A 57,671-nucleotide genomic window follows, 5' to 3' on the forward strand; every position below is an offset into this window, starting at 1 on the left:
TGAAGGTCAGGGCAGGTTGAATGCGCACCGAGTGCGGTGGGCAGCAGCCCTGGAAGCGGTCCGGCGAGCCGGTCCGGACCGTGCGGAAGCACGGAAGTACGCGGCAGTAACCGGCCCGCCGAGCGGTGGTGTCCGGGCACAGCGGTAACGGTCGACCCCTGCGGGAGGGACACAGTGGAGTCTGGCGCAGCGACGCGGGCCACGAAGACGCGCGCGAAAGGCGGACAGTCCCTGAGTAACCAGGGCAAAACGCGGGGTGGCAGTACGACGGTGGACACGGCCGCGCTGAATCGGCTGCTCGTGGCACTCGTGTCCATGCGGGAGGGGAACTTCCGCAAACGGCTGACGGTGTCCGGCGACGGTGTGATGTCGGAGATCGCGGCGGTCTTCAACGAGGTGGCCGACCGCAATCTCCATCTCACGGGTGAGCTGGCCCGGGTGCGGCGCATGGTCGGGCGTGAGGGAAAGCTCACGGAGCGGCTGGAGACAGGCGCCTGCGAGGGCTCGTGGGCGGCCGCGATCGACAACTCGAACGCGCTCGTGGACGACCTCGTACGGCCGGTCTCCGAAGTCAGCCGGGTGCTGTCGGCGGTGGCGGACGGTGACCTGTCGCCCCGTATGGAGCTGCGGACGCAGACGGCGGAGGGCGCCGGGCAACCGCTGCGCGGTGAGTTCCTGAAGGTCGGGCGGACCGTGAACAACCTGGTCGACCAGTTGTCGACGTTCACGGACGAGGTCACGCGGGTGGCCAGCGAGGTCGGGACCGAGGGCAAGCTGGGCGGACAGGCCCGGGTGCGCGGTATGTCCGGTTCGTGGAAGGATCTCACGGACTCCGTCAATACGATGGCGTACCGGCTCACCGCGCAGGTGCGGGACATCGCGCTGGTGACGACGGCGGTGGCCAAGGGTGATCTGTCCCGGAAGGTCACGGTTCACGTGGCCGGCGAGATGCTGGAGCTGAAGAACACCGTCAACACGATGGTGGACCAGCTGTCCGCGTTCTCGTCCGAGGTGACGCGCGTCGCTCGTGAGGTCGGCACCGAGGGCGCCCTGGGCGGGCAGGCGCAGGTGCCGGGCGTCGCCGGGGTGTGGAAGGAGCTCACGGACTCCGTCAACACCATGGCCGGGAACCTGACGGCCCAGGTGCGCGAGATCTCCCACGTGACGACCGCGGTCGCCAACGGCGACCTGTCGAAGAAGGTGACGGTGCCGGCCCGCGGCGAGGTCGCGCAGCTCGCCGAGACGATCAACCAGATGACCGAGACGCTGCGGATCTTCGCGGACGAGGTCACGCGCGTGGCGAACGAGACCGGCGGCGAGGGACAGCTCGGCGGCCAGGCGAACGTGCCGGGTGCGGCGGGGATCTGGAAGGACCTGACGGATTCCGTCAACACCGTCTTCCGGAACCTGACCACTCAGGTGCGCGACATCGCCGCGGTGACGACGGCGGTGGCCAACGGTGACCTGTCGCAGAAGGTCACGGTGGACGTGGCCGGCGAGATGCTGGAGCTGAAGAACACCGTCAACACGATGGTGGACCAGCTGTCCTCCTTCGGCGCCGAGGTCACCCGCGTGGCCCGCGAGGTCGGTGTCGAGGGTGAGCTGGGCGGTCAGGCGCAGGTGCCGGGTGCGGCGGGGACGTGGAAGGACCTGACGGATTCCGTCAACACCGCGTTCCGCAACCTCACCGGTCAGGTGCGCAACATCGCCCAGGTGACGACGGCGGTGGCCAACGGCGACCTGTCGCAGAAGGTCACCGTGGACGTCTCCGGCGAGATGCTCCAGCTGAAGAACACCGTGAACACGATGGTCGACCAGCTCTCCAGCTTCGCGGACCAGGTCACGCGGATGGCCCGGGACGTGGGTACGGAGGGCCGACTCGGCGGCCAGGCCCGCGTCGACGGCGTGTCGGGGACCTGGAAGGAGTTGACGGACTCCGTCAACTCGATGGCGGGGAATCTGACCTCCCAGGTGCGGAACATCGCCCAGGTGACGACGGCCGTGGCGCGGGGCGACCTGTCCCAGAAGATCGACGTCGACGCGCGTGGCGAGATCCTGGAGCTGAAGAACACCATCAACACGATGGTCGACCAGTTGTCGTCCTTCGCCGAGCAGGTCACCCGGGTGGCCCGCGAGGTGGGTACGGAGGGCCGCCTCGGCGGCCAGGCCCAGGTGCCCGGGGTCGCCGGCGTGTGGCGCGAACTGACCGACTCGGTGAACGGCATGGCCGGGAACCTGACCGGTCAGGTGCGCAACATCGCGCAGGTCGCGACGGCGGTGGCGCGCGGTGACCTGTCCCAGAAGATCACCGTGGACGCGCGCGGGGAGATCCTGGAGCTGAAGAACACCCTGAACACGATGGTGGACCAGCTGTCGTCGTTCGCGCAGGAGGTCACCCGGGTGGCCCGTGAGGTGGGTACCGAGGGCATCCTCGGCGGCCAGGCGGAGGTGCAGGGCGTCTCCGGCACCTGGAAGGACCTCACGCAGTCCGTGAACGGCATGGCCAACAACCTGACCATGCAGGTCCGCAACATCGCCGAGGTCACGACCGCCGTGGCCAAGGGCGACCTGTCGAAGAAGATCACCGTCGACGCCAAGGGCGAGATCCTCGAGCTGGTCACGACCGTCAACACGATGGTGGACCAGCTGTCGTCCTTCGCCGAGCAGGTCACCCGGGTGGCGCGTGAGGTGGGTACCGAGGGCATCCTCGGTGGTCAGGCGAGCGTGCCCGGCGTCGTGGGCATCTGGAAGGACCTCAACGACAACGTCAACCTGATGGCCAAGAACCTCACGGTCCAGGTGCGGAACATCTCCCAGGTGGCCGCGGCCGTCGCCAACGGCGACCTGACGCGGACGGTGACGATCGAGGCGCGCGGCGAGGTCGCGCAGCTCGCCGACACCTTCAACACCATGGTGCGGACGCTGCGGTCCTTCGCCGACCAGGTGACCAAGGTGGCCCGGGAGGTGGGCACCGACGGCATCCTGGGGGGCCAGGCACAGGTACCGGGGGTGGCGGGCACCTGGAAGGACCTCACCGAGTCGGTGAACCAGATGGCGTCCAACCTGACCGGCCAGGTCCGCAACATCGCCATGGTCACCACGGCCATCGCCAAGGGCGACCTGACCAAGAAGATCGACATCGACGCGCGCGGGGAGATCCTCGAGCTGAAGACGACCATCAACACGATGGTCGACCAGCTGTCCTCCTTCGCCGAGGAGGTCACCCGCGTGGCGCGCGAGGTGGGCACGGAGGGCCAGCTCGGCGGTCAGGCACGCGTGCGTGACGTCGACGGCACCTGGCGGGACCTGACCGAGTCCGTGAACGAGATGGCCGGGAATCTCACCCGGCAGGTGCGCGCCATCGCGCGCGTGGCGACCGCGGTGACGCGCGGCGACCTGAACCTGAAGATCGACGTGGACGCCTCCGGGGAGATCTCCGAGCTCCAGGACTACATCAACAAGATGATCGCCAACCTGCGCGACACCACGATCGCCAACAAGGAGCAGGACTGGCTCAAGGGCAATCTGGCGCGGATCTCCGCGCTGATGCAGGGCCGCCGGGACCTTCAGGACGTGGCCTCGCTGATCATGAGCGAGCTCACCCCGGTGGTCTCCGCGCAGCACGGGGCGTTCTTCCTCGCCATGCCCCACGTCGACGGCCAGGAGCAGGCGGGCACCCAGAGCGACCAGTACGAGCTGCGCATGCTCGGGTCGTACGGCTACTCGATGGGGTCCATGCCCACCTCGTTCCGGCCGGGGGAGGCACTGGTCGGGACGGCCGCCGAGGAGAAGCGCACGATCCTTGTGGAGAACGCGCCGAGCGGCTACCTGAAGATCTCCTCGGGGCTCGGGGAGGCCCCGCCCGCCCAGGTGATCGTCCTGCCGGTGCTGTTCGAGGGACAGGTGCTCGGCGTCATCGAACTGGCGTCCTTCACCCCGTTCACGCAGATCCAGAAGGACTTCCTCAACCAGATCGCCGAGATGATCGCGACGAGCGTCAACACCATCTCCGTCAACACCAAGACGGAGGTACTGCTGAAGCAGTCGCAGGAGCTGACCGAGCAACTGAGGGACCGGTCGGAGGAGTTGGAGCAGCGGCAGAAGGCGCTCCAGTCGTCCAACGCCGAGCTGGAGGAGAAGGCCGAGCTGCTGGCGCAGCAGAACCGCGACATCGAGGTGAAGAACACCGAGATCGAGGAGGCGCGGCAGGTCCTGGAGGAGCGCGCCGAGCAACTCGCGGTCTCCATGCGCTACAAGAGCGAGTTCCTGGCCAACATGTCGCACGAGCTGCGTACGCCGCTCAACTCGCTGCTGATCCTGGCCAAGCTGCTCGCCGACAACGCCGACGCCAACCTGTCCCCGAAGCAGGTCGAGTTCGCCGAGACGATCCACGGCGCCGGCTCCGACCTGCTCCAGCTCATCAACGACATCCTCGACCTGTCGAAGGTCGAGGCGGGCAAGATGGACGTCTCCCCGACGCGTATCGCGCTCGTCCAGCTCGTCGACTACGTGGAGGCCACGTTCCGGCCGCTGACCGCGGAGAAGGGCCTGGACCTGTCGGTGCGGGTGTCGCCGGAGTTGCCCGCCACGCTGCACACCGATGAGCAGCGCCTTCTCCAGGTGCTGCGCAACCTGCTGTCCAACGCGGTGAAATTCACCGACTCCGGAGCGGTCGAGCTGGTCATCCGGCCGGCCCGGGACGAGGTCCCGCAGGCCATCCGGGAGCAGCTGCTGGAGGCCGGTTCGACGACCGATCCCGACGCGCCGCTGATCGCGTTCTCCGTGAGCGACACCGGGATCGGGATCGCGGCGAGCAAGATGCGGGTGATCTTCGAGGCGTTCAAGCAGGCGGACGGCACCACCAGCCGCAAGTACGGCGGTACGGGGCTGGGGCTGTCCATCTCGCGGGAGATCGCGCAGCTGCTGGGCGGCGAGATCCACGCGCAGAGTGAGCCGGGCCGCGGGTCGACGTTCACGCTCTACCTGCCGATGCACCTGAGCGAGCTGCCCCCGCACGGCTACCAGCAGGCCATGCCGTCCCTGGAGGCGGGCGACCTGCTGGCGTCCTCGGGCGTCGCGGTCGAGCTGCCGGGGGCGCAGGTCGGGGTGCCCGCCGAGGTGAGGTCGTACCAGGACTCGCAGAACGTCGCGGCGGCGCTCTTCCGGCGCCGCCGCAGGGCGGTGGAGGCCGAGGAGCGGGCCGCGGCACGGGAGCAGCAGCCGGCCGCCGGGCAGGAGGAGGCGGCGCCGCAGTCGCACCGCGGGATCCGGTTCGGCGGCCAGAAGGTGCTGATCGTCGACGACGACATCCGCAACGTCTTCGCGCTCACCAGTGTCCTGGAGCAGCACGGCCTCTCCGTGCTGTACGCCGAGAACGGGCGCGAGGGCATCGAGGTCCTGGAGCAGCACGAGGACGTGGCGGTCGTCCTGATGGACATCATGATGCCCGAGATGGATGGGTACGCGACGACCACGGCGATCCGTCGGATGCCTCAGTTCGCCGGTCTGCCGATCATCGCGCTGACCGCGAAGGCGATGAAGGGCGACCGGGAGAAGGCGATCGAGTCGGGTGCCTCCGACTACGTGACGAAGCCGGTCGACCCCGATCACCTGCTGACGGTGATGAGGCAGTGGATGCGGGAGGAGTGAGGAGCAGGTTCGGACGGGACCGGACGACGCGTTCGGACGCCGTGCCCGCGGTACGTCCGGTCATGGTGCGCGTGGTACGCGCGGCGCGGTGTTCCCGGTACGCGCGGTCCGGTGTTCCCGGTGCGGACGGGCACCGTCCGCGCGGCACGTTCGGGCAGTGTGCGAGTGTGGGATTGCGCGTAAGTGGCGGGAACCTTCGGTGTTCACGCGGAGTTGCTGACTCAGTGTGCCCGAAGTCGTGTAGAAGTACGGGATTCGGGGAACCTTCTGGTCCCTCGATGCGTTTCTGCTACGTGCACAGTGACATCGCGGTGACAGGGTGTGGCGACAGGCGGGGTGCGGCTACGATGACCGGCACAAGGACGGGCGGCGCAAGGGAGTCGTCCCCTGGGGCGGCGCTCGCCGGTGCTGCCCCAAGTCCTGCGGACAGGGGAGGCCCCACGCCGGGGCGAGGAGGGCGGGCCATGGTGCAGAAGGCCAAGATCCTCCTGGTCGATGACCGGCCGGAGAATCTGCTGGCGCTGGAGGCGATCCTCTCGGCGCTCGATCAGACGCTGGTGCGGGCATCGTCCGGGGAGGAAGCGCTCAAAGCACTGCTCACGGACGACTTCGCGGTCATTCTGCTGGACGTCCAGATGCCGGGCATGGACGGTTTCGAAACGGCCGCGCACATCAAGCGACGGGAGCGGACCCGGGACATCCCGATCATCTTCCTCACCGCGATCAACCACGGCCCGCACCACACCTTCCGCGGGTACGCGGCGGGCGCGGTGGACTACATCTCCAAGCCGTTCGACCCGTGGGTGCTGCGTGCGAAGGTCTCCGTCTTCGTCGAGCTGTACATGAAGAACTGCCAGCTGCGCGAGCAGGCGGCCCTGCTGAGGCTCCAGTTGGAGGGTGGCGGCAAGGCCGCCGGCGGTGAGGCCAAGGAACCCGCGGGGCTGCTCGCCGAGCTGTCGGCGCGGCTGGCGGCCGTCGAGGAGCAGGCCGAGGCGCTCTCCAAGCAGCTGGGTGACGAGTCGACGGACGCGGCGGCGGTGGCTACGGCGGCACATCTGGAGCGCAAGCTCACCGGCCTGAGGAGGGCGCTGGACGCCCTGGAGCCGGGCTCGTCCGGAGGCCAGGCCGCGGTCAACTGAGCGCCGTCGGCGGGTCGGGCCGCGGTCGGCCGAGGGCTCCCGGTGGCCAGGACGGGGAAATCGGTGGGGCCGGCGCATGAGGGCCTGTCAGCGGCTGCGTCGGAGGCGTCAGTTCCGGACTTTCCTACGGGCGACACGAACGGGTGAAGCGGTGGGCACACGTGTCGACCGCCGCCTCCCCCGGTAACCTCACACCTATGGCCTCACGTCCCTCCGCAGCCAAGAAGCAGCCCGCGAAGAAGGCGGCCGCTCCGGCGAAGGCTCCGGCGAAGAAGGCCGTTGCGAAGAAGGCACCCGCTAAGAAGGCACCCGCCAAGAAGGCCGCGGCGAGGAAGCCCGCGCCAAAACCGGCGCCCAGCCCGACCGGCGGCGTGTACCGGCTCGCACGCGCCCTCTGGCTGGGCATCGCGCACGCCGTCGGCGCCGTCTTCCGCGGCATGGGGCAGGGCGCGAAGGGCCTCGACCCGGCGCACCGCAAGGACGGCGTCGCGCTGTTGCTGCTCGGCCTCGCGCTGATCGTCGCCGCGGGCACCTGGGCCGACCTCAGGGGCCCCGTCGGCGACCTCGTCGAGATCCTCGTGACCGGCGCCTTCGGCCGGCTGGACCTGCTCGTGCCGATCCTGCTCGGCGCCATCGCCGTGCGCCTGATCCGCCACCCCGAGAAACCCGAGGCCAACGGCCGGATCGTGATCGGGCTGTCCGCCCTCGTCATCGGTGTCCTCGGCCAGGTACACATCGCCTGCGGCTCACCGGCCCGCGGTGACGGCATGCAGGCCATAAGAGACGCCGGCGGCCTCATCGGCTGGGGCGCGGCGACCCCGCTGTCCTACACGATGACCGATGTCCTGGCCGTGCCGCTGCTCGTGCTGCTCACGGTCTTCGGGCTGCTGGTCGTCACGGCCACCCCGGTCAACGCCGTCCCGCAGCGGCTGCGGCTGCTCGGTGAACGGCTCGGCCTCGTCCGGGCCCCGGACACGGAGACCGACGCGTTCGGTGAGGACGACGAGCGCTACGAGGAGCAGTGGCGCGAGGCACTGCCCGCGAAGCCCCGCGGACGCGGGGGCCCGGCGGCGCAGCCGTACGACCCCGACGCGGCCGAGGAGGAGGTGCTCACGCGGCGTCGCGGCAGGCCCCGGCGATCCGCCGTACCGCAGCCCGAGATGAACCGGCCGATGGACGCCGTGGACGTCGCGGCCGCGGCCGCCGCCGCGCTCGACGGTGCCGTGCTGCACGGGATGCCGCCCTCGCCGCTGGTCGCCGACCTCACCCAGGGCGTGAGCACGGGGGACCGTGAGTCGACGCCGACCCCGACACCCGTGCCGGCCGCGCGCCCGCAGCCGGGAAAGCTCAGGCAGGACAAGGCGCGCAAGGACGACGCCGAGCAGGGCTCGGTGGTCGCCGACCTGACCAAGACCCCGCTCCCCAAGGAACGGGACCTGCCGCCGCGCGCCGAGCAGTTGCAGCTCTCCGGCGACATCACCTACGCCCTGCCGGCCCTCGACCTCCTCACCCGGGGCGGTCCCGGCAAGGCGCGCAGCGCCGCGAACGACGCCATAGTCGCCTCGCTGACCACCGTCTTCACCGAGTTCAAGGTTGACGCCGCTGTCACCGGCTTCACCCGCGGGCCGACGGTCACGCGCTACGAGGTCGAGCTCGGGCCCGCCGTGAAGGTAGAGCGGATCACCGCGCTGGCCAAGAACATCGCGTACGCCGTCGCCAGCCCCGACGTGCGGATCATCAGCCCGATCCCCGGCAAGTCCGCGGTCGGCATCGAGATCCCCAACACCGACCGGGAGATGGTCAACCTCGGCGACGTGCTGCGCCTCGCGGAGTCCGCCGAGGACGCCGACCCGATGCTGGTCGCCTTCGGCAAGGACGTCGAGGGCGGCTACGTCATGCACTCGCTGGCGAAGATGCCGCACATACTGGTCGCCGGTGCCACCGGTTCGGGCAAGTCGTCCTGTATCAACTGCCTGATCACCTCGGTCATGATGCGGGCGACCCCGGAGGACGTCCGGATGATCCTGGTCGATCCCAAGCGCGTCGAGCTGACCGCGTACGAGGGCATCCCGCACCTGATCACACCGATCATCACCAACCCGAAGCGGGCCGCGGAGGCGCTCCAGTGGGTCGTACGGGAGATGGACCTCCGCTACGACGACCTCGCCGCCTACGGCTACCGGCACATCGACGACTTCAACCGCGCGGTGCGCGAAGGCAAGGCCAAACCGCCCGAGGGCAGTGAGCGCGAGCTCCAGCCGTACCCGTACCTGCTGGTGATCGTGGACGAGCTGGCCGACCTGATGATGGTGGCGCCGCGGGACGTCGAGGACGCCATTGTGCGGATCACGCAGCTCGCGCGTGCGGCCGGCATCCATCTGGTGCTCGCCACCCAGCGGCCCTCCGTGGACGTCGTCACCGGCCTGATCAAGGCCAACGTGCCCTCCCGGCTGGCCTTCGCCACGTCCTCCCTGGCCGACTCGCGGGTCATCCTCGACCAGCCCGGCGCCGAGAAGCTGATCGGCAAGGGTGACGGCCTGTTCCTGCCGATGGGCGCGAACAAGCCGACCCGTATGCAGGGCGCGTTCGTGACCGAGGAGGAGGTCGCGGTCGTCGTCCAGCACTGCAAGGACCAGATGGCGCCCGTCTTCCGGGAGGACGTCACCGTCGGTACCAAGCAGAAGAAGGAGATCGACGAGGACATCGGTGACGACCTCGACCTGCTGTGCCAGGCGGCCGAGCTGGTCGTCTCCACGCAGTTCGGGTCGACCTCCATGCTGCAGCGCAAGCTGCGCGTCGGCTTCGCCAAGGCCGGGCGTCTGATGGACCTGATGGAGTCGCGGAGCATCGTCGGGCCGAGCGAGGGATCGAAGGCTCGTGACGTTCTTGTGAAGCCTGACGAGCTGGACGGCGTGCTCGCGCTGATCCGGGGGGAGTCTGAAGAGTAGGGAACGGCACGCGCGTGTTCCCCGGCGGTGAGAGTCACGGCGGCCCGGTGGCCGATCGTGACTCACCCGTTAGGGATCACCGGGCAACCGTTCTCCCATGGCGTACGTCAAGTTCAGGGAAACGACAAACAGGTAATACACCATCGGGACGCGGGGCCATTCCGATGGCGTACAAAGTACGACCGTCCGGTTGCCCCACCGGTTTGTACCCCCCCTAGACTGAACGTCCAGCGCAGGCGGCCATACGCTCGAAAGGCGCCCCCGTGTCCAACGGCAACTCCCCCGAAGACGAGCGTCCGATCGAAGACGTGTCCCAAGGCGTCTCTGAGGACGTTTCCGAGGAAGCCCGCCCCTCCGTCGGCCGTGTTCTGCAGCAGGCGCGGGTCGCCGCCGGGTTGACCGTCGACGACATCAGCAACGCCACCCGCGTCCGCATCGCCATCGTGCACGCCATCGAGGCGGACGACTTCGCGCCCTGCGGCGGTGACGTGTACGCGCGCGGTCACATCAGGACCCTGGCCAAGGCGGTCGGACTCGACCCCGCCGAACTGCTCGCGCGGTTCGACGCCGCGCACGGAGGGCGCCCGGCGCCGACCCCGGCCGCGCCCCTGTTCGAAGCGGAACGCATCCGTCCCGAGCGGCGCGGACCCAACTGGACCGCTGCCATGGTCGCGGCGATCGTGGCGGTGATCGGTTTCGTCGGCTTCACGTTCGTCAAGGGCGGAGACGACGGATCCGAGGCGAGCGTCGCCGAGGGAGACCAGCCGGCGGCCGGCGAGTCCCCCTCGTCGAGCGCGAAGCCGAAGAAGCCGGCCGACCCCAAGCCGGACCCGACCGACAGCGCGATCGCCGCGGCCCCGCGGGACAAGGTGACGGTCAAGGTCAGCGCCACCGACGGCCGCAGCTGGATCTCCGCCAAGGACCACAACGGCCGGCTGCTCTTCGACGGCCTCCTCAAGCAGGGCGACTCCAAGACCTTCCAGGACAACGAGAAGGTCAACCTCGTCCTCGGCGACGCCGGCGCGATCCAGTTGTACGTCAACGGCAAGAAGATCGACGACGACTTCCAGCCGGGCTCCGTGGAACGTCTGACGTACACGAAGGGCGACCCGCAGGTCGGATAGGGCACGGAAAACACCGGCGCGGACGGGGTCGACCAGGATCGGGCAACCCCGTCGACGTGGGCTGTCGGCGGGACGAAGTAGTCTTGAGCCCATGCCTGAAAGCCGTACCGTCGCACTCGTCACCCTTGGCTGCGCCCGTAACGAGGTGGACTCGGAGGAGCTCGCAGGCCGTCTGGAGGCGGACGGCTGGAAGCTCGTCGAGGACGCCGAGGAAGCGGACGTCGCCGTCGTGAACACGTGCGGCTTCGTCGAGGCCGCGAAGAAGGACTCCGTCGACGCCCTCCTGGAGGCCAACGACCTCAAGGGCCACGGCAGAACGCAGGCCGTGGTGGCGGTGGGCTGCATGGCCGAGCGGTACGGCAAGGAGCTCGCCGAGGCCCTTCCCGAGGCCGACGGTGTACTCGGCTTCGACGACTACACCGACATCTCCGACCGCCTGCAGACCATCCTGAACGGCGGCATCCACGCCGCTCACACCCCGCGCGACCGACGCAAGCTGCTGCCGATCAGCCCCGCCGAGCGGCAAGAGGCCGGCGCCTCGGTCGCCCTGCCCGGGCACGGCCCCACCGACCTTCCCGAAGGCGTCGCCCCGGCCTCGGGGCCCCGCGCGCCGCTGCGCCGCCGCTTGGACGGCTCCCCGGTCGCCTCGGTGAAGCTGGCCTCCGGCTGCGACCGGCGCTGTTCGTTCTGCGCCATCCCGTCCTTCCGCGGCTCCTTCATCTCACGCCGCCCGAGCGACGTGCTGAACGAGACCCGGTGGCTGGCCGAGCAGGGCGTCAAGGAGATCATGCTGGTCTCCGAGAACAACACCTCCTACGGCAAGGACCTCGGCGACATCCGCCTGCTGGAGTCGCTGCTGCCCAACCTCGCGGACGTCGACGGCATCGAGCGGGTGCGTGTCAGCTACCTCCAGCCGGCCGAGATGCGTCCCGGCCTCATTGAGGTGCTGACGTCCACCCCCAAGGTCATGCCCTACTTCGACCTGTCCTTCCAGCACTCCGCTCCGAACGTGCTGCGCGCGATGCGCCGCTTCGGTGACACCGACCGCTTCCTGGAGCTGCTTGACACGATCCGGAGCAAGGCCCCCGAGGCCGGCGTGCGCTCCAACTTCATCGTGGGCTTCCCCGGCGAGTCCGAGGCCGACCTCGCCGAGCTGGAGCGGTTCCTGAACCACGCACGGCTCGACGCCATCGGCGTCTTCGGATACTCCGACGAGGAGGGCACCGAGGCGGCGACCTACGGCGACAAGGTGGACGAGGACGTCGTCGCGGAGCGGCTGGCACGGGTGTCCCGTCTGGCCGAGGAACTCGTCTCGCAGCGGGCCGAGGAGCGTGTCGGCGCGACAGTGCGCGTGCTCGTCGAGTCCGTCGACGAGGCGGACGGGGTGCGCGGCCGCGCGGAGCACCAGGCGCCCGAGACGGACGGCCAGGTGCTGCTCACGAGCGGCGAAGGCCTCGGTGTCGGTCGTATGGTCGATGCGAAGGTGGTCGGAACGGAGGGTGTCGACCTGGTGGCCGAACCGCTGCCGGGATCACCCGAGTGGAGTGAGGAGACCGGCAGATGACCGGAGTCCCGGCGTCCGCGGCGGGCGGCTCCTCCAGTGCGCGCAGGCCCGGCCCGCGTGGTGCCTCGGGCGCCGCGCAGGAACCGGGGGAGCGCTCGGCCACCGGGGCGCGTGCGACTCCGGCGGAGCGTACGACCCCGGGGGGCGCCGTGGAACGCGGCGCGACCGAGGGCAGTGCCGGCGGGCGGGGTGGCAAGATCGCGGCCGCCGCCGTCAACCAGGCGAGCGTCTGGAACGTCGCCAATCTGCTGACGATGCTCCGGCTGCTCCTCGTGCCGGCTTTCGTCGCCCTGTTGCTCGGCAACGGCGGGTACGACCCGGCCTGGCGCTCCTTCGCCTGGGCGGCCTTCGCCGTCGCCATGATCACCGACCTCTTCGACGGCCACCTGGCGCGTACGTACAACCTCGTCACCGACTTCGGGAAGATCGCCGACCCCATCGCCGACAAGGCGATCATGGGCGCGGCGCTCGTCTGTCTGTCCGTGCTGGGCGACCTGCCGTGGTGGGTGACCGCCGTCATCCTCGGCCGGGAACTCGGGATCACCGTGCTGCGTTTCGTGGTCATCCGGTACGGCGTCATCCCCGCGAGCCGGGGCGGCAAGATAAAGACCCTCACGCAGGGCATCGCCGTCGGCATGTACGTCCTGGCGCTGACGGGGCCGCTGGCCACCCTGAGGTTCTGGGTGATGGCGGCGGCGGTCGTCCTGACCGTGGCGACCGGGCTGGACTACGTGAAACAGGCCATTGTGCTGCGCCGCCAGGGAATCGCCGAGCGCAGAGCGGCGTTGAAGGAGACGGAAGTTTGAGTTCCACGGCCGCCGACGTGGTGCGGCTACTCACGGTCAAGGGCGAGACCCTCGCGGTCGCCGAGTCACTGACCGGTGGAATGGTGGCATCCGCGATCACGGCGGTCCCCGGGGCCTCCAAGGCCTTCCGGGGGTCCGTCACCGCCTACGCGACGGAGCTGAAGCGGGAGATGCTCGGCGTCGACGCCGCCGTTCTCGCGGCGCGTGGAGCGGTGGATGCGCAGGTCGCTGCCCAGATGGCGGCGGGCGTGCGCAAGACGCTGGGTGCCGACTGGGGTATCGCGACGACGGGCGTCGCCGGCCCGGATCCACAGGACGGACAGCCCGTCGGGACGGTCTTCGTGGCCGTCGCCGGGCCCGTCGGAGTAGACGATGCTTCCGCCTCTGGCGGAAAAGTGGAGGCCCTGCGGTTGAACGGCGACCGCGCGGAAATTCGTATGGAGAGTGTACGGAGCGTACTCGCACTCCTTTTGAGGGAGCTTGCGGGCGAACAGACCGGGAATGAGCGGGCACAGGATACGGAACGGAACGGGGGGTTTTGATGTTTGCAGCCCTGAGTGAACACGACATCGCTCCCCGCACGGCCGCGGCGCGAGGCGGTACGGTGGGGCGTGAAGGATGCGGTTACACGGTCCGAGGAGGGAGCGACCGATGATTCTGCTCCGTCGCCTGCTGGGTGACGTGCTGCGTCGGCAGCGCCAACGCCAGGGCCGTACGCTGCGCGAAGTCTCCTCGTCCGCCCGAGTCTCACTCGGCTATCTCTCCGAGGTGGAGCGGGGGCAGAAGGAGGCGTCTTCCGAGCTGCTCTCCGCCATCTGCGACGCGCTGGACGTACGGATGTCCGAGCTCATGCGGGAAGTGAGTGACGAACTGGCCCTCGCCGAGCTGGCCCAGTCCGCTGCGGCCACGCCCAGCGAGTCCGTGCCCGCGCCGGTGCGTCCAATGCTGGGTTCGGTTTCGGTGACCGGTGTGCCACCGGAACGGGTGACCATCAAGGCGCCCGCCGAGGCAGTGGACGTCGTCGCCGCCTGAGCGTTGAGAACGTGTGCGTGTGAGGCCCCGGCCGGGGTCTCTCCGGGAGACCGGAGAGGTGCGGTCGGGGTTTTTGCGTGCGTGGGTGAGTTCTCGGAGTGGGTGGGACGGTCCTCGTGGGGAGGGGCGAGGGGCTTCGGCGGGGACTTCGCCCGGTTTGCCGGTCCCCGGTGGTGCGGTCATCGTGGAGGGACATGGCCGGGGGGCGACCGACGGAGGCGTGGATGTACGTCGTGAAGAGCCCGTTGTCCGACGCGAACCTGAAGACCGTCTCCGAGGCGTTGCAAGGTGGCCTCGTCGACCTGGTGGACCTGGCCCTGGTGGCGAAGCAGATCCACTGGAACGTGGTCGGTCCTCGGTTCCGCTCCGTACACCTCCAGCTCGACGAACTCGTCGGGACCGCGCGCACGCACTCCGACACCGTGGCGGAGCGCGCCTCGGCGCTCGGCGTCTCCCCGGACGGGCGTGCCGCGACGGTGGCCGTCGGCAGCGGCATCGGCGTGACCCCGGAAGGATGGGTCGACGACACGGCCGCGGTGCAGACGATCGTGGACGCCCTGGGCGCGGTGATCGGGCGGATGCGGGAGAGGATCGCCGCGACCGGGGACCCTGATCCGGTGAGCCAGGACATCTTCATCCAGATCACGGCCGACCTCGAGAAGCAGCACTGGATGTTCCAGGCCGGAAACGGATGACGCGAGGATGGCGCGGGCACGGACGGTTCGCCGGGCGGCCGCGCTGGGGCTCGGCGTGCTCTGGTGGTGGGCCGTGCTCCGTCTGGCGCTGGCGCCCGGCGCCGGGGTGCTCGAAGGGGCGGTCGCGGTCGGCGGCTGGGGACTGAGCGTGCTGCCGGTGCACTGTGTACCGCGGCGCCTGGCCGCCGGGGCCGTGGAAGCGGGCCAGTGGCGCCGCGCCCTGCGTACGGCGGTGGGCGCGGATGTCCCGGCAGTGCCGCGTCGCCCCCGGCCGGCGGGGGGTTCGGGCTCGGGCTCGGGCCCTTCCGACTCCGGCCGGTCCGGCCCGGGCGGGTCGTGATCCAGGGCTGCCGATGCGGAACCCGAGGCGCACGACTCGACGGAAGGAGAGAGCGGATGAGTGTCACCAGCCTGGACAAGGATCTCGACAACCTGGCCTTCACCCTGACCGCCGACTTCCCCTCCCCCATCGAGCGGGTGTGGCGGTTGTGGTCCGACCCGAGGCAGCTGGAGCGTTGGTGGGGCCCGCCGGCCTACCCGGCGACGGTGGAGGCGTATGACCTGACTCCGGGCGGAGGCGTCACGTACTTCATGACCGGCCCGGACGGCGACACGCGTCGCGGGTGGTGGCGGGTCACCTCGGTCGTTGCGCCCGCGTCCCTGGAGTTCACCGACGGATTCGCCGACGCGGACGGCGTGCCGAGCGCGGGCAAGCCGACGACCGCGACCCGGGTGACGCTCACCGAGCGGGACGGCGGCACCCGCATGGAGATGCGCTCGGTCTTCGACACCCGGGAGCAGATGGACCAGCTCGCGGAGATGGGGATGGAGGAGGGACTGCGCGAGGCGGTCGGCCAGATGGACGCCCTGCTCGCCGGCTGAACTCGCCGGTTGAACGCGCGGGGCTGGACTCGAGGGCTGAGCCTGGTGGTCGAACGGGCGGGCCGAGCCTGCCGGTCGAGTCACCCGGTCCCGCGTCGCGGCGGCGCACCGGCGAAGTCACCCGGGTACGGTGCGGGCCCGGCCTGGCAGGTCGGACACCAGTACGTGGGTCGCTCGCGGGAGCCGTCGTCCTGGTTCGCCACGCGCACCGGCGTGCCGCAGCGCAGACAGGGGCGGGGCGCGCGGCCGTACACGAACAGGTCCTGGCCACGCAGGCCTGTCGTCCGGCGGACCGGGCGGTCGCGGTTGGCCTCCAGAAGCCTCTTCGCGTACGCGGCCAGCTTCACGGCGTGAGCGGTGGGCAGGTCGCCGACGGGGAGCCAGGGAGTGACGCCGAGCAGGAAGCAGAGCTCGCACTTGTAGACGTTGCCGATACCGGCGAGATTGCGCTGGTCGAGCAGGGCCTCGCCGAGAGGGCGGGCGGGCTCCGCGCACAGGTTGGCCAGGGCCTGCTCGGGATCCCAGTCCGGGCCCAGCAGGTCGGGCCCGAGGTGGCCGACGGCGCGCTCTTCGTCGGCGGTGCGCAGGAGCTCCAGCACCGGGAGGCGGTAGCCGACGGCCGTGCGGTCGGTGGTGCCGAGAATCGCCCGGATCTGGTGCGCCGGGCCGCCGCTCCAGCGCTGACCGGCCGCGAACACCTTCCAGGAACCGTCCATCCGCAGGTGCGAGTGCACCGTCAGGCCGCCCTCCACGCGGGTGAGCAGGTGCTTGCCGCGCGGGGTGACGTCCAGCACCTTACGGCCGGTGAGGTCGGCCGTGGCGTACCGGGGCACACGGAAGTCGCTACGGGTCAGGACCTTGCCCGCGAGGGCTTCGTGCAGCCGCCGCGCGGCCTGCCGGACCGTGTCTCCTTCGGGCATGGGTCAAGGGTGACAGGCTCAGGCTCTGACGCGCAGGCCGCGCGGGGTGGCGATGAACCCCGCCTCCTCCAGCAGGGGACCGAAGGGGGAGGTCAGAGCCGCTGTGCCGTTGACGCGCTCCACCGTGACCGTGCCGAGGGAACCGGCGAGGGCGGCCGAGGCGAGTGCCTCGGTGGCCGCGCGCAGACGGATGTCGTCGACGGGCGGACCGTCCGACACCGAGGGCCAGAGCAGGAGTGTCTTGCCGCCGCGCTCCATGTAGAGCGCGGGCTCCCCCTCCACGAGTACCACCAGGGAGCCCGCCTTGCGGCCCGGCTTGTGCGTGGCGCCGGACGGGGGCTCGGGCCACGTGAGGGCCGCGCCGTACGCGTTCGCCGGGTCGGCGGCGGCCAGGACGACGGCCGCCGGACCGGCGGAGGGACGGCCACGACGGCCCGCGAAACCGGCGTCGTACGAGCCGCGATGGCCACGCCCGTGCGCACCGCCCCCGCGCGGACCGCCGGCGCCCGGTTCGGCGTAGTCACGGGGGGAGATGTGGTCGTCCCGGGAGGGCGGAGGGGGCGGGGAAGCAGCGAAGAGGTCGCCGGGTTGGTCCCGGGCACCGGTGTCCCCGTGACCACTGGGCGGGAAGTCGTCGAAGGGGAGGTCACCGGAGGCGGGATCACCTGAGCCGACTGAGCCGTACGAGCCGTCGGTTGCGGTGTGGTCCTCGAGACCGTTGCCGGTGAAGTCCGGCCGTCCGGGCGGGCCCTCGCGGCGCTCGCGGGCGTTCGAGACCGCGCGCAGCCGGTCCACGGCACCCTCCATGGCGAACTGCGCCGCGCCGAGCCCCTCGACGACGTAGCCACGCCGGGCCTGACCGCTTTCCTCGAAGGCGGCCAGGATGCGGTACACCGCCGAGAAGCCGCCTTCGACGCCCTCGGCGGCGACGGCGCCGCGGGTCACCACGCCGTGCCGGTCGAGGAGCGTGCGGGCCAGAGCGTGGGCCCGCACCGTGGTGTCGCCCTCGCGCGCAGAGAGTAGCGACCAGCGGCCCGCGACGGTCGGCGGGCCGGTGCGGGACGCGGGGCGGGCGGCGGCCGTCAGCGAGCCGTAGCGTCCGCGGGGCACCGCGCGCTTGGCGCGGTGGGCGGTGGAGCCGGCGGTGCGGCCGGAGCCCAGCAGGGACCGCAGGGGCGCGAGGGTGTCGTTCGTCAGCCGTCCCGACCAGGCCAGGTCCCACAGGACGTCGGCCAGCTGGGGATCGGTGACGTCCGGGTGGGTGGTGGCGCGGACCTGGTCGGTGATCTGCCGGAAGAACAGGCCGTAGCCGCCGGAGAGGATGTCGAGCACGGACTGGTGGAGGGCGGTCGGCTCCAGGGGGTGCGGGGGCGGCAGCAGCAGCGGGGCGGCGTCCGCGAGGTAGAGGGAGACCCAGCCGTCCTTCCCGGGGAGCGACCCGGCCCCCGCCCACACCACCTCGCCGGCGGCCGTGAGCTCGTCCAGCATCGCCGGGTTGTAGTTGGCCACCCGGGAGGGCAGAACCAGTTTTTCGAGGGCGGAGGCGGGCACGGAGGCACCCTGCAACTGCTCGACGGCGCGGACCAGTCCGTCTGTGCCGCGCAGTGCGTGCCCCTTGCCGATGTGCTGCCACTGGGGCAGGAACTGCCCGAGTGCGGGCGGCGGCACCGGCTCCAGCTCGTGCCGCAGCGCGGCCAGGGAACGGCGACGCAGCCGGCGCAGTACGGTCGCGTCGCACCACTCCTGGCCGATACCGGCCGGATGGAACTCGCCCTGCACGACCCGACCCGCCGCGGCGAGCCGCTGCAAGGCGCCCTCGGTGACCGCGATGCCCAGGCCGAAGCGGGCCGCCGCGGTGACCGACGTGAAAGGGCCGTGGGTGCGGGCGTGACGCGCGAGGAGGTCGCCGAGGGGGTCCTTGACCGGCTCGGTGAAGGCCTCGGGCACGCCCACGGGCAGCGCCGTGCCCAGCGCGTCGCGCAGCCGGCCCGCGTCCTCGATCGCCGCCCAGTGGTCGCTGCCGGCGATACGCACCCTGATCGCGCGGCGGGCGGCGGCCAGCTCCTGGGCCCACTGTGGCTCTGCTCCCCGCTCGGCGAGCTCGGCGTCCGTGAGCGGGCCGAGCAGCCGCAGCCGGTCAGCGACGCCCTCCGGGTCCTTGACGCGACGGTCCTCGGTGAGCCACTGGAGCTCGCGCTCCAGCTCGGTGAGCACCTCCGCGTCGAGCAGTTCGCGCAGCTCCGCCTGGCCCAGCAGCTCGGCCAGCAGCCGTGAGTCCAGGGAGAGGGCGGCGGCCCGGCGCTCGGCGAGCGGCGAGTCCCCCTCGTAGAGGAACTGGGCGACGTATCCGAAGAGGAGGGAGCGGGCGAACGGGGACGGCTCCGGGGTGGTGACCTCGACCAGGCGTACCTTGCGGGCCTCCAGGTCGCCCATCAGCTCGACCAGGCCGGGCACGTCGAAGACGTCCTGGAGGCACTCGCGGACCGCCTCCAGGACGATCGGGAACGATCCGTACTCGCTCGCCACCTCCAGCAGTTGAGCGGCGCGCTGGCGCTGCTGCCACAGCGGGGTCCGTTTGCCGGGGCTGCGGCGCGGCAGCAGCAGCGCGCGGGCCGCGCACTCGCGGAAGCGGGACGCGAACAGGGCCGAGCCGCCCACCTGGTCGGTGACGACCCGGTCGACCTCGCCCTTGTCGAAGACGACGTCGCCCGCGCCGACGGGCGCCTGTTCGGCGTCGTACTCCAGGCCTGGCTTGGCCGGCTCCTGGTCGGGCAGGTCGAGGCTCATCAGGTCGGCGTCCGGCAGGCGCAGCACGATGCCGTCGTCGGCGTGCATGACCTGGGCGTCCATGCCGTACCGCTCCGACAGCCGGGCGCCGAGCGCGAGGGCCCAGGGGGCGTGCACCTGGGCACCGAAGGGGGAGTGGACCACGACCCGCCAGTCGCCCAGCTCGTCCCGGAAGCGCTCGACGACGATGGTGCGGTCGTCGGGGACGTGGCCGCAGGCCTCGCGTTGCTCGTCGAGGTAGCCCAGGACGTTGTCCGCGGCCCAGGCGTCCAGGCCCGCGGTGACCAGGCGCAGCCGGGCGTCCTCCGCGGAGAGGGAACCGACCTCGCGCAGGAACGCGCCCAGTGCGCGGCCCAGCTCCAGGGGGCGGCCCAGCTGGTCGCCCTTCCAGAACGGCAGCCGGCCCGGCACGCCCGGAGCGGGGGAGACCAGGACCCGGTCGCGCGTGATGTCCTCGATCCGCCAGGAGCTGGTGCCGAGCGTGAAGACGTCCCCGATACGGGACTCGTAGACCATCTCCTCGTCCAGTTCGCCGACCCGGCCGCCGCCCTTCTTCGGATCGGCCCCGGCGAGGAAGACCCCGAAGAGCCCGCGGTCGGGGATGGTGCCGCCGGAGGTGACGGCGAGGCGCTGCGCGCCCGGGCGGCCGGTGACCGTCCCCGCGACCCGGTCCCACACCACGCGCGGGCGCAGCTCGGCGAAGGCGTCGGACGGGTAGCGGCCCGCGAGCATGTCCAGGACGGCGGTGAAAGCCGACTCCGGCAGCGATGCGAAGGGGGCGGCACGGCGGACGGTGGCGAGCAGGTCGTCGACCTGCCAGGTGTCCAGCGCCGTCATCGCCACGAGCTGCTGCGCCAGCACGTCCAGCGGGTTGGCCGGGACTCTGAGCGCCTCGATGGCGCCGCTGCGCATCCGCTCCGTGACGACGGCGGCCTGCACCAGGTCGCCGCGGTACTTGGGGAAGACGACGCCCGTGGACACGGCGCCGACCTGGTGCCCCGCGCGGCCGACGCGCTGGAGGCCGGAAGCGACGGAGGGCGGTGACTCTACCTGGACCACGAGATCGACGGCGCCCATGTCGATGCCCAGTTCCAGGCTGGAGGTGGCGACCACCGCGGGCAGGCGGCCCGCCTTGAGGTCTTCCTCGACGAGGGCGCGCTGCTCCTTGGAGACCGAGCCGTGGTGGGCGCGGGCGATCACGGGCGGGGCGCCCTGCGCGGCCCCCGAGCCGCCCATGAGTTCGGCGGGGGAGTGGTGCTCGTCCAGGGGCTCGCCGGTCGCCCGTTCGTACGCGATCTCGTTGAGCCTGTTGCACAGGCGCTCGGCCAGGCGGCGGGAGTTGGCGAAGACGATCGTGGAGCGGTGCGACTGGACGAGGTCGGTGATCCGCTCCTCGACGTGCGGCCAGATCGACGGCCGCTCGGCGCCCTCGTTGCCGTCCGCGACCGGGGAGCCGCCCAGCTCGCCCAGGTCCTCCACCGGGACGACGACGGACAGGTCGAACTCCTTCCCCGAGTCCGGCTGGACGATCTGCACCTTCCCGCGCGGCGCGAGGAACCGGGCGACCTCGTCCACCGGGCGGACCGTCGCCGAGAGGCCGATGCGGCGGGCCGGCTTCGGGAGCAGCTCGTCCAGCCGCTCCAGGGTGAGCGCGAGATGGGCGCCGCGCTTGGTGCCCGCGACCGCGTGCACCTCGTCCAGGATCACCGTCTCGATGCCGGTCAGCGCTTCGCGCGTGGCCGAGGTCAGCATCAGGAACAGGGATTCCGGGGTGGTGATCAGGATGTCCGGCGGGCGGGTGGACAGGGCACGGCGCTCGGCGGCCGGAGTGTCACCCGAACGGATGCCGACCTTGACCTCGGGCTCGGGCAGACCGAGGCGTACGGACTCCTGGCGGATGCCGGTCAGCGGGCTGCGGAGATTGCGCTCGACGTCGACGGCCAGGGCCTTGAGCGGGGAGACATACAGGACGCGGCAGCGCTTCTTGGGATCGGCGGGCGGGGGCGCCGACGCCAACTGGTCCAGGGCGGCGAGGAAGGCGGCCAGCGTCTTGCCGGAGCCGGTCGGGGCGACCACCAGCACGTCCGAGCCCTCCGAGATGGCCTGCCACGCGCCGGCCTGGGCGGCGGTGGGCGCGGAGAAGGCCCCCGTGAACCAGTCGCGGGTCGCGGGGGAGAAGCCGTCCAGGGCTCGGTGTGCGGAGCTGACCATGGATCCATCGTGCACCCGGGCACTGACAATCGGCCTGAGCTGCGCGAATGCCGGGCCGTGGCTTGAGTAGCGGCTCGCCGGGGAGCTCGGGAGCAGCCCGTTCGCGCTGTTCCGCGGCTTCCGGCCCGCCTACGGCATGCCGCGCCACACCTGGCCGGCCACCGCAGGCATACGGGGCATGGGCGGGCGGGCCGGGTCAGTCAGTCGAAGGAGCGGCCGTACGCGCGGAGCGTGCGCAGGGCCTCCAGCGTCACCCCGGGACGGGCCTCCAGCGTGGCGGCGGGTACCCAGTGACGGTCGCGGACGGGCCAGCCGCCGTCCTCCCCCTGCTCCGCCGCGAGGAAGTCGAGCGAGCGGGCCATCTCGCCGTCCGTGAACCACGCGCGTGCGAGTGAGTGCGGGTTCCTCGCGTAGTCGTGCGGGAAGCGGTGCGCACTGCGGGCGTGGCCCGGGGGGACCGGACACGCGTCGAGGTCGTCCGGGTCGAGGACCGCGAGGCCCTGTTCGCGCACCAGTCGGCCCAGCCGGTCGGACGCCGCCTCCGCGCGCGGACGGTCGGGGGCGGTGTCCAGGAAGGCCACGGCGGCCTCGACCTCGTACGGGTGCGAACTTCTCAGCGACTCGGCCGCCTGCCAGCAGAAGTCCGTGGCCCGGAAGAGCCAGGCGTGCCAGACCTCGTTACGGTGCAGCAGGCCGACCACCGGGCCCGTGACGAGCAGCTCGCCGGGCGGATCGTCGACGACCGGTACGAAGGGGGCGGCCGGATACCCGCGCAGGCTGGGGTGGGCCGCGGGCAGGGCACCGTCCGGAGTGGACACCGAGGTCAGGTAGCGGCACATCCGCTCCACGCGCTGTCCACCACAGCCCCCGACGGCGTCCAGGACGCGCAGGGCGTGCGCGGTGTGCAGTGGCCGGCTGACCGGACCGCGCAGACCGGGCTCGAGCGCGTGACCGTATCCGCCGTCCTCGTTGCGGTAGGCGTCCAGCGCGGTCTCCACCGGACCGGCGCCGCCGCCGCGGAAGTGGTACGCGAAGAGGCGCTGCTCCAGTACGCGCGCGGTGAGCCAGACGAAATGCTCCGCCCGCGCGAGCGGTGAGCGTGCCGGAGGAGTCGGGGGCGTCGGGGGGAGTGGGGAAGCTCCGGTTTCGGCCATGGGTCAGACGGTAGGGCGGAAGGCGGCCCCGGCACCCGGTCCCGGCGCAGGGCCCACTCTCAGGGGCGGGATACTGGAGTCATGCGGTTGACGGTCTTCTGGGAGCGGATGGCGGATCATTTCGGTCCGGGCTACGCCGACACCTTCGCGCGCGATCACGTGATGGCGGAGCTGGGCGGACGTACGGTGCACGAGGCGCTGGACGCCGGCTGGGACGCCAAGGACGTGTGGCGGGTGGTCTGCACCGTCATGAACGTGCCGCAGGAACAGCGCTGACCGGTGACGAACGGCCGCAGGATCAGCGCTGATGCGTCACGAAGATCACGGGTGGGACTCCGCCGCCGGTGTCGTGGGCGAAACTTGGTCCGTGGCACCCACTGACGAGACCGGGCAGGCGACCCGGCACGCATCCCCGGCCGGTACTACGCCGCCCACCGACCCCCCGGTCGGCGGCACCGCCGGGCCGGGCGCACGCATGCCGCGCTGGCTTCCGCGCGCCATGGTGCTGGCCCTGTCGCTCATCGCAGTCTTCCAGTTGGGCAGCTGGGCCTTCCACGAACTCACCGGCCTGCTGATCAACGTCCTCATCGCGTTCTTCCTGGCGCTCGCCATCGAACCCGCGGTGAGCTGGATGGCCGGGCGCGGCATGCGCCGCGGGCTGGCCACCTTCCTCGTCTTCCTCGCCGTGCTGATCGCCACCGCGGGGTTCGTCACGCTGCTCGGTTCCATGCTCGCGGGCCAGATCGTCAAGATGGTCGAGGACTTCCCGGAGTACCTCGACTCCGTCATCAACTGGGTCAACGGCCACTTCCACACCGAGCTGAGACGGGTCGACATCCAGGAAGGCCTGCTCCGCTCCGACTGGCTGCGCAACTACGTGCAGAACAGCGCCACGGGCGTCCTGGACGTGTCGGCCCAGGTGCTCGGCGGCCTCTTCCAGCTGCTGACGGTCCTGCTGTTCTCCTTCTACTTCGCCGCCGACGGTCCCAGGCTGCGGCGCGCGCTCTGCTCCGTCCTGCCGCCCGCCCGGCAGGCCGAGGTACTGCGCGCGTGGGAGATCGCCGTGGACAAGACCGGCGGCTACCTGTATTCGCGCGGTCTCATGGCGCTGATCTCCGGCATCGCGCACTACATCCTGCTGGAGGTCCTGGGGGTGCCATACGCCCCTGCGCTCGCCGTGTGGGTGGGCCTGGTGTCGCAGTTCATCCCTACCATCGGCACCTATCTCGCGGGCGCTCTGCCCATGCTGATCGCCTTCACGGTCAACCCGTGGTACGCGATGTGGGTACTGATCTTCGTTGTGGTCTACCAGCAGTTCGAGAACTACGTACTGCAGCCCAAGCTGACGTCCAAGACCGTGGACATCCACCCGGCGGTCGCCTTCGGCTCGGTCGTCGCGGGCGCCGCCCTGCTCGGTGCCGTCGGCGCGCTGATCGCCATCCCGGCGATCGCCACGCTGCAGGCGTTCCTCGGGGCGTACGTCAAGCGTTACGACGTCGCGGACGATCCGCGCGTCCACGGACGCCGGAATCGCCGGCCGGGTCCCGGGGCCCCCACTCGCCTGCGGAAACTGTGGGCCCGGCGGCCGGAGCCCGGGAGCCCCGGGACGGAGGGGGCCGGAGACGGCGGCTCCTCGTGAGGGGCCGCGTTCAGTAAGGGGCCGGTCCGGCGCGGTACGGGAGAGCGGCCGGGCGGTGCGGAGCCCGGGCGACGGGTGTGGCTTCGCGGGCGCGGGGGATCAGGCCTGCGGCTCCTGCGGCTTGGCGTCGACCTCCCGCAGGTTCCGGTCCTTGGACTCGGTACGGGTCTCCGTGCGGTGGCCGCGGGCGATGTAGTCCCGCACCACCGCCTCGACGGCGTCCTGGGGCGTGCCGATGCCCGCCAGGACCATCACCTCCACCACCAGTTCCGCGTCGAGACTGATGCTGACCTGGGCCATGGTGTCCCCCTCCTCCACGTCGCGTCCGCACTCTAGCCACCTGGCCGCCGGCCCGGCAGACGTACGCTCGTAGGTGCTCGTGATGCGCTTGACACAAAAATCGAACATCCATTCTTATGGAGGCTCTGGCGAGGCTCGTGACGGGTGATTCGACTGGGTTTGTACGGAAAGAAGACCGAGTTATCCACAGGACGGACCCGCATCAGGGTGGATTGTCAGTGGCAGGCATTAGCGTCTTTGACGTGAAGCGATCGAATCAAGCAAACCGGGTGGAACCCATGGCAGGAACCGACCGCGAGAAGGCCCTGGACGCCGCGCTCGCACAGATTGAACGACAGTTCGGCAAGGGCGCGGTCATGCGCATGGGTGACCGGTCGAGGGAGCCCATCGAGGTCATCCCGACCGGGTCGACCGCGCTCGACGTGGCCCTCGGTGTCGGCGGCCTGCCGCGCGGCCGCGTCATCGAGGTCTACGGCCCCGAGTCCTCGGGCAAGACGACCCTGACCCTGCACGCAGTGGCGAACGCGCAGAAGGCCGGTGGCCAGGTCGCGTTCGTGGACGCGGAGCACGCCCTCGACCCCGAGTACGCGCAGAAGCTCGGCGTCGACATCGACAACCTGATCCTGTCCCAGCCGGACAACGGTGAGCAGGCCCTGGAGATCGTGGACATGCTGGTCCGCTCCGGCGCCCTCGACCTCATCGTCATCGACTCCGTCGCAGCCCTCGTGCCGCGCGCGGAGATCGAGGGCGAGATGGGTGACAGCCATGTCGGTCTGCAGGCCCGTCTGATGAGCCAGGCCCTGCGGAAGATCACCAGCGCCCTCAACCAGTCCAAGACCACCGCGATCTTCATCAACCAGCTCCGCGAGAAGATCGGCGTGATGTTCGGTTCTCCCGAGACCACGACCGGTGGCCGGGCCCTGAAGTTCTACGCCTCGGTGCGACTCGACATCCGACGCATCGAGACGCTGAAGGACGGCACCGACGCGGTCGGCAACCGCACCCGCGTCAAGGTCGTCAAGAACAAGGTCGCGCCGCCGTTCAAGCAGGCCGAGTTCGACATCCTCTACGGTCAGGGCATCAGCCGCGAGGGCGGCCTGATCGACATGGGCGTGGAGCACGGCTTCGTCCGCAAGGCCGGCGCCTGGTACACGTACGAGGGCGACCAGCTCGGCCAGGGCAAGGAGAACTCGCGCAACTTCCTGAAGGACAACCCCGACCTGGCCAACGAGATCGAGAAGAAGATCAAGGACAAGCTGGGCGTCGGCGTACGTCCCGAGGAGCCGGCCACCGAGCCGGGCACGGACGCCGCCTCCGCCGCCCCGGCCGACGCCGCACCCGCAGTGCCCGCCCCCGCGACCGCCAAGGCCACCAAGTCCAAGGCCGCGGCAGCCAAGAGCTGACCCGTGACACGACGAACCGACTGGGCCGAGTACGCCTACCCGGACAACGCCTCGCGGGAGCGCGAGCGAGGGAGACCGGGCGCCGTCGGCTCCGCCGGGACGGAGGACGCCGCGTACGGGGTAGTGGCGGCTGCGGACGGGACGGACCTGTCCGTCGCCGCGGACGGCCCGGCTGCGGATGGCTTCGAACCGTACGGCGCCGACGTCCCGTACGACTCGGGCGTACCCGGTGACGGCGGGGCGCGCCACGGAGTCGGCGGGGTCCGCCACGGGGGCGGACCCCGCCGGGTGACGGGCGGCGGCGGAACGGGCGGCGGCGGGCGCGGACGCCGGCGGCGCGAGCGTGCGGAGCCGTCCACCGAGGACGGAGGTGCCACTTCCTCGTCGAGGGCCGAGAAGGGGGAGCCTCCGCGGGACCCGGTCGAGCAGGCACGGGCGATCTGCCTTCGCCTGCTCACCGGGACCCCGCGCACCCGCAAGCAACTCGCCGACGCCCTGCGCAAGCGGGAAATTCCCGACGAGGCCGCTGAGGAAGTGCTGTCCAGGTTCGAGGAGGTCGGCCTGATCAACGACGGCGCCTTCGCAGAAGCCTGGGTCGAGTCCCGGCACCACGGCCGCGGGCTGGCCCGGCGCGCCCTCGCCCGCGAGCTGCGGACCAAGGGCGTCGACGCCACACTCATCGACGAGGCAGTCTCGCAGTTGGACTCCGACCAGGAGGAGGAGACCGCACGCGAGCTGGTTGCCCGCAAGCTGCGCACCACCCGTGGCCTCGACCGCGACAAGAGGCTGCGCCGCCTCGCGGGCATGCTGGCCCGTAAGGGCTACCCCGAAGGCATGGCCCTACGGGTGGTCCGGCGGGCACTGGAAGAGGAGGGGGAGGACACGGAGTTCCTCGGCGACGAGGAATTCTGACCCAGCGCCGAGACCCGGCCGAGGTGCCGGGGAGCCGGTCGCCGTACTACTCCGTTGCCGTACTCCCTCGCCGCCGAGTCCGAGCCGGCGCCGCCCGACCCTCCACGAGTCAGATCTCTTCCGCCCCGCGCGGCCTCGACTACGAGCCACCGGCGACCACCCGGGCTGCCGATCACCCGGGACGGGCCGGTCGTCCGGGCTGTCGACCATCCGTCACGGCCGGGCACTCGGAACGGCCGGGCACTCGGAACCGCCGGTCAGCGGGAGCCGGCTGCGGCTCCCGCTCCCGCCTCCCTCTCCTTGGCCTCTGCGGCCTCCGCGCCCGGCGTGCTCCCCGCCCTCGCCCCGCCCAGCACCGCCTCCGCCGCCGCGTACAGGTCGGCTGGGCGCACCCCGTTCAGCGCCGTGACCAGGTGACCGTCGGGCCGTACCAACAACACCGTGTGCGCCGCGGCACCCGGGTAGGCCTCGGCGACCAGCAGTTCGGCGTGGTGGGGCAGCGCCGTCACCGCCGCCGCCAGCCGGGGCATGATCCCGGCGGTCACCCAGTGCTTGCGGTCCCAGACACCCGTACCCGGGGCGACCAGCAGCACCAGCAGCGCTCCGCGTCCGAGCCGGTCGCGCAGCTGTACGAACGTGCCGTCCTCCGCTGTCACCCGCACGTCGGTGACGGGCGCTCCGTGGGGAGTGGCGACGGGCACCTCCCCGGCGAGCTGCCCGGGCGCGAGCGGTGAGTCGGCGTACGCCCCCGGCGCACCGAGCGCTCCGCGCCCCAGGTGACCGTCCGCCAGCAGTGTGTCGTTGCCGCGGGTGGAGCCGGGGATGTAGGTACGCAGTCCTCCGCCGCCGCGCAGCAGCGGCAGTACCTGGTCGGCGGCGCGCAGTCGTGCGGCGATCGCCGTGCGCCGCTCCTGCTGGTAGCTGTCGAGCAGTGCGTCGCGTGGCCCGTGGTGCCAGGCCAGGGCCAGCTTCCAGGCGAGGTTGTCCGCGTCCAGCAGCCCTTCCTCGAATCCCTGTGTGCCCAGCGCGCCCAGCAGGTGGGCGGCGTCGCCGGCGAGGAGTACGCGGCCCACCCGCCAGCGGCGGGCCAGCCGGTGGTGGACCGTGTGGACGCCGGTGTCGAGGAGTTCGTACGACGGGGGCGGCCCGCCGGCCCAGCCGGTGAGTGTCTCGCGGACCCGGTTCACCAGCATTTCGGGCGTGACCAGGTCCTTGCCGGGGGGCAGCAGCCAGTCGAGGCGCCACACGCCGTTCAACAGGGGGCGGCCGACGATCTCGCCGGCCGACGGACCGGACGTACGCCATGGCGGCATCCGGTGGAGCAACGCCTCGTCGGCCCACGGGAGTTCCGTACGCAGTGCGGCGACGGCGTACCGTTCCACCCCCGTACGGCCGGGGAAGCGGATGTCCTGGAGCTTGCGGACGGTCGAGCGGGGGCCGTCGCAGCCGACCAGATAGCTGCCCCGCCACCAGGTCCCGCCGGGACCGCGGGTGTGGGCCGTGACGCCGGAGGCCTCCTGCTCGATCCCGTCCAGGCGGCTGTCGACCGAGATCCTGACGAGCGGCTCGCGGGCGAGCGCCGTGCGCAGGACCCGGGTCAGCTCGTGCTGCGCGATGTGCAGTGGCGCCGGGGCCGTGTCGCCGAACCCGACCTTCGCTGTCACCTGCTTGCGCCGCATCGACCGCCATCCGGCCCAACGCAGACCCAGCCCCGCCAGTGGTGTGCCGGTCAGCCGCTCGACGAGGGCGACGGCGTCCTCGCGCAGGACGACGGTGCGGGCGGGGCGGGGTTCGTCCTTGCCCGGCCCTTCGTCGAGGACGACGCAGGGCACCTCCTGCCGCGCCAGTGCCAGGGCGAGCGTGAGCCCGACGGGCCCCGCTCCCGTGATGATCACCGGGTCCACGGTGCGGAGCCCCCTGCCCGTGTCGGTGTCCCGGGGGACGCAGGTGAACAGGACGTTGGAGCAGGGTGCACGGTCACAGAACGTATGCAACCTACTGCCGCTGTCCGCGTCAAGCGACGGAGGCCGTGGCGATCACGCCACGACCTCCGTCGATGGTCATACGAGTTGACCGAGTGTCAGACTGCTGCTCCCGTGTTCGCCGGGGTGTCGTCCGCCTTGAGTACCGCACCGGTCGACTTCTTCGCCCGCCGGAGCCGGCGCTCCAGCCAGCTCGCGAAACTCGTGAGGAGGAAGTTGAGCGCGATGAAGATCACGGCGACCACGGTGAAGCTGGCGATGACGTTGGCGCCGTAGTAGGCGCTCATCGTGTTGGCCGACGCGAGCAGTTCGGGGAAGGTGAGAACGGCACCACCGAGCGCGGTGTCCTTCAGGATGACGACGAGCTGGCTGACGATGGCCGGCAGCATCGTGGTGACCGCCTGCGGCAGCAGGATGGTCCGCATCACCTGGCCCTTGCGAAGGCCGATCGCCATCGCCGCCTCGGACTGGCCCTTGGGCAGGGCCAGGATGCCCGCCCGGACGATCTCCGCGAGGACCGAGGCGTTGTACAGCACGAGTCCTGTGACCACCGCGTACAGCGGGCGGTCGTCCGAGCTGACGTTGGTGTACTCGGCGAACAGGGCGAGGCCGAAGATCATCAGGACCAGCACGGGGATGGACCGGAAGAACTCGACCACGATCGAGGCCGGCACCCGTACCCACACGTGGTCCGACAGCCGGGCGATGCCGAGGACCGCGCCGAGCGGCAGCGCGATGACCACCGCGAGGGCGGCTGCCTTCAGGGTGTTCTGCAGGCCCGGCCAGATGTAGGTGGACCAGGCCTCGGAGCCGGAGAAGAACGGCTTCCACAGGGCCCACTCGAGCTGGCCCTTTTCGTCGAGGGTGCTGAACACCCACCACAGCAGGGCCGTGAGGGCCGCCACGAAGACCACCGTGAAGACGATGTTGCGCCGCTTCGCGCGGGGGCCCTGGGCGTCGTAGAGAACGGAACTCATCGCTTCACCGCCACCTTCTTGCCCACCCAGCTGAGAATCAGGCCGGTCGGCAGCGTCAGAACCACGAAACCGAAGGCGATGACCGAGGAGATCAGCAGCAGCTGTGCCTCGTTCTCGATCATCTCCTTCATCAGGAGGGCCGCCTCGGCGACACCGATGGCCGCGGCCACCGTGGTGTTCTTGATGAGCGCGATCAACACGTTCGCCAGGGGGACGACGGAGGAACGAAACGCCTGCGGCAGCACCACGTGCCGCAGCACCTGGCCGAAACTGAGCCCGATCGCCCGGGCCGCCTCCGCCTGCCCGACCGGCACCGTGTTGATGCCGGAGCGCAGCGCCTCGCAGACGAAGGACGAGGTGTAGAGAATCAGACCGAGCACGGCGAGCCGGAAGTTGATCGTCTCGACGGTGTCCGCGCCGAGGGACACTCCCAACGTCTGGTTCAGGCCCAGCGACGTGAACAGGATGATGACGGTCAGCGGGATGTTCCGCACGGTGTTCACGTACGCGGTCCCGAAGCCGCGCATCAGCGGCACCGGGCCGACCCGCATGGCTGCCAGTGCGGTGCCCCAGATCAGGGAGCCGACGGCCGACAGCACAGCAAGCTGCACCGTCGTCCAGAAGGCTCCCAGCAGGTCGTAATCCTTAAGAAAGTCGAACACGATCTCCCGCGCTTCCGCGTGTAGGGATGCCCGCCCCGGTGCGCCGTCCCTTCCGGAGGACGGCGCACCCTGTCAGGCCCGGCTTCAGCTCTTGATGTCGCCGATCTTCGGCGCCGGCTCGTTCTTGTAGTTGGCCGGGCCGAAGTTGTCCTTCACGGCCTTGTCCCAGGACTTGTCGGAGACCATCTCCTCAAGAGCCGTGTTGATCTTGTCCTTGAGGTCGCTGCCCTTCTTGACGCCGATGCCGTAGTTCTCGTTCGTCAGCTTGAAGCCGCCGAGCTTGAACTTGCCCTCGAACTGCTTCTGGGAGGCGTAACCGGCGAGGATCGAGTCATCGGTGGTCAGCGCGTCGATGGCGCCGTTCTGCAGACCGGGCAGGCAGGCCGAGTACGTCGGGTAGGGCTGCAACTGCGCCTTGGGCGCCAGCTTCTCCTTGACGTTCTGGGCCGACGTCGAGCCGGTGACCGAGCAGAGCTTCGCGTCGTTCAGGTCCTCCGGGGACTTGATCTTGTCGTCGTCGGCGCGGAGCAGCACGTCCTGGTGAGCGAGCAGGTACGGGCCGGCGAAGTCGACCTTCTCCTGGCGCTGCGGGGTGATCGAGTACGTGGCGGCGATGAAGTCGACGTCACCGCGCTGGAGCATGGTCTCGCGGTCGGCGCTCTTCGACTCCTTCCACTCGATCTGCTCCTCGGTGTAGCCGAGCTTCTTGGCGACGTACGTGGCGACGTCCACGTCGAAGCCCTCGTAGCCGTCCGGGGTCTTCTGGCCGAGACCCGGCTGGTCGAACTTGATGCCGATGGTGATCTTCTTGTCGCCGCCACCGGAGGAACCGCTGTCGTCGCCGCCGTCGTCGGAACCGCACGCGGTGGCGGTCAGGGCGAGGGCGAACACGGCGGCCGAGGCGGCGGTGACCTTGCGGAGCTTCATGGTGAACATCCTTTGGCTGTGATCGAGTTGCGATCGAGCTGTGATCGCACGATCAGAGGATCAGGCGATCGGACGCGGCCGCCGCCGGGGCGGGCCGCCAGGGCGGGCGACGCGGTACGCCGCGGCCGCGCCGGGAGCGTCAGTGGTGCAGGATCTTCGACAGGAAGTCCTTGGCGCGGTCACTGCGCGGATTGCTGAAGAACTGGTCCGGCGTGGCCTCTTCGACGATGCGGCCGTCCGCCATGAACACCACGCGGTTGGCCGCCGACCGGGCGAAGCCCATCTCGTGCGTGACCACGATCATGGTCATGCCGTCCTCGGCGAGCTGCTTCATGACCTCCAGGACCTCGTTGATCATCTCGGGGTCGAGAGCCGACGTCGGCTCGTCGAACAGCATGACCTTCGGGTCCATGGCCAGCGCCCGCGCGATGGCGACGCGCTGCTGCTGACCGCCGGAGAGCTGCGCGGGGTACTTGTCCGCCTGGGCGCTCACACCCACGCGGTCGAGCAGGGCGCGGGCCTTCTCCTCGGCCGCCTTGGCGTCGCTCTTGCGGACCTTGACCTGGCCCAGGGTCACGTTCTCGAGCACGGTCTTGTGCGCGAAGAGATTGAAGGACTGGAAGACCATGCCGACGTCGGCCCGCAGCCTGGCGAGCTCCTTGCCCTCCGCGGGAAGGGGCTTGCCGTCGATCGCGATCGATCCTGAGTCGATGGTCTCCAGGCGGTTGATGGTGCGGCACAGGGTGGACTTACCGGACCCGGAGGGTCCGATGACCACGACAACCTCGCCGCGGGTGATCGTCAGGTCGATGTCCTGGAGCACGTGCAACGCGCCGAAGTGCTTGTTGACACTCCTCAGGACGACCAGTTCGCCGGTCGCGGCCACATCTTCCTTGGCCACCGATACTTCGGTCATCGCTCTCGGGCTCCGTCCTCCTCGGTTTCGGAGGACAGTAGTAACGCCGGACGACCTGCGTCTCTACATCTGAGGGGAATCTGAGCATCACGATCCGATAGCAATCGGACACGAGTCGTAGCACTTGTGAGCAGGGCTCATATCGGCCGGATAACTTCGAGCGGCCGCAACCGGAACCCTCTTGACGCCGTCCCCCTCCATCGGCGTCACTGCACAGGGTGGACGCGCGTGTGCACGCGTCTTTCTACCTGTGCCAGGAGTACGGCCGATGAACCGAAGGAGGCCCGGATGAGACTGCTGCTCGTCGAGGACGACAACCACGTAGCCGCCGCTCTGTCCGCGATCCTCGCGCGGCACGGCTTCGACGTCACCCACGCGCGCAACGGCGAGGAGGCACTCCAGGCGCTCGTCCCCGAGAGCGACTGCTTCGGCGTCGTTCTGCTCGACCTCGGCCTGCCCGACCAGGACGGCTACGAGGTCTGCGGCAAGATCCGCAAGCGCACCAGCACCCCGGTCATCATGGTCACCGCCCGCGCCGACGTCCGCTCCCGCATCCACGGCCTCAACCTCGGGGCCGACGACTACGTGGTCAAGCCCTACGACACCGGAGAGCTGCTCGCCCGTATCCACGCCGTCAGCAGGCGCACCGTCCACGAGGACGCCCCGGGGAGCGCCGGGACCGTGGTGCGCCTCGGAGCGGTGCACATCGAGCTGTCCACGCGCCAGGTCAGTGTGGACGGCTCGGTTGTCCAACTCACCCGCAAGGAGTTCGATCTCCTCGCCCTGCTCTCACAGCGTCCGGGAGTGGTCTTCCGTCGGGAGCAGATCATCAGCGAGGTGTGGCGCACCAGCTGGGAGGGGACCGGGCGCACGCTGGAGGTGCACGTCGCCTCCCTGCGCTCCAAGCTGCGCATGCCGACGCTCATCGAGACCGTCCGCGGCGTCGGCTACCGCCTCGTCGCCCCCACCGCGTAGCGGGGCCGGGTGAGCACACGCCTGCTCCCGCTGCTCATCGTCCTGATGGCGGCCGTACTGCTCGCGCTCGGTGTCCCGCTCGGCATCAGCGGTGCCCGCGCGGAACAGCAGAAGGTCGTCATCGACCGCATAGACGACACGGCACGCTTCGCCGCGCTCGCCCAGTTCGTCACCGAGGACGTGCCGGGCGGATCGCGGCGGACGAGCACGGACGAACGCCTGGAGACTCTACAGACCGAACTCACCAGTTACCACGAGGTCTACGGCATCAAGGCGGGCGTCTTCTACCGCAACCACATCCCCATGGCCAACGCGCCCACGACCTGGTTCCTGCCCCAGACGGGCGAGGTGCGCGACTCCTTCGACGAAGCACTTCTCAGCCGCCGCAGTCACGACCCGGAGCAGGTGTGGCCCTGGGAGGACGGCCGGCTCGTGGTCGCCTCGCCGGTCATCCGGGACGGGGACGTGGTCGCGGTCGTGGTCACCGACTCGCCCACCGACTCCATGCGGTCGCGCACCCTGCGCGGCTGGCTGGTCGTCGGCGCCGGGGAGATCGCCGCGATGCTGCTCGCCGTCGGGGCCGCGCTCCGGTTGACCGGCTGGGTGCTCAGGCCGGTACGCGTCCTGGACGCCACGACCCACGACATCGCCACCGGCCGGCTCAAGTCCCGGGTCGCGCCGGCCGGGGGGCCGCCGGAGCTCAGACGCCTGGCCCGGTCGTTCAACGAGATGGCGGACCACGTGGAGGACGTGCTGGAACAGCAGCGTGCCTTCGTCGCCGACGCCTCGCACCAGCTGCGCAACCCCCTCGCGGCACTGCTGCTGCGCATCGAACTGCTCGCCCTCGAACTGCCCGAGGGCAACGAGGAGATCGCCTCCGTCCAGACCGAGGGCAAGCGCCTGGCCCGGGTCCTGGACGACCTGCTCGACCTGGCGCTGGCCGAGCACAGCCGGGCCGACCTCCAGGTCACCGACATCGGCGCGGTGGCCGCCGAGCGGATGGCGGCCTGGTCACCGACGGCCGAGGCCAAGGGTGTGCGGCTGGTCGGGGACTGCCCGCCGACCACGGGCTGGGCCGACCCGGTGACGCTGTCCAGCGCCCTGGACGCCGTCATCGACAACGCCGTGAAGTTCACGCCGGCCGACGAGACCGTCCGGGTCACGGTCGCCTCCACCGGTGACGCCGCGACCGTCGTCGTCACCGACAACGGCCCCGGGCTGACCGACGAGGAGCTCACGCGCGTGGGTGACCGTTTCTGGCGCAGCGGCCGGCACCAGAACATCAACGGCTCCGGCCTCGGCCTGTCCATCTGCCGGGCACTGCTCGCGGCCGGCGACGGCTCGGTCTCCTTCGGCCACCACGAGCCGCACGGCCTCGAAGTGACGGTCACGGTGCCGAGATCCGGGCCGATGTCTGGGGCTGGTGCTGGTGCTGGTGCTGGTGCTGGGACTGGGGCTGCGGCTGGATCGGGGTCGGGCGCGCGGACGGAGCCGTAGCAGTCACGGGCTCACCACCGACCGGCGGTCCCGGGCAGCGTCGTGGCACTCCGGACTACGGCTTGACCGACCGGTAGTAGCGCCGGGCACCCTCGTGCAGTTCCAGCGGGTCGGTGTAGATCGCGGTACGCAGGTCCACCAGTTGCGCGGAGTGGACGGTCGCTCCGATGCCGTCGCGACTGTCGAGCACCGTCCTGGTCAGCCACTCGGTGAGCCGCGGATCCAAGTCCGCGCGCGTCATCAGCAGGTTGGACACCGCCATCGTGGGCACCACGGAACCGTTCTGCACGGTGGGATAGGCAGACTCCGGCATGTTGGTGGTGCGGTAGTAGCGGGTGGCACCGCCGGATTCGTGCAGTTTGGTGACGAGGTCCTCGCCGATCGGGACGAACCGGAAGGCGGTGGTCCTTGCTATCTGCTTGAGCCCGTCCGTCGGCACCCCGCCCGACCAGAAGAACGCGTCGAGCTCGTCGCCCAGCCGTCCGGGTCCGGTGTCGATCCCGTCCGCATGGGGCGTGATGTCCCTCTCCGGGTCGATGCCCACGGCCTTCAGCAGCCGGGTGGCGATCAGCCGTACGCCCGAGTTCGGCAGCCCGATGGCCACCCGCTTGCCGCGCAGGTCGGCCACGGTCTGGATGTCCGAGTCACTCGGCACCACGAGCTGCACGTAGTCGTCGTAGAGACGGGCCACACCGCGCAGCCCCTCGGCGCCGGGACGGTCGGCGATCTTGTATGTCTCCACCGCGTCGGCCGCCGCGATGGTGAAGTCGGCCTCCCCGGACGCCACACGCTCGACGTTCTCCTGCGAGCCCGCGCTGGTGGTCAGCCGCACCTTCAGGCCGGGCATGTCCTTGCGCAGCTCGGCGCGCAGCAGCTCGCCGTACTTCTGGTAGACCCCCGCGCGGGTGCCCGTGCTGAAGGTGATGGTCCCGCCCGGCGGTTCCTCGCCCAGCGGCAGCAGCCACCACAGCAGCAGCCCGAGGGTAACGGCACCGGCGACCGCACCCTGAACGGCCCGGCGCCTGCCGATACGGGAGAACAGCGTGGACATGGGCGCGATCCTGCCAGTCCGCAACACCGCTGACCAGGGCCGAGCTCACACAGAGGCCGCTCGGGCGTCCGGGGCCGGTTGTCAGTGGCGCTCGCTACAGTCGTCGGCATGAGTTCCTCGCCCGCCGACCTGGTCCGCGCCTTCCATCTCGCCTTCGGGCTGGACGCCCGCAGTGCTCCGACCGAGGTCTCGCCCGACCTGGCCGCCCACAGGGGCGAGCTGCTCGCGGAGGAGGCCGCGGAGGCCGCCGAGGTGTCGGTGACGGGCCCGCTCGACCGGCTCGCGCACGAACTGGCCGACGTGGTCTACGTCGCGTACGGCACGGCCCTCGTCCACGGCATCGACCTGGACGCGGTGATCGCCGAGGTCCACCGCGCCAACATGACCAAGCTGGGACCCGACGGGCGGGTCAGCCGCAGAGCCGACGGAAAGGTCCTCAAGGGCGACCACTACGAGGCACCGGACGTGCCGGGCATCCTGCGCAGGCAGGGGTGGACGCCCCGGACGCCGGAAGCCGAGGACGTGTCGGGCACCTGACGCGGGCGGGCGGGCGGGCGGGCGGTTCGGATCGGGGGCGCGGGCCGGTGCGGGCCTGCGGAACTGCGCACGGCTGCACCGGGGTCGTCGTATCCGGGTTGCCACACCGGCACGGCCGGAGGAGGACGAACCCCGGCACCTGCGTGCCGGGGCCGATGGGCGAGGTCAGTCGCCCACCGAAGCCTCCGCCCCCGTCGTCCGCGGCGTCCCGTCGGTCCCGGCCTTCCCGTCACTCCCGCCGGGTAGGCCGGCGGGACGGTCGGGATTGCCGCGGTGGCGGAAGAGACGGCTCGCCAGCGGCTCGGTGAAGCGGGCGGTGAGGGGACCGAGGACGACCAGGATGAGGACGTAGGCCGTGGCCAGCGGACCCAGGGACGGTTCGATACCGGCCGAGACCGCGAGGCCCGCGATGACGATCGAGAACTCGCCCCGGGCCACCAGCGCGCCGCCCGTGCGCCATCGGCCCTTGACGGAGATCCCCGCGCGCCGCGCCGCCCAGTACCCGGTGGCGATCTTCGTCACGGCGGTGAGCAGCGCCAGCGCGAGCGCGGGCAGCAGGACCGGCGGAATGCTGGCCGGATCGGTGTGCAACCCGAAGAAGACGAAGAAGACGGCCGCGAACAGGTCCCGCAGCGGGCTCAGCAGCGTGTGCGCACCCTCCGCGACCTCCCCGGACAGCGCGATGCCCACCAGGAACGCCCCCACCGCGGCCGACACCTGGAGCTGCTGCGCGACGCCCGCGACCAGGATCGTCAGGCCCAGCACCACCAGCAGCAGCTTCTCCGGGTCGTCGCTGGAGACGAACCGCGAGATCAAACGGCCGTAACGCACGGCCACGAACAGCACCAGACCCGCCGCGGCCAGCGCGACCGCCAGCGTGATGCTGCCGGTCATCAGCCCGGCCCCGGCGACCAGAGCCGTGACGATCGGCAGGTACACCGCCATCGCCAGGTCCTCCAGGACCAGCACGCTCAGGATCACCGGGGTCTCCCGGTTGCCGACACGGCCGAGGTCTCCGAGCACCTTGGCGATGACCCCGGACGACGAGATCCACGTCACTCCCGCCAGTACGACGGCGGCCACCGGGCCCCAGCCCATCAGCAGCGCGGCCACCGCACCGGGCACCGCGTTGAACGCGCAGTCGACGAGGCCGGCCGGATAGTGGGACTTGAGGTTGGTGACCAGGTCACCGGCCGTGTATTCGAGACCCAGCATCAGCAGCAGCAGGATGACGCCGATCTCGGCGCCGGTGGCGACGAACTCCTCGCTCGCGCCCAGTGGCAGCAGCCCGCCCTCGCCGAACGCCAGACCGGCGAGCAGGTACAGCGGGATGGGGGAGAGGCGGTACCGGCCGGCGAACCGGCCGAGCAGTCCGAGCCCCAGAATGATGGAACCGAACTCGATCAGCAGAACCGCGGAGTGCACCGGCTCACTCCTGCCCGAGTATCGTCGCGGCCGCGTCGACGCCCTCGCGGGTGCCGATGACGATCAGAGTGTCACCACCCACCAGACGGAAGTCCGGCGCCGGAGACGGAATCGCCTCGGCCCGCCGCAGCACCGCGACGATCGACGCGCCGGTCTCGGTGCGCATGCACGTCTCGCCCAGCAGCCGCCCGTTCCAGCGGGACGTCGCGGCCACCTCGATCCGCTCGGCGACCAGCCCCAGGTCCGTGGTGTAGAGGAGGTTCGCGCTGTGGTGGGACGGCTTCAGCGCGTCGATCAGCGCGCCCGCCTCCGGGCCGGCCAGCCTCAGCGAGTGGGCGCAGGAATCGGGGTCGTCGGCCCGGTACACGTTCACCGTGCGGGTGCCGTCGCGGTGCGCCACCACCGACAGGTGGCGGTGTTCGCGGGTCACCAGGTCGTACTGGACCCCGATACCCGGCAGCGGCGTCGCCCTCAGGCGTGGAGCTGACACGAGTTTTCCCCTCATTCGTCCTGCGTCTCTTGCTGCGCCCTGCGCACGTGCGTGACGTGCTCGCGGCCTCGCCATGCTGTCATCCGCACGTACGGTGGCGATATGGGTGTCGTGACGGATATACGCAGCCGCCGGCGTGCGGCGAGGCTGGTCGAGGCGGTGTCGTGCGCGAAAGCCGGGAGGAGCGGGAAGAGGACCGTGTCGCTGTTCTGGCGGATCTTCCTGCTCAACGCCGCGGGCCTGGTCGTCGCCACCGCACTCCTGCTGGGACCGGTCACCGTGTCGACGCCCGTCCTGGTCGGTGAGGCCCTGGTGCTGCTGGCCGGCCTCGCGGCGCTGCTGGCCGGCAACGCGGTCGTCCTGCGCCTGGGACTCACCCCGCTGCACCGGCTCGGCCACGCCATGGCCACCGCCGACCTGCTGGTGCCCGGGGCCCGGCCGGAGGTTGCCGGACCGGCCGAGGCGGCGCAGCTGATCGCGACGTACAACACGATGCTGGACCGGCTCCAGGCCGAACGCGCCGCGGGCGCCGGTCGCGCGCTGCAGGCCCAGGAGGACGAACGCCACCGCATCGCGCGCGAGCTGCACGACGAGGTGGGCCAGACCCTCACCGCAGTCCTCCTCCAGCTCAAGCGGGTCGCCGACCGGGTACCCGCGGAGCTGCGCGAGGAGGTGTCCCTGTCGCAGGAGGCCACCCGGGCCGGCCTCGACGAGGTCCGCCGCATCGCCCGCCGCCTGCGCCCGGGTGTCCTGGAAGAGCTCGGCCTCGCCAGCGCCCTGCGCTCGCTCGCCGCCGAGTTCACCCACCACGGGCTGACCGTCCACCACCAAGTCCCCGGCGATCTGCCTCCGCTCGCCCCGGAGTCGGAACTCGTGATCTACCGGGTCGCCCAGGAGGGCCTGACCAACACCGCCCGCCACGCCGCCGCCGACCGCGCGGAGCTCAGCCTCCGTCCGTTGCCCGGCGGCGTCGAACTGCTCGTACGCGACAACGGCACCGGCCTCGGCGAGGCCTCCGAGGGCGCCGGCATCCACGGCATGCGCGAACGGGCCCTGCTGATAGGAGCCGAGATCCATTTCGAACCCGCCCCCGGACGGGGCACCGACGTACGCCTGCACGTCCCGACCCCACCAGGGGACCGCACCGCGAACCGAGCCGAGGACACGCCGGGGGACACGGTTGGGGACCGGTCCTCAGACCGAACCGGAGACCGCCCCTGATGTCCGCCCGGCCCCCGATCCGCGTCCTGCTCGCCGACGACCACACCCTCGTACGCCGTGGCGTACGCCTCATCCTGGACGGCGAACCGGACCTGACGGTCGTCGCGGAGGCCGGGGACGGGGCCGAGGCCGTCGCGGCGGCACGGGCCACCGAGGTCGACCTGGCCGTCCTGGACGTCGCCATGCCCCGCATGACCGGCCTCCAGGCGGCCCGTGAGCTCTCCCGCCGCCTGCCCGAGCTGCGCATCCTCATCCTGACCATGTACGACAACGAGCAGTACTTCTTCGAGGCGCTCAAGGCCGGGGCCTGCGGCTACGTCCTCAAGTCCGTCGCCGACCGCGACCTGGTCGAGGCGTGCCGGGCGGCCGTACGGGACGAGCCGTTCATCTACCCGGGCGCCGAGCGGGCCCTGGTCCGCTCCTACCTGGACCGTCTGCACGGCGGCGGCGGCCTGCCCGAGCGGCCCATCACGGAACGCGAGGAGGAGATCCTCAAGCTCGTCGCCGAGGGACACACCTCCAAGGAGATCGGCGAGCTGCTGTTCATCAGCGCCAAGACCGTCGAACGCCACCGCGCCAACCTCCTCCAGAAGCTGGGCGTCCGCGACCGCCTGGAACTCACCCGCTACGCGATCCGTGCGGGCCTCATCGAGCCCTGACCCGCCCCTGACCAGCCTCGATCCCGGTTGTCCACAGGCGGCCCGGGCACCGTCGCCGACCGCCTACCCTTATTGCCATGAGCAGCATCGACCGGAGTCAGTCAGCGGGCGGCACACGCACCTATGAAGTACGCACCTACGGGTGCCAGATGAACGTCCACGACTCCGAGCGATTGTCCGGTCTGCTGGAGGACGCGGGCTACGTCCGCGCTCCCGAGGGGGCCGACGGCGACGCGGACGTCGTCGTCTTCAACACCTGCGCCGTACGGGAGAACGCCGACAACAAGCTGTACGGCAACCTCGGCCGCCTCGCCCCGAGGAAGGTCAGCCGGCCCGGAATGCAGATCGCGGTCGGCGGCTGCCTGGCGCAGAAGGACCGCGACACCATCGTGAAGCGGGCGCCGTGGGTGGACGTCGTCTTCGGCACGCACAACATCGGGAAGCTGCCCGTCCTGCTGGAGCGCGCCCGCGTGCAGGAGGAGGCGCAGGTCGAGATCGCCGAGTCCCTGGAGGCGTTCCCGTCCACGCTGCCCACCCGGCGCGAGAGCGCCTACGCGGCCTGGGTCTCCATCTCCGTCGGCTGCAACAACACCTGCACCTTCTGCATCGTCCCGGCCCTGCGCGGCAAGGAGAAGGACCGCCGACCCGGCGACGTCCTCGCCGAGGTCGAGGCTCTGGTCGCCGAGGGCGTCAGTGAGATCACCCTCCTCGGGCAGAACGTCAACGCCTACGGTTCCGACATGGGCGACCGCGAGGCCTTCAGCAAGCTGCTGCGCGCCTGCGGCACGATCGACGGCCTGGAGCGCGTCCGCTTCACCTCCCCGCACCCGCGCGACTTCACGGACGACGTCATCGCCGCCATGGCCGAGACGCCGAACGCGATGCCGCAGCTGCACATGCCCCTCCAGTCCGGTTCCGACCCGGTGCTGAAGGCGATGCGCCGTTCCTATCGCCAGGACCGCTACCTGGGCATCATCGAGAAGGTGCGTGCCGCCATCCCGCACGCGGCCATCACGACCGACATCATCGTGGGCTTCCCCGGCGAGACCGAGGAGGACTTCGAGCAGACCCTGCACGTGGTGCGCGAGGCCCGCTTCGCCCAGGCCTACACCTTCCAGTACTCCAAGCGGCCCGGCACCCCGGCCGCGGAGATGGACGACCAGATCCCCAAGGCGGTCGTCCAGGAGCGCTACGAGCGTCTCGTCGCCCTCCAGGAGGAGATCTCCTGGGAGGAGAACAAGAAGCAGGTGGGCCGCACCCTGGAGCTCATGGTCGCCGAGGGCGAGGGCCGCAAGGACGGCGCCACCCACCGCCTCTCCGGCCGCGCCCCCGACAACCGCCTGGTGCACTTCACCAAGCCCGGCCAGGAAGTCCGCCCGGGGGACGTGGTGACGGTCGAGATCACCTACGCCGCTCCGCACCACCTCCTCGCCGAGGGTGAGGTGCTCGGCGTGCGCCGCACGCGCGCGGGTGACGCCTGGGATAAGCGCAACACGGCCGAGCAGGCCAAGCCCGTGGGTGTGATGCTCGGCCTGCCGAAGATCGGCGCTCCGGAGCCCCAGCCTGCCGTGGCGGGTGGCTGCGGCTGCGACTGACCGCGGGGCGGGCGGCCGTGGCCGCGGGCACGGGGCTACGCTGCCGATCATGCTTGTCGCCGCCGCCGTCTGTCCCTGCCCGCCGCTCCTCGTTCCGGAGGTCGCCGCGGGTGCCGCGCCCGAGCTGGCCGCCGCGCGTGCCGCGTGCGCGGACGCGCTGGGGGTGCTCGCCGCCGCCCAGCCCGACCGGCTCGTGGTCGTCGGCCCGGGCGACGGTGCCGGACCTGCCGCCTATCCGCAGGGGACACGAGGTTCCTTCCGCGGCTTCGGCGTAGACCTTGAGGTGAGCCTGGGCCCGGACCGCGGTACGCAGGAGCGGAGCGAGTCGGAGCGGGCGGAGCTGCCGTACGGGCTGGCCGTGGGTGCCTGGCTGCTCGGTCGCACCGGGTGGGCCGACGCTCCCGTCGAGGGCATCGGCGTGGGGGAGTCCCTCCCCGCCGAGCGCTGCGCCGCCATCGGACGGGACCTCGCCGAGCGGGATGGGCGGATGGCCATGCTGGTGCTGGGAGACGCCAGTGCCTGTCGCACACTCAAGGCCCCCGGGTATCTCGACGAGCGGGCGGCGCCCTTCGACGCGGAGGCGGGGCGTGCACTCGGAGCGGCGGACGTGGCGGCTCTCGCGGCCCTGGACGTCGCACTGGCCCGCGAGCTGAAGGCGTCCGGTCGGGGGCCCTGGCAGGTCCTGGCGGGCGCGGCCGAGGGCACGGGCCTCGCCGGCGCGCTGCTGTACGAGGAGGCGCCGTACGGGGTGGGGTACATCGCGGCCACCTGGTCGTAGTCGGGCCGATACCCGGAGGCGTCAGAGCGGCGAGTGACGCCGCAGGTCCCCAGACGTCGGCAGAGGGCGCCCGTGGGACGTCGGCGTCGGTCGCATGCCGAGTCGGCGGACGGCCCGGAGCTGAGCCGCTCGTGACCGTCCGCCGTCGTGCCGGTGACTCGCCGGTGCGTCGGGGCCCGTGGGTCAGGAAGCCGGAGGCGGTCCGGCCGGAGGCGGTCCGGCCGGAGGCGGTCCGGCCGGAGGAGTGCCGCCCCGAGTGCCGCCGCCTCCGTCCACGCCGTCGGCGCCCTTGTGGGCGAGGCGGTCCATGGCGCCCTTGGCCTTCCCGGTACCCGTCTGGATCCGGTCGCTGTACTTGCCCTTGGTCCTCTCGTCGACAGTCCTCGCCACCTTGTCGAGACCGCGATCGATCTTGCCCTCGTGCTGCTGCGCGAGGTCGGAGACCTTGCCCTTCGCCGGTCCCAGTCTGGCCTTCAAGTTGTCCAGCAGACCCATGGTTCGCCTTCCCTCACGGCCCAGTCAGGTGCGGGCGCCCTTGTCGGCCTCGTTGTCGACGGCTTCCCCGGCGGACTGCTGCTTGGGGATGCCGACGCTCTCGGAGTCGGCGGAGTCGGCCGAGTCGGTGGCTTCGGCGGCCTCCGCGGACTGGACCGTGTTCCGGGGGCCGGCGTCGGCCGTCTTCACGGCCTCTGCCGCGCTCTCCTCCGCCACACACTCCGCCTCCGGGGTGCCGGCCGACGTCTCGGCGGCCGGGGACTCCTCCGTGGACTTCGACTTCCGAAAAAGCCGAGCAAAAACGCCCATATCAACTCCATAGGTTACTCGTGCGGGCGAAATCCCGCGGCATCCGGTGCGTCCGTTTGCGTGGCCGGGGCCACCGCCCCAGTGGTCCGGAGCGCGGGAACCTCGCAACGGGGAACGAGCCCGGCCCCGCATCGTCACGTAACTCGTTCGAGGGCCGGGTGAGAGGTTTGCGAGACTGGTGCGGTGAGCAGCGCACCCCCCGCCCCCCGCGTCATCGCCGTAGTCGGACCCACCGCGGCCGGAAAGTCCGATCTGGGCGTCTTCCTGGCCCAGCGGCTCGGCGGTGAAGTCGTCAACGCCGACTCCATGCAGCTCTACCGTGGGATGGACATCGGAACCGCCAAGTTGACGCCCGAGGAGCGCGGTGGCGTTCCCCACCACCTTCTCGACGTCTGGGACGTGACGGTCACGGCGTCCGTCGCCGAGTACCAGCGGCTGGCGCGGGATCGGATCGACGCGCTGCTCGCCGAGGGCCGCTGGCCGATCCTCGTCGGCGGCTCCGGTCTCTACGTCCGCGGCGCCGTCGACAATCTGGAGTTCCCCGGCACCGACCCGGAGGTCAGGGCCAGGCTGGAAGAGGAACTGGGACTGCGGGGCCCGGGTGCGCTGCACGCGCGCCTGGCCGCCGCCGACCCGGAAGCTGGGCGGGCCATCCTGCCCGGCAACGGGCGGCGGATCGTGCGCGCCCTGGAGGTGATCGAGATCACCGGTAGGCCCTTCACCGCCAACCTTCCCGGCCACGACTCCGTCTACGACACCGTGCAGATCGGCGTCGACGTCGCGCGCCCCGAGCTGAACGAGCGAATCGCCCGCCGGGTCGACCGGATGTGGGAAGCGGGTCTGGTCGACGAGGTGCGCGCTCTTGAGGCGCAGGGGTTGCGCGAGGGGCGCACGGCGTCGCGTGCGCTCGGCTACCAGCAGATCCTCGCGGCGCTCGCCGACGAGCGCGCGCTCGACGAGGCGCGGGCCGAGACCATTCGTGCCACCAAACGCTTCGCGCGCCGTCAGGATTCGTGGTTCAGGCGCGATCCGCGGGTGCACTGGCTGAGTGGAGCTGTGGCGGATCGCACGGAACTTCCGCGGCTTGCCCTGTCGTTGGTCGAACGAGCGGTTACAGCCTGATCACGTGATGGCATCGGGACGCCCCGGCCGTCATCCGTGCCTTCGGCGGCGTGCCATCATCGAGCTTCGATCGACCGAGTGAGTCCTAGTTGGGAGGGCGCGTGGCGATGGAGGCCGGCCCTCGCGACACCGCACCAGGCACCGAGCACGGCACCGCCGGCCACGACGGAGCGGAGCCGGACGGAGGGGCTCTGAGTCCCGACGGCCCCGACGAGACGCCGGAGGGCGTGGCCGCCGACGGCCCCGAGCCCGACGAGATGTACGGGGACGAGGTCGAGGTCGAGCTGCGTCCACAGCGACGTCTGCGGATCTGGCAGCTCGCGCCCATCGTCTGCCTGGCCGCGGTCGGCTCCCTGATGTTCGCCTTTCCGCTCGCCTTCGACTTCGGTGACAGCGGTGCCGTGATCGCGATGCTGGGGCTGCTGATCTGCTCCTGCGCGGCGGGCTGGGGCATGATGGCCGCCCGCCGGGTCGGTCACACCTGGCCGGGCCTGCCGCAGCGAGGATCGGGACGCCGTGCGGACTGGCGGATGATCCTCGTCTACGTCCTGGCGGTTGCCGCCGTCGTCGTCCTGGCCGTGTGGCGGGTGGACCGCCTGCGCGGCTGACCCGAGCCCGCCTGCGACCTGACCCGAGCCCGCCCCCTGCCCACGTGCGAGCCCGCCCTCCTCGTCCACACACGTGCCCGCCCCGCGTCGTCCGTCGTACCCACGCCGTACGATCGAGGAATGAGCACGCGGATCGCCTTCCTCAAGGGGCACGGCACTCAGAACGACTTCGTGATCGTTCCGGACCCGGAGAACGTCATCGACCTGCCTCCCGCTGCCGCCGCCGCCCTGTGCGACCGCCGCGCGGGCATCGGCGGTGACGGACTGCTGCACGTGGTGCGGTCCGCGGCGCACCCCGAGGCCAGGGGTATGGCTGCCGAGGCGGAGTGGTTCATGGACTACCGCAACGGTGACGGCTCGGTCGCGGAGATGTGCGGCAACGGCGTGCGGGTCTTCGCGCGCTACCTCCAGCGCGCCGGGTACGTCACCGAGGGCGACCTGGCCGTCGCCACCCGCGGAGGCGTGAAGACCGTGCACATCGCCAAGACGGTCTCCGACAGCGGCTCCGCCGAGGGGGACATCACCGTCGGCATGGGCCGTGCGCTGCTTCCCGAGGGCGATGTCGTGGTGAGCGTCGACGGGCGCAGCTGGCCCGCGCGGAACGTGAACATGGGCAACCCGCACGCGGTCGCCTTCGTCGCCGACCTCGCCGACGCGGGCGACCTGCACTCCCCGCCGCCCTACGAGCCCGCCACCGCCTATCCGGACGGCGTCAACGTCGAGTTCGTGGTCGACCGCGGCCCCCACCACGTCGCGATGCGCGTGCACGAGCGCGGCTCCGGGGAGACCCGCTCGTGCGGAACCGGGGCGTGCGCCGTCGCCGTCGCCACCGCCCGCAGGGACGGCGCGGACCCGTCGGTCACCGGTACCCCGGCGACGTACACCGTCGACGTGCCCGGCGGCAGCCTGGTGATCACCGAGCGCCTCGACGGCGAGATCGAGATGACGGGCCCCGCGGTGATCGTCGCCGAGGGTGAGTTCGACGCCGGATGGCTGGAAGGGGTACTCGCCTGAACCACAACCCGGTCACAGCACTCAGTCCGTGACACTCAGTGCGAAACCCAAACTCTCGGGCCATCGCTCGAATGGGTGATCCGTTTCACGCTCGGCGAGAGGCGGTCGGCCGCACGTGATGGGCTCGATAGCATCAAGCACCGGCCCGGACGGGGCACCGACACCATCCCCTGAGCCGTGTCCGCCCTGGGATACCCCGTCCGCCGGTCCGTGCAGCCGGAGGTGCCCATGAACGCGGAGGCCGTGAATCCAGCGAGCCCAGGCCCTGTGACGCCCGCAGCCACCGGCGCAGTCGCACCGGCAACGCCCCGCAGGAAGGCCCGCCCGCGGATCGACCTGCGCCGCCTGGGCCGTGCCGCACTGCTCGGCTCCGCCGCCCGCGGCAGGCTGCCCGACGCCATCGGCCACGTCGTCGAGGCCCACCGCGCACACCACCCCGACGCCGACCTCGACCCGCTGCGCCGCGCCTACGTGCTGGCAGAGTCCTCGCACCGCGGCCAGACGCGCAAGAGCGGCGAGCCCTACATCACCCACCCCCTGGCCGTCACCCTGATCCTCGCCGAACTCGGCGCGGAGACCACCACGCTCACCGCGTCCCTCCTCCACGACACCGTCGAGGACACCGAGGTGACACTCGACCAGGTGGGCGACCAGTTCGGTGCGGAGGTCCGCTACCTCGTCGACGGCGTCACCAAGCTGGAGAAGGTCGACTACGGCGCCGCCGCCGAGCCCGAGACCTTCCGCAAGATGCTCCTCGCCACCGGCAACGACGTCCGCGTGATGTCGATCAAACTCGCCGACCGACTCCACAACATGCGCACTCTCGGCGTCATGCGCCGGGAGAAACAGGAGCGCATCGCCAAGGTCACCCGGGACGTGCTCATCCCGCTCGCCGAACGGCTCGGCGTACAGGCGCTCAAGTCCGAGCTGGAGGACCTCGTCTTCGCGGTGATGCACCCCGAGGAGTACGAGCACACGCGGGAGCTGGTCGACGAGAACGCCGCCCGTGCGGACGACCCGCTCGCCGCGGTCGCCGAGGAGGTGCGCAAGGTGCTGCGCGAGGCCGACATCCCGGCGGAAGTCCTCGTCCGGCCCCGCCACTTCGTCTCCGTGCACCGTGTCTCCCGCAAGCGCGGACCGCTCGGCGGCGCGGACTTCGGCCGCCTCCTGGTGCTCGTACAGGAGGACGCCGACTGCTACGCCGTCCTCGGCGAGCTGCACACCTGTATGACGCCCGTCGTCTCGGAGTTCAAGGACTTCATCGCCGTACCCAAGTTCAACCTGTACCAGTCGCTGCACACCGCGGTGGCCCGCGCGCAGGACGGCCAGGTCGTCGAGGTCCTCATCCGCACCCACCAGATGCACAAGGTCGCCGAGGCCGGTGTCGTGGCGCTCGGCAATCCCTACGCGCCGCCGGCGGAGGAACAGACAGCGGGCGACGGCGAGCGCGCCGACCCGACCCGGCCCGGGTGGCTCTCCCGGCTGCTCGACTGGCAGCGGGGCGCCCCCGATCCCGACACCTTCTGGTCCACCCTTCGCGAGGACCTCGCACAGGACCGCGAGATCACCGTCTTCCGGCCCGACGGCGGCACCCTCGGCCTCCCCGAGGGCGCGACCTGCGTGGACGCCGCGTACGCCCAGTACGGCGAGGACGCGCACGCGTGCATGGGCGCCCGGGTCAACGGCCGCCTGGCGACCATGAGCACGGTGCTGAGGGACGGTGACACGGTGCATCTCCTGATGGGGCAGGACCCCGCCTCCGAGCCCTCCAGGGAGTGGCTGGAGCACGCCCACACGCCCGCCGCGCGGATCGCCATCCAGCGTCGGCTCGCGGCCCACCCGCAGCCGGCGCCCGCCGAGGCGGAGGAGGCGTCCCGCGGGCCCGCCGCGGGTGACAAGTTCGCCGCACGCCCGACGTCCGTGGGACCGGCCGCCCGTCCCGCCTCCGCCGACGTCCTCGTCGACCCACCGGGCGCGACCGTGCGGCTGGCCGGTTGCTGCACCCCCGTACCACCCGACGAGATCACCGGCTTCGCCGTACGCGGGGGAGTGGTGACCGTGCACCGCGCTCAGTGCGCGGTGGTGGCTCGCATGAAGAGCGGGGGGCGCGCGGAGGTCGGCGTGCGCTGGGGGGAGAGCACCCAGTGCCGGGTCACCCTGCTCGCCGAATCGTTCGGCCGCCCGCACCTCCTGGCCGACCTCACGGAAGCCATGGCCGTCGAAGGTGCCGAGATCGTCTCCGCGACCGTCGAGCCCCCCGACCGGCAGCGGGTCCGCCACACCTACACCGTCCTGCTCCCGGACGCGGCCCGGCTGCCCGCCCTCATGCGCGCGATGCGCGACGTGGCCGGGGTGTACGACGTGAGCCGGGCACAGCCGCAACCCACGGGAGTCTGAGCGCGCCGGTCGGCGTGCTACGAGTACCGGGCCGGCGGAACCGGGCCGACCGCAGGGCCGGCGGGCCACGAGAGCCGGACCGGCCGCCGAGGGCCGCGGCTGTCCGTCCTCGGCCCAGAGCGTCGCCTGTCGGACCCCGTTCCGGCGGGCGCCGGCTGCCGGGCGTACCCGTTCGGGTGCTCCTGGCGCGCGCCGTCGCCGCGGCGTACGCCCGCGCTGATAGCCGTGGGGAATGCTGCACACCCCTCGCACCCCTCACACCCCTCACAGCCCAGCTCGGCGGACCCGCGCGCCGGCCCGCCGCCGACTCAGGGCCGCGGCGCTGCTCGCCTCGGCCGTCTCCGTCTGCCTCGTCGCCGCGAGCGCGCCTCCGGCCCCCCTTGGCGTCGGCGACCGGCTCTTCCCCCACCTGGGCAACCCCGGCTACGACGTAGTGGCGTACGACCTCTCCTTCACCTACTCCGGCAGCAACAGCGAACCGCTGAAGGCCGTCACCGTCATCGTCGCCCGGACCACGGCCGACCTGGAACGGATCAACCTGGACTTCGCCCACGGCAAGGTCGACTCCGTCGAGGTCGACGGCGAGCCCGCCGCCTTCGCCACAGCCGGCGAGGACCTCGTCGTCACTCCGGGGGGCGCGCTCGACGAGGGGGAGCGGACACGGATCACGGTGCGGCACAGCAGCGACCCAGTGCCCCCCGAGAACCGCGGAGGGGGCTGGGTGCGCACCGCGGACGGCCTCGCCATGGCCAACCAGGCCGATGTCGCCCACCTGGTGTTCCCCTGCAACGACCACCCCTCCGACAAGGCCAGGTTCACTTTCCGCGTCACCGCCCCGGACGGGCTCACGGCCGTCGCGAACGGTCTGCCGACGGGCGTGGACCGTGCCGGCGCAACCACCACCTGGACGTACCGGACCGGGCACCCCATGGCCACCGAGCTGGCCCAGGTCTCCATCGGCCGCTCCACGGTGCTGCACCGCGCCGGCCCACACGGACTGCCCGTCCGGGACGTGGTGCCGACGAAGCACCGCGCGGCGCTCGAACCGTGGCTGGAGAAGACCCCTGGACAGATCGCCTGGATGGAGCAGAGGGTCGGGCGCTACCCCTTCGAGACGTACGGCCTGCTCATGGCCGACGCCACCACGGGCTTCGAACTCGAGACCCAGACGCTCTCTCTCTTCGAGAGGGAGCTGTTCACCGAACCCGGCTACCCGGAGTGGTACGTCGAGTCGATCATGGTGCACGAGCTGGCTCACCAGTGGTTCGGCAACAGCGTCGGCCCGGCCACCTGGTCCGACCTGTGGCTCAACGAGGGACACGCAACCTGGTACGAGGCGCTGTACGCGCAGGAGAGGGCGGACAAGTCCCTGGAGGCGCGTATGAAGGCCGCCTACGGTGCCTCCGACCGCTGGCGCGCGGCGGGCGGACCGCCGGCCGCGCCGAAGCCGCCCGACCCCGGCAACAAGATCAGCATCTTCCGGCCCAACGTCTACGACGGCGCGGCTCTCGTCCTCTACGCCCTGCGCCAGGAGATCGGCCGCCCCGTCTTCGAGCGCGTCGAACGTGAATGGGTCTCCCGGCACCGCGACGGTACCGCGACGACGGCCGACTTCGTCCGGCTCGCCTCCGAGATCTCCGGTCGTGACCTGGGCGACTTCTTCCAGGCCTGGCTGTACGGCGAGAAGACCCCGCCGATGCCCGGCCACCCGGACTGGTAGCCGACGGCGACCGGCCAGGCGCCGAAGGCCGCCGTCGGGAAGGCGCACCCGGAACAGGCCGGTGACGGTGTGAGCCGGTGACGCCGCACATGGAATAAGCCGGTGACGAGACGCCCCGTGCCGTGCGACCATCTTCCGGACGGCGCGGCAGAGGCCCGGGAATCTCCCCGGCGGCTCGCGCGTTGTGCCAAGTGTCGCGGTATCAGTGCCGCGTGATTCGTTTCCCAGCTACGTAAGGATCCAATGACCTCCTCTTCTTCCCCCTCCAAGGACACCAAGCGTCTCGAGCAGACCTATCCCGAGGGCCTCCGGGCCGATGCCCTGATGGAAGAGGACGTCGCCTGGAGCCATGAGAACGACCCGAAGTGGGACGGCGAGCAGTTCGACCGCTCCGACCGCGCGGCGCTGCGCCGGGTGGCGGGCCTGTCCACCGAGCTGGAGGACGTCACCGAGGTCGAGTACCGCCAGCTCCGTCTGGAGCGGGTCGTCCTCGTCGGCGTCTGGACCTCGGGCACCGTACGGGACGCGGAGAACTCCCTCGCCGAGCTGGCCGCCCTCGCCGAGACCGCCGGCGCGCTGGTGCTCGACGGCGTCGTCCAGCGCCGTGACAAGCCCGACGCGGCCACCTACATCGGCTCCGGCAAGGCCGAGGAGCTGCGGGACGTCGTTCACGACACGGGTGCGGACACCGTCATCTGCGACGGTGAGCTCAGCCCGGGTCAGCTGATCCACCTCGAGGATGTCGTCAAGGTCAAGGTCATCGACCGTACGGCCCTGATCCTGGACATTTTCGCCCAGCACGCCAAGTCCCGTGAGGGCAAGGCGCAGGTCGCGCTCGCGCAGATGCAGTACATGCTGCCGAGGCTGCGCGGCTGGGGCCAGTCGCTGTCCCGGCAGATGGGCGGCGGCAAGGGCGGCGGCCTGGCCACTCGTGGTCCCGGTGAGACCAAGATCGAGACGGACCGGCGCCGGATCCGCGAGAAGATGGCGAAGATGCGCCGGGAGATCGCGGAGATGAAGACCGGCCGCGAGATCAAGCGCCAGGAGCGCAAGCGTCACAAGGTGCCGTCCGTCGCCATCGCGGGCTACACCAACGCGGGCAAGTCCTCGCTGCTCAACCGCCTCACGGGCGCGGGTGTGCTGGTGGAGAACGCGCTGTTCGCCACCCTCGACCCGACCGTGCGCCGGGCCGAGACACCGAGCGGCCGCCTGTACACACTGGCCGACACCGTCGGCTTCGTCCGGCACCTGCCGCACCACCTGGTCGAGGCGTTCCGCTCCACGATGGAGGAGGTCGGCGACTCCGACCTGATCCTGCACGTGGTGGACGGTTCGCACCCGGTCCCGGAGGAGCAGCTGGCCGCCGTGCGCGAGGTGATCAGGGACGTCGGAGCCACCGACGTACCCGAGATCGTCGTGATCAACAAGGCCGACATGGCCGACCCGCTGGTGCTCCAGCGGCTGATGCGGGTCGAGAAGCGGTCCATCGCCGTCTCGGCACGCACCGGCAAGGGCATCGACGAGCTGCTCGCCCTGATCGACAACGATCTGCCGCGCCCGTCGGTCGAGATCGAGGCGCTCGTGCCGTACACCCACGGCAAGCTGGTCGCCCGCGCCCATGACGAGGGCGAGGTCATCTCCGAGGAGCACACGCCGGAGGGCACCCTGCTCAAGCTTCGGGTGCACGAGGAACTGGCGGCGGAACTCACGCCGTACGTTCCGGCGCCCGCGCTCTGACGTAAGAGGCGAAGGACCGCCCCCGCACATCGCGGGGGCGGTCCTTCGGCATGCCGGGGGGAGGCACGGCCACCGTATGCCCCGTATACCCGTGCGGTCACTGACCGCCGTACGTCCTGCTCATGCTCTGGTACATCGCCTCGGCCTCGCGGCCCAGCTGCGGGCCCGCCAGCCAAGTGTTGTCCAGGGGGCCGATCGAGGTGTTGGACACCAGCCTGGTCTCGCCGTCCACCACCCGGAACCAGCCGCCGCCGGACGCACCACCGGTCATGGTGCAGCCGATGCGGTACATCGTCGGCAGTGACGGGCTCAGCGACAGCCGGCCGGGCCGGTCGACGCACTTGAACATCGCCAGACCGTTGTACGGCGGCGCGGCCGGGTAGCCCCAGGCGCCCATACTGGTGACCTCACTCGCGGAAGGGGCGGAGAAGTCCACCTCCAGCGCGGCGCCGACCGTCTCCTCCAGAGACTTGCTGCCCTGCTCCGGCTTCACATGCAGCACGGAGTAGTCGTACGCGGCCCCGTCACCGCCGTCGTCCGCACCGCCCTTGATCCACTCGTTCGAGGTCGAAGCCCAGTCGGCCCACCAGGTGCCGTACGGGGACACTTCGGTGATCGACGCGCTCGCCAGTTCCGCCTCTGACCTGCCGAGGTCGTTGTACGACGGCACGAAGGCGATGTTGCGGTACCAGCCGCCGCTGCCGCCGGCGTGCACGCAGTGACCCGCCGTCCACACCAGGTTGGACCTGCCCGGGTTGTTCACGTCCTTGATGACGGTGCCGGAGCAGACCATCGACCCCTCGGGGGAGTCGAAGAAGACCTTGCCGACCGGGGCGGCGTTCTCGTGGTACGGCGTCTCCTCGGCCACGGCCTCGACGGGAGCGGGCTCCGGGTCGGTGGCGCCCTGGGAAGCGGCGGTGTCCTTGGTCGTGACGGTCTTGTCGGCCTCCTTCGCGGACCGCATCCGGTCCGGCTTCCACAGGCCCTCGATCACCGGGTTGACGAAGTCCCTGGCCTCACTGAGCCACTTGTCCCGGTCCCAGTCCTTCCAGCCGCCGTCCTTCCACTGGTCGACATCGATGCCGTGCTCCTTGAGCCGGTCGGCGAGCTCGGCCGGGAGCCGGACCTCGCCGTCGCCGGTACCTCCCGTGCCTCCGGCGTCGACGGTCTGTGAGGCGCCATCGCCGGGCCTGGCATCGGCCTCGTCCTTCTCGGAACCGCCACAGGCGGTCGCCGTGAGCGCCAGGGCCGCGACGACACCGGTGGCGGCGAGCGCGGTGCGCCGCCGGTGCCGTGGCGCGGCAGGCGCGGGTGTGGGCGCGGGTGTGGGCGCGGGTGTGGGCGTGGGTGTGGGCGTGGAACGCATGGTGGAACGACCCCCGTTTGAAACGTATGGATGTCAACGTATGCACGTCAACGCGTGAATGACAGGGAGCCCGCGATGGGGTGCCCGGCTTGCCCGACGCACCCCACCGCCCTCGGAACCGGGCGCCGTCCTTCAGCGCGTGATCACTGGCCGGCGAACTTGCCGCTCACCGCGTCGAACACGCCCTTGGCCTCCTCGCCCAGCCGCGGACCGGCCAGCCAGCCGGCCGTCACCGGGCCGATCGAGGTGTTGGACACCAGCGCCGGCTTGCCGTCGGACCCGGCCGCGACCCAGCCACCGCCGGACGAACCGCCGGTCATGGTGCAGCCGATGCGGTACATCGTCGGGTCCGAGGCGCTGATCGACAGCCGCCCGGGCTTGTCCTCGCACTGGAACAGCTTCTGACCGTCGTACGGCGGTGCGGCCGGGTAGCCGATCGCCTTCATGCTCTCGATCTCCGGCACGGCGGGCGCGTCGAAGTCCACCGGCAGCGCCGCGCCGACCGTCTCCTCGAGCGACTTGCCGCCGCTGCCCTTCTCCGGCGTCACGTGGATCACGGCGAAGTCGTGCGGGGCGCCGTCGCCGCCCGTCGCGCCGCCCTGCTCGATCCACTGGTCCGAGGTCTGGGCCCAGTCGCCCCACCAGACGCCGTAGGGAGCGACCTCCTCCTTGGTGGCGTTCTGCAGTTCCTCGGTCGACCTGCCGGCGTCGTTGTACGACGGCACGAACGCGATGTTGCGGTACCAGCCGCCCTTCTTGCCCGCGTGCACGCAGTGGCCGGCCGTCCACACCAGGTTGGACTTGCCCGGGTTGGCCGGGTCCTCCACGACGGTCGCCGAGCAGACCATCGAGCCCGCGGGAGAGTCGAAGAGCAGCTTGCCCGAAGTGGCGGCGCTGTCGTGGTACTTGGGCGGCACGGCCTGAGCCTGCACCGGCTGCGGCTCCGGGTCGGTGACGCCCTGGTCACCGGAGAGGTCGCTGTCGTCGACCTCCTGATCGGGCTCCTCGGCGTCCCGCATCCGGTCCGGGTCCCACAGGTCCTCGATGATCGGGTTGACGAAGTCCTGCGCCTCACGCAGCCAGTCGTCCTTGTTCCAGTTCTTCCAGGCGCCGTTCTTCCACTCGTCGACGTCGATCCCGTGTTCCTTCAGTTTGTCCTTGATGCTGTCCGGGATCCGGATCTCGCCGTTGCCGCCGTCCGCCGCGGACGCCGAGGCAGAGGCGTCGCCACTCGCCTCCGGGTCGCCGGACTCGCAGGCGGTGGCGGTGAGCGCGAGCGCCGAGACGAGCGCCACGGTGACCGGCACGGGGGACGTTCTGCGCCGCCCGCGCCTGTGCCCGCGCGCGGTGAACGACGGCCGTATGGATCGCATGGTTGGTAACTCCCCCTACTGTGAACTGCACTGGAACGGCACCACACACTATTGGCTCGCTGTGGGGGAGTTCCGATGGAACGGCAACGGTTCGGATACAGCCGTCCGACCTGGCACGCGACATCCGGGCTGTGCCGGACGCGCCCGAAGGCACACCTCGGCCCCGGAGCGGACGACGAACCCCGTCCAGGAACGGATCTTCACGCTACCCGTAACCCGGTGAACGGTCCGCTGTTGGTAGCGGTGGGGGGCCTGCTGCCCGGGTGCGGTCCCCCGCGCCGAGAGTGACCGACGTGTCGGGTCGCGTCTGGACAGCGGGAGGTCAGGGAGCCGTGGCGGAATCCGCGTACGGGGGGACTGCGTCCCGGGGGTCTGCGTTCGACGGGTCTGCGCCCAGGAGCGGGAACGCCGGGCCGACCGGCGGCAAGGGCCGTGCGAGCGAGGTACACACGCGGACGCGCACCGCGCGGGAGAGTGCGAGTGCGCGGGAGAGTGCGAGTTCGCAGGAGAGCGCCCCGAAGCGTCAGGTGGCGCGGGAGTTCTCGGCACGCACCTACGCGCGCGCCCTCCCCGTCGTACCCGTCCGCGCCCGGGGGCTCACGATCGAGGGCGCCGACGGCCGCCGTTACCTCGACTGCGTCTCGGGCGCGGGCACGCTGGCCCTGGGACACAACCACCCGGTCGTGCTGGAGGCGATCCGCAAAGTCCTCGACTCGGGAGCCCCCTTGCAGGTCATGAACCTCACCACCCCTGTCGAGGACGCCTTTGTCACCGAGTTGCTGCGCACTCTGCCTCCTGGACTCGCCCACCATGCGCGCGTGCGGTTCTGCGGACCGGCCGGTACGGATCCCGTCGCCACCGCGGGCCGGCTGGTCCGCGCCGCCACCGGGCGGACCCGGGTGATCGCCTTCACGGACGCTCACCACGGGGCGACCGCCGAGGCGTGCGCGGAGCCCGGTGACACCCGAGAAGCGCCGCTCGCGTGCCTGCCGTACCCGCAGGACCGGCACTGCCCGTTCGGCGTCGGTGGCGAGCGCGGAGTCGAACTCGCCGCCCACTGGGCCGAGTCCGTCCTCGACGATCGCCGGTCGGGGAAGGAGCTGCCCGCAGGGGTGATCCTGGACGCGGTCCGCAGCGAGAGCGGGGTGCTTCCCGTGCCGGACGTCTGGACGCGGCGCATGCGCCGGATCACGGCCGAACGGTCCGTTCCGCTGATCGCCGACGAGACCGAGACGGGCGTCGGGCGGACCGGTGCCTTCTGGGCGGTCGAGCACAGCGGTGTCGTCCCCGACGTGCTGGTCCTCTCCAAGGCGATCGGCGGCAGTCTGCCGCTGGCCGCGGTGGTACACCGCGACGACCTGCACACGGGGGAGCCCGGTACCGGCGCCTTCCGGGGCAACCAACTGGCCCTGGCCGCAGGGGCGGCCACCCTCGCCCATGTCCGTGAACACCGTCTCGCCGAGCACGCCGCGGCACTCGGCAGCCGGATGCTGACCCGACTGCGTTCCCTGGCCGAGGAGTTCGGCTGCGTCGGTGACGTGCGAGGACGGGGCCTGATGATCGGCATCGAACTGACGGCACCGGACCGTACGCGCGACGTTCCCGCCGCCGGCGTCCGCCCCGCTACCGCCGCCGAACTCGCGGCCACCGTCCAACGGGAATGTCTGCGTCGCGGGCTGATCGTGGACGTCACGGGCCCGTCCGCCAACGTCGTACGCCTGCTGCCGCCGCTGATCGTCACCGAGGAGCAGACGACGGCGGTCCTGGACCGACTCGCCGACGCGCTGGAGGCGGTGGACCGGAGCCGCGGCGACCTCGCCCTGCCTCGCGGGGCGTGCGCCGCGCCCTGAATTCCGCGCCCAGACCACAGCACGTCACGAGGAACCGTCTTGCACATCGATCCCGCACCCGAATCGGCCCCCGCGGCTCTCACCGGGCCCGTGCCGCCGCGCGCACCGGCAACCGCGGCCGTCCCCGCCCCCGTAGGCACGTCGGCAGCCACGCCCGACCGCATGGGCCACCCCGAGTCCTGTGCGGCTGCTCAGGCCGCCGCCGTGGAGAATCTGCTTCGCTGCTGGGTACGAGAGACGGACGCGCCCGTCCCCGACGACGGCGTCCTCCGGGTGCCGCTCCCGGTCGGCGGTACGGCCCTGGCCGTTCCCGTCCACTACTGGTCGCCGACCGGCCGGCACCGCTTCGGCCTCCCGCGCCTGGTCGGTGCCCCGGCCTCGGCGCCGCTCGTGGACGCGATCACGGTCGCCGAACTGCTCGTACGGGAGACGTCCGGCGACCAGGAGCACGACGGGGCCGACCTCGTCGCACGCGTCGCCGACTCCGTCCGCCGTACCGCCGTATTCCTCCAGGACCGCCAGGACCGCCAGGACCGCCACCGCCAGGACCGTCGTCACCTCCAAGGCCTCCAGGACCTCCGGGACCGCGAGGGCCACCGGGAGCGCCCCGCCGTCGGACCCGTTTCCTCGGACACCTCCGATCCCTCCGACGCCTCCGTTTCCTCGGACACCTCCGGTCTCTCACACGGCTCCGGACTCTCGGACGGCTCCGACCTCTTCCTGGCCGCAGAGCAGGCGCTCCTCCTCGGACACCCGCTGCACCCCACACCGAAGAGCCGGGAGGGGCTCACGGAGGCGGAGGCGCGGCAGTACTCACCCGAAC

General features: G+C 71.1%; 46 protein-coding genes (1 of these 46 running past the window's edge). 30 read left to right on the forward strand and 16 right to left on the reverse strand.

What is annotated here, in order from left to right:
* Nucleotides 1-174: 174 nt before the first annotated feature.
* The 11 genes from ABEA26_RS02845 (at nt 175) to ABEA26_RS02895 (ending at nt 15,839) form a co-directional block, all read left to right on the forward strand.
* The gene (locus tag ABEA26_RS02845) at nt 175-5,649 is read left to right on the forward strand and encodes a HAMP domain-containing protein (protein ID WP_345588851.1); all 5,475 of its coding nucleotides are present in this window, start codon (nt 175-177) and stop codon (nt 5,647-5,649) included.
* 464 nt (nt 5,650-6,113) lie between these two features.
* Nucleotides 6,114-6,788, forward strand: coding sequence for a response regulator (locus tag ABEA26_RS02850; RefSeq protein ID WP_345588853.1), 675 nt, complete (start codon nt 6,114-6,116; stop codon nt 6,786-6,788).
* Between the two features lie 197 nt (nt 6,789-6,985).
* Entirely contained in the window at nt 6,986-9,736 is a 2,751-nt protein-coding gene (locus ABEA26_RS02855) for a DNA translocase FtsK (protein ID WP_345588855.1), read from the forward strand.
* Between the two features lie 263 nt (nt 9,737-9,999).
* The gene (locus tag ABEA26_RS02860; RefSeq protein ID WP_345588857.1) at nt 10,000-10,860 is read left to right on the forward strand and encodes a helix-turn-helix domain-containing protein; all 861 of its coding nucleotides are present in this window, start codon (nt 10,000-10,002) and stop codon (nt 10,858-10,860) included.
* 91 nt (nt 10,861-10,951) lie between these two features.
* A complete protein-coding gene (gene rimO / locus ABEA26_RS02865) occupies nt 10,952-12,424 on the forward strand; it encodes a 30S ribosomal protein S12 methylthiotransferase RimO (RefSeq protein WP_345588859.1) in 1,473 nt (490 codons plus the stop codon).
* Entirely contained in the window at nt 12,421-13,230 is an 810-nt protein-coding gene (pgsA, locus tag ABEA26_RS02870; protein ID WP_345588861.1) for a CDP-diacylglycerol--glycerol-3-phosphate 3-phosphatidyltransferase, read from the forward strand. The genes rimO and pgsA overlap by 4 nt, the downstream gene beginning before the upstream one ends.
* Nucleotides 13,227-13,772, forward strand: a complete 546-nt coding sequence (locus tag ABEA26_RS02875) for a CinA family protein (protein WP_345588863.1) — start codon at nt 13,227-13,229, stop codon at nt 13,770-13,772. Before pgsA ends, ABEA26_RS02875 begins: the two co-directional genes overlap by 4 nt.
* A gap of 109 nt (nt 13,773-13,881) precedes the next feature.
* Complete coding sequence (locus tag ABEA26_RS02880; protein ID WP_345588864.1) at nt 13,882-14,262, forward strand: helix-turn-helix domain-containing protein; 381 nt, start codon at nt 13,882-13,884, stop codon at nt 14,260-14,262.
* A gap of 224 nt (nt 14,263-14,486) precedes the next feature.
* Nucleotides 14,487-14,957: a Dps family protein gene (locus ABEA26_RS02885; RefSeq protein WP_345588865.1), complete on the forward strand. Its 471-nt coding sequence runs from the start codon at nt 14,487-14,489 to the stop codon at nt 14,955-14,957.
* Between the two features lie 7 nt (nt 14,958-14,964).
* The gene (locus ABEA26_RS02890) at nt 14,965-15,297 is read left to right on the forward strand and encodes a hypothetical protein (RefSeq protein ID WP_345588866.1); all 333 of its coding nucleotides are present in this window, start codon (nt 14,965-14,967) and stop codon (nt 15,295-15,297) included.
* A 56-nt stretch (nt 15,298-15,353) separates the two neighbouring features.
* The gene (locus ABEA26_RS02895) at nt 15,354-15,839 is read left to right on the forward strand and encodes an SRPBCC family protein (protein WP_345588867.1); all 486 of its coding nucleotides are present in this window, start codon (nt 15,354-15,356) and stop codon (nt 15,837-15,839) included.
* 80 nt (nt 15,840-15,919) lie between these two features.
* Here the strand turns inward: ABEA26_RS02895 and ABEA26_RS02900 are convergent, their stop codons facing one another.
* The 3 genes from ABEA26_RS02900 to ABEA26_RS02915 form a co-directional block, all read right to left on the reverse strand.
* Nucleotides 15,920-16,759 (reverse strand): Fpg/Nei family DNA glycosylase, encoded by an 840-nt coding sequence (locus tag ABEA26_RS02900; RefSeq protein WP_345588868.1) that lies wholly within the window; start codon nt 16,757-16,759, stop codon nt 15,920-15,922.
* A gap of 18 nt (nt 16,760-16,777) precedes the next feature.
* Nucleotides 16,778-21,757 (reverse strand): ATP-dependent helicase, encoded by a 4,980-nt coding sequence (locus ABEA26_RS02905; RefSeq protein ID WP_345588870.1) that lies wholly within the window; start codon nt 21,755-21,757, stop codon nt 16,778-16,780.
* Nucleotides 21,758-21,957: 200 nt separating this feature from the next.
* A complete protein-coding gene (locus ABEA26_RS02915; RefSeq protein WP_345588872.1) occupies nt 21,958-22,911 on the reverse strand; it encodes a hypothetical protein in 954 nt (317 codons plus the stop codon).
* 81 nt (nt 22,912-22,992) lie between these two features.
* Here ABEA26_RS02915 and ABEA26_RS02920 point away from each other — a divergent pair, with 81 nt between their 5' ends.
* Together ABEA26_RS02920 and ABEA26_RS02925 are read left to right on the forward strand one after the other, a co-directional pair.
* A complete protein-coding gene (locus ABEA26_RS02920) occupies nt 22,993-23,187 on the forward strand; it encodes a DUF3046 domain-containing protein (RefSeq protein WP_345588874.1) in 195 nt (64 codons plus the stop codon).
* Nucleotides 23,188-23,278: 91 nt separating this feature from the next.
* A complete protein-coding gene (locus ABEA26_RS02925; protein WP_345588876.1) occupies nt 23,279-24,550 on the forward strand; it encodes an AI-2E family transporter in 1,272 nt (423 codons plus the stop codon).
* Between the two features lie 99 nt (nt 24,551-24,649).
* Here the strand turns inward: ABEA26_RS02925 and ABEA26_RS02930 are convergent, their stop codons facing one another.
* Nucleotides 24,650-24,850 (reverse strand): type II toxin-antitoxin system VapB family antitoxin, encoded by a 201-nt coding sequence (locus tag ABEA26_RS02930; RefSeq protein WP_345588878.1) that lies wholly within the window; start codon nt 24,848-24,850, stop codon nt 24,650-24,652.
* A 278-nt stretch (nt 24,851-25,128) separates the two neighbouring features.
* On the opposite strand from ABEA26_RS02930, the gene recA reads away from it, so the two are divergent.
* Both recA and recX read left to right on the forward strand, forming a co-directional pair.
* A complete protein-coding gene (recA, locus tag ABEA26_RS02935; RefSeq protein WP_345588880.1) occupies nt 25,129-26,253 on the forward strand; it encodes a recombinase RecA in 1,125 nt (374 codons plus the stop codon).
* Between the two features lie 3 nt (nt 26,254-26,256).
* A complete protein-coding gene (gene recX, locus ABEA26_RS02940; protein ID WP_345588882.1) occupies nt 26,257-27,165 on the forward strand; it encodes a recombination regulator RecX in 909 nt (302 codons plus the stop codon).
* Nucleotides 27,166-27,422: 257 nt separating this feature from the next.
* On the opposite strand, the gene ABEA26_RS02945 is transcribed toward recX, so the two are convergent.
* The 5 genes from ABEA26_RS02945 to ABEA26_RS02965 all read right to left on the reverse strand — a co-directional run bounded on the left by ABEA26_RS02945 (nt 27,423) and on the right by ABEA26_RS02965 (nt 32,629).
* Nucleotides 27,423-29,069: an FAD-dependent monooxygenase gene (locus ABEA26_RS02945; RefSeq protein WP_345588883.1), complete on the reverse strand. Its 1,647-nt coding sequence runs from the start codon at nt 29,067-29,069 to the stop codon at nt 27,423-27,425.
* 176 nt (nt 29,070-29,245) lie between these two features.
* On the reverse strand, nt 29,246-30,124 hold the full coding sequence (locus ABEA26_RS02950) for an amino acid ABC transporter permease (RefSeq protein WP_345588885.1): 879 nt from the start codon (nt 30,122-30,124) through the stop codon (nt 29,246-29,248).
* Entirely contained in the window at nt 30,121-30,786 is a 666-nt protein-coding gene (locus tag ABEA26_RS02955) for an amino acid ABC transporter permease (protein ID WP_345588887.1), read from the reverse strand. The genes ABEA26_RS02950 and ABEA26_RS02955 overlap by 4 nt, the downstream gene beginning before the upstream one ends.
* An 84-nt stretch (nt 30,787-30,870) precedes the next feature.
* A complete protein-coding gene (locus ABEA26_RS02960; RefSeq protein ID WP_345588889.1) occupies nt 30,871-31,713 on the reverse strand; it encodes a glutamate ABC transporter substrate-binding protein in 843 nt (280 codons plus the stop codon).
* 139 nt (nt 31,714-31,852) lie between these two features.
* On the reverse strand, nt 31,853-32,629 hold the full coding sequence (locus ABEA26_RS02965; RefSeq protein WP_345588891.1) for an amino acid ABC transporter ATP-binding protein: 777 nt from the start codon (nt 32,627-32,629) through the stop codon (nt 31,853-31,855).
* Between the two features lie 288 nt (nt 32,630-32,917).
* On the opposite strand from ABEA26_RS02965, the gene ABEA26_RS02970 reads away from it, so the two are divergent.
* Nucleotides 32,918-33,604 (forward strand): response regulator transcription factor, encoded by a 687-nt coding sequence (locus tag ABEA26_RS02970; protein WP_345588893.1) that lies wholly within the window; start codon nt 32,918-32,920, stop codon nt 33,602-33,604.
* Nucleotides 33,605-33,613: 9 nt separating this feature from the next.
* A complete protein-coding gene (locus ABEA26_RS02975; protein ID WP_345588895.1) occupies nt 33,614-35,101 on the forward strand; it encodes a HAMP domain-containing sensor histidine kinase in 1,488 nt (495 codons plus the stop codon).
* 55 nt (nt 35,102-35,156) lie between these two features.
* On the opposite strand, the gene ABEA26_RS02980 is transcribed toward ABEA26_RS02975, so the two are convergent.
* Nucleotides 35,157-36,152: a TAXI family TRAP transporter solute-binding subunit gene (locus ABEA26_RS02980; protein WP_345588897.1), complete on the reverse strand. Its 996-nt coding sequence runs from the start codon at nt 36,150-36,152 to the stop codon at nt 35,157-35,159.
* 108 nt (nt 36,153-36,260) lie between these two features.
* Here ABEA26_RS02980 and ABEA26_RS02985 point away from each other — a divergent pair, with 108 nt between their 5' ends.
* Nucleotides 36,261-36,689, forward strand: a complete 429-nt coding sequence (locus ABEA26_RS02985; protein ID WP_345588898.1) for a pyrophosphohydrolase domain-containing protein — start codon at nt 36,261-36,263, stop codon at nt 36,687-36,689.
* 165 nt (nt 36,690-36,854) lie between these two features.
* On the opposite strand, the gene ABEA26_RS02990 is transcribed toward ABEA26_RS02985, so the two are convergent.
* Complete coding sequence (locus ABEA26_RS02990; RefSeq protein WP_345588900.1) at nt 36,855-38,114, reverse strand: cation:proton antiporter; 1,260 nt, start codon at nt 38,112-38,114, stop codon at nt 36,855-36,857.
* A 4-nt stretch (nt 38,115-38,118) separates the two neighbouring features.
* A complete protein-coding gene (locus ABEA26_RS02995; protein ID WP_279564759.1) occupies nt 38,119-38,604 on the reverse strand; it encodes a cation:proton antiporter regulatory subunit in 486 nt (161 codons plus the stop codon).
* A gap of 102 nt (nt 38,605-38,706) precedes the next feature.
* Between ABEA26_RS02995 and ABEA26_RS03000 the strand changes: the two genes are divergently transcribed.
* The 4 genes from ABEA26_RS03000 (at nt 38,707) to ABEA26_RS03015 (ending at nt 42,857) form a co-directional block, all read left to right on the forward strand.
* The gene (locus ABEA26_RS03000) at nt 38,707-39,825 is read left to right on the forward strand and encodes a HAMP domain-containing sensor histidine kinase (protein WP_345588902.1); all 1,119 of its coding nucleotides are present in this window, start codon (nt 38,707-38,709) and stop codon (nt 39,823-39,825) included.
* Nucleotides 39,825-40,484 carry a response regulator gene (locus ABEA26_RS03005; RefSeq protein ID WP_345588903.1) on the forward strand — a complete coding sequence of 220 codons (660 nt, stop codon included), beginning with the start codon at nt 39,825-39,827 and terminating at the stop codon, nt 40,482-40,484. The genes ABEA26_RS03000 and ABEA26_RS03005 overlap by 1 nt, the downstream gene beginning before the upstream one ends.
* 77 nt (nt 40,485-40,561) lie before the next feature.
* Nucleotides 40,562-42,079, forward strand: a complete 1,518-nt coding sequence (gene miaB / locus ABEA26_RS03010) for a tRNA (N6-isopentenyl adenosine(37)-C2)-methylthiotransferase MiaB (protein WP_345588905.1) — start codon at nt 40,562-40,564, stop codon at nt 42,077-42,079.
* A gap of 49 nt (nt 42,080-42,128) precedes the next feature.
* Nucleotides 42,129-42,857, forward strand: a complete 729-nt coding sequence (locus ABEA26_RS03015) for a class III extradiol dioxygenase subunit B-like domain-containing protein (RefSeq protein ID WP_345588907.1) — start codon at nt 42,129-42,131, stop codon at nt 42,855-42,857.
* Between the two features lie 183 nt (nt 42,858-43,040).
* Here ABEA26_RS03015 and ABEA26_RS03020 read toward each other — a convergent pair whose 3' ends face one another.
* Together ABEA26_RS03020 and ABEA26_RS03025 are read right to left on the reverse strand one after the other, a co-directional pair.
* Nucleotides 43,041-43,352: an antitoxin gene (locus ABEA26_RS03020; RefSeq protein ID WP_345588909.1), complete on the reverse strand. Its 312-nt coding sequence runs from the start codon at nt 43,350-43,352 to the stop codon at nt 43,041-43,043.
* A 24-nt stretch (nt 43,353-43,376) separates the two neighbouring features.
* A complete protein-coding gene (locus ABEA26_RS03025; protein ID WP_345588911.1) occupies nt 43,377-43,661 on the reverse strand; it encodes a hypothetical protein in 285 nt (94 codons plus the stop codon).
* Between the two features lie 183 nt (nt 43,662-43,844).
* Here ABEA26_RS03025 and miaA point away from each other — a divergent pair, with 183 nt between their 5' ends.
* The 6 genes from miaA (at nt 43,845) to hflX (ending at nt 52,259) form a co-directional block, all read left to right on the forward strand.
* Nucleotides 43,845-44,783 (forward strand): tRNA (adenosine(37)-N6)-dimethylallyltransferase MiaA, encoded by a 939-nt coding sequence (miaA, locus tag ABEA26_RS03030; RefSeq protein ID WP_345588913.1) that lies wholly within the window; start codon nt 43,845-43,847, stop codon nt 44,781-44,783.
* 107 nt (nt 44,784-44,890) lie between these two features.
* Nucleotides 44,891-45,391, forward strand: a complete 501-nt coding sequence (locus tag ABEA26_RS03035; protein WP_345588954.1) for a hypothetical protein — start codon at nt 44,891-44,893, stop codon at nt 45,389-45,391.
* Nucleotides 45,392-45,511: 120 nt separating this feature from the next.
* A complete protein-coding gene (gene dapF, locus ABEA26_RS03040; RefSeq protein WP_345588914.1) occupies nt 45,512-46,405 on the forward strand; it encodes a diaminopimelate epimerase in 894 nt (297 codons plus the stop codon).
* 228 nt (nt 46,406-46,633) lie between these two features.
* The gene (locus tag ABEA26_RS03045; protein ID WP_345588916.1) at nt 46,634-48,802 is read left to right on the forward strand and encodes a RelA/SpoT family protein; all 2,169 of its coding nucleotides are present in this window, start codon (nt 46,634-46,636) and stop codon (nt 48,800-48,802) included.
* 232 nt (nt 48,803-49,034) lie between these two features.
* Nucleotides 49,035-50,522 carry a M1 family metallopeptidase gene (locus ABEA26_RS03050; protein ID WP_345588918.1) on the forward strand — a complete coding sequence of 496 codons (1,488 nt, stop codon included), beginning with the start codon at nt 49,035-49,037 and terminating at the stop codon, nt 50,520-50,522.
* A gap of 243 nt (nt 50,523-50,765) precedes the next feature.
* Entirely contained in the window at nt 50,766-52,259 is a 1,494-nt protein-coding gene (gene hflX, locus ABEA26_RS03055; protein WP_345588920.1) for a GTPase HflX, read from the forward strand.
* A 97-nt stretch (nt 52,260-52,356) separates the two neighbouring features.
* Here the strand turns inward: hflX and ABEA26_RS03060 are convergent, their stop codons facing one another.
* Together ABEA26_RS03060 and ABEA26_RS03065 are read right to left on the reverse strand one after the other, a co-directional pair.
* A complete protein-coding gene (locus ABEA26_RS03060; RefSeq protein WP_345588922.1) occupies nt 52,357-53,625 on the reverse strand; it encodes a trypsin-like serine peptidase in 1,269 nt (422 codons plus the stop codon).
* Nucleotides 53,626-53,768: 143 nt separating this feature from the next.
* Nucleotides 53,769-54,998, reverse strand: a complete 1,230-nt coding sequence (locus ABEA26_RS03065) for a trypsin-like serine peptidase (protein WP_345588924.1) — start codon at nt 54,996-54,998, stop codon at nt 53,769-53,771.
* 527 nt (nt 54,999-55,525) lie between these two features.
* Here ABEA26_RS03065 and ABEA26_RS03070 point away from each other — a divergent pair.
* Together ABEA26_RS03070 and ABEA26_RS03075 are read left to right on the forward strand one after the other, a co-directional pair.
* The gene (locus tag ABEA26_RS03070; RefSeq protein ID WP_345588926.1) at nt 55,526-56,848 is read left to right on the forward strand and encodes an aminotransferase class III-fold pyridoxal phosphate-dependent enzyme; all 1,323 of its coding nucleotides are present in this window, start codon (nt 55,526-55,528) and stop codon (nt 56,846-56,848) included.
* Nucleotides 56,849-57,010: 162 nt separating this feature from the next.
* On the forward strand, nt 57,011-57,671 hold the 5' end (the start) of the coding sequence (locus ABEA26_RS03075; protein WP_345588955.1) for an IucA/IucC family protein. It continues 1,259 nt past the right edge of the window; only the first 661 of its 1,920 coding nucleotides appear in the window; its start codon is at nt 57,011-57,013; the stop codon falls past the right edge of the window.

The organism is Streptomyces marokkonensis, from assembly GCF_039539045.1.
In the GTDB taxonomy this organism is placed as follows: Bacteria; Actinomycetota; Actinomycetes; order Streptomycetales; family Streptomycetaceae; genus Streptomyces; species Streptomyces marokkonensis.

What these genes read in the sequence shown, in the direction of transcription:
- dapF (WP_345588914.1), top strand. Translation starts at nt 45,512, where the DNA reads ATGAGCACGCGGATCGCCTTCCTCAAGGGGCACGGCACTCAGAACGAC.
- ABEA26_RS02905 (WP_345588870.1), bottom strand. Translation starts at nt 21,757, where the DNA reads ATGGTCAGCTCCGCACACCGAGCCCTGGACGGCTTCTCCCCCGCGACC.
- ABEA26_RS02920 (WP_345588874.1), top strand. Translation starts at nt 22,993, where the DNA reads ATGCGGTTGACGGTCTTCTGGGAGCGGATGGCGGATCATTTCGGTCCG.
- ABEA26_RS02850 (WP_345588853.1), top strand. Translation starts at nt 6,114, where the DNA reads ATGGTGCAGAAGGCCAAGATCCTCCTGGTCGATGACCGGCCGGAGAAT.
- ABEA26_RS03050 (WP_345588918.1), top strand. Translation starts at nt 49,035, where the DNA reads ATGCTGCACACCCCTCGCACCCCTCACACCCCTCACAGCCCAGCTCGG.
- rimO (WP_345588859.1), top strand. Translation starts at nt 10,952, where the DNA reads ATGCCTGAAAGCCGTACCGTCGCACTCGTCACCCTTGGCTGCGCCCGT.
- ABEA26_RS03045 (WP_345588916.1), top strand. Translation starts at nt 46,634, where the DNA reads ATGAACGCGGAGGCCGTGAATCCAGCGAGCCCAGGCCCTGTGACGCCC.
- ABEA26_RS03000 (WP_345588902.1), top strand. Translation starts at nt 38,707, where the DNA reads ATGGGTGTCGTGACGGATATACGCAGCCGCCGGCGTGCGGCGAGGCTG.
- ABEA26_RS02960 (WP_345588889.1), bottom strand. Translation starts at nt 31,713, where the DNA reads ATGAAGCTCCGCAAGGTCACCGCCGCCTCGGCCGCCGTGTTCGCCCTC.
- ABEA26_RS03025 (WP_345588911.1), bottom strand. Translation starts at nt 43,661, where the DNA reads ATGGGCGTTTTTGCTCGGCTTTTTCGGAAGTCGAAGTCCACGGAGGAG.
- ABEA26_RS02980 (WP_345588897.1), bottom strand. Translation starts at nt 36,152, where the DNA reads ATGTCCACGCTGTTCTCCCGTATCGGCAGGCGCCGGGCCGTTCAGGGT.
- ABEA26_RS03015 (WP_345588907.1), top strand. Translation starts at nt 42,129, where the DNA reads ATGCTTGTCGCCGCCGCCGTCTGTCCCTGCCCGCCGCTCCTCGTTCCG.
- ABEA26_RS02900 (WP_345588868.1), bottom strand. Translation starts at nt 16,759, where the DNA reads ATGCCCGAAGGAGACACGGTCCGGCAGGCCGCGCGGCGGCTGCACGAA.
- ABEA26_RS02890 (WP_345588866.1), top strand. Translation starts at nt 14,965, where the DNA reads ATGGCGCGGGCACGGACGGTTCGCCGGGCGGCCGCGCTGGGGCTCGGC.
- ABEA26_RS02895 (WP_345588867.1), top strand. Translation starts at nt 15,354, where the DNA reads ATGAGTGTCACCAGCCTGGACAAGGATCTCGACAACCTGGCCTTCACC.
- ABEA26_RS03060 (WP_345588922.1), bottom strand. Translation starts at nt 53,625, where the DNA reads ATGCGTTCCACGCCCACACCCACGCCCACACCCGCGCCCACACCCGCG.
- ABEA26_RS02965 (WP_345588891.1), bottom strand. Translation starts at nt 32,629, where the DNA reads ATGACCGAAGTATCGGTGGCCAAGGAAGATGTGGCCGCGACCGGCGAA.
- ABEA26_RS02915 (WP_345588872.1), bottom strand. Translation starts at nt 22,911, where the DNA reads ATGGCCGAAACCGGAGCTTCCCCACTCCCCCCGACGCCCCCGACTCCT.
- ABEA26_RS02970 (WP_345588893.1), top strand. Translation starts at nt 32,918, where the DNA reads ATGAGACTGCTGCTCGTCGAGGACGACAACCACGTAGCCGCCGCTCTG.
- ABEA26_RS02985 (WP_345588898.1), top strand. Translation starts at nt 36,261, where the DNA reads ATGAGTTCCTCGCCCGCCGACCTGGTCCGCGCCTTCCATCTCGCCTTC.
- ABEA26_RS02950 (WP_345588885.1), bottom strand. Translation starts at nt 30,124, where the DNA reads ATGAGTTCCGTTCTCTACGACGCCCAGGGCCCCCGCGCGAAGCGGCGC.
- ABEA26_RS03065 (WP_345588924.1), bottom strand. Translation starts at nt 54,998, where the DNA reads ATGCGATCCATACGGCCGTCGTTCACCGCGCGCGGGCACAGGCGCGGG.
- ABEA26_RS02880 (WP_345588864.1), top strand. Translation starts at nt 13,882, where the DNA reads ATGATTCTGCTCCGTCGCCTGCTGGGTGACGTGCTGCGTCGGCAGCGC.
- ABEA26_RS02885 (WP_345588865.1), top strand. Translation starts at nt 14,487, where the DNA reads ATGTACGTCGTGAAGAGCCCGTTGTCCGACGCGAACCTGAAGACCGTC.
- ABEA26_RS02930 (WP_345588878.1), bottom strand. Translation starts at nt 24,850, where the DNA reads ATGGCCCAGGTCAGCATCAGTCTCGACGCGGAACTGGTGGTGGAGGTG.
- ABEA26_RS03020 (WP_345588909.1), bottom strand. Translation starts at nt 43,352, where the DNA reads ATGGGTCTGCTGGACAACTTGAAGGCCAGACTGGGACCGGCGAAGGGC.
- miaB (WP_345588905.1), top strand. Translation starts at nt 40,562, where the DNA reads ATGAGCAGCATCGACCGGAGTCAGTCAGCGGGCGGCACACGCACCTAT.
- ABEA26_RS03005 (WP_345588903.1), top strand. Translation starts at nt 39,825, where the DNA reads ATGTCCGCCCGGCCCCCGATCCGCGTCCTGCTCGCCGACGACCACACC.
- hflX (WP_345588920.1), top strand. Translation starts at nt 50,766, where the DNA reads ATGACCTCCTCTTCTTCCCCCTCCAAGGACACCAAGCGTCTCGAGCAG.
- ABEA26_RS03035 (WP_345588954.1), top strand. Translation starts at nt 44,891, where the DNA reads ATGGAGGCCGGCCCTCGCGACACCGCACCAGGCACCGAGCACGGCACC.
- recA (WP_345588880.1), top strand. Translation starts at nt 25,129, where the DNA reads ATGGCAGGAACCGACCGCGAGAAGGCCCTGGACGCCGCGCTCGCACAG.
- pgsA (WP_345588861.1), top strand. Translation starts at nt 12,421, where the DNA reads ATGACCGGAGTCCCGGCGTCCGCGGCGGGCGGCTCCTCCAGTGCGCGC.
- ABEA26_RS02855 (WP_345588855.1), top strand. Translation starts at nt 6,986, where the DNA reads ATGGCCTCACGTCCCTCCGCAGCCAAGAAGCAGCCCGCGAAGAAGGCG.